58 protein-coding genes, 1 tRNA gene and 2 pseudogenes (2 of these 61 only partly in view) are annotated in these 54,215 nt (G+C 66.7%); 36 read left to right on the top strand and 25 right to left on the bottom strand.

Going from position 1 to position 54,215, the window contains the following annotated elements; translation table 11 throughout:
* Positions 1-923: the 3' portion of a DUF1254 domain-containing protein gene (locus ACU5E9_RS05075; RefSeq protein ID WP_456812531.1), read on the top strand. 652 nt of this gene lie to the left of the window's left edge; the window shows 923 of its 1,575 coding nt (coding positions 653-1,575); its start codon lies off the left edge, out of view; it ends in the stop codon at positions 921-923.
* A 12-nt stretch (positions 924-935) separates the two neighbouring features.
* Positions 936-1,601, top strand: coding sequence for a GAP family protein (locus ACU5E9_RS05070; protein WP_456812530.1), 666 nt, complete (start codon positions 936-938; stop codon positions 1,599-1,601).
* A 183-nt stretch (positions 1,602-1,784) separates the two neighbouring features.
* Here ACU5E9_RS05070 and ACU5E9_RS05065 read toward each other — a convergent pair whose 3' ends face one another.
* Positions 1,785-2,243: a DUF6325 family protein gene (locus tag ACU5E9_RS05065; protein ID WP_456812529.1), complete on the bottom strand. Its 459-nt coding sequence runs from the start codon at positions 2,241-2,243 to the stop codon at positions 1,785-1,787.
* A 200-nt stretch (positions 2,244-2,443) separates the two neighbouring features.
* Between ACU5E9_RS05065 and ACU5E9_RS05060 the strand changes: the two genes are divergently transcribed.
* The gene (locus ACU5E9_RS05060) at positions 2,444-2,827 is read left to right on the top strand and encodes a hypothetical protein (RefSeq protein WP_456812528.1); all 384 of its coding nucleotides are present in this window, start codon (positions 2,444-2,446) and stop codon (positions 2,825-2,827) included.
* 48 nt (positions 2,828-2,875) lie between these two features.
* Here the strand turns inward: ACU5E9_RS05060 and ACU5E9_RS05055 are convergent, their stop codons facing one another.
* Positions 2,876-5,119 (bottom strand): LuxR C-terminal-related transcriptional regulator, encoded by a 2,244-nt coding sequence (locus tag ACU5E9_RS05055; RefSeq protein ID WP_456812527.1) that lies wholly within the window; start codon positions 5,117-5,119, stop codon positions 2,876-2,878.
* A gap of 106 nt (positions 5,120-5,225) precedes the next feature.
* Positions 5,226-5,795: a DapH/DapD/GlmU-related protein gene (locus ACU5E9_RS05050; protein ID WP_456812526.1), complete on the bottom strand. Its 570-nt coding sequence runs from the start codon at positions 5,793-5,795 to the stop codon at positions 5,226-5,228.
* Positions 5,796-6,002: 207 nt separating this feature from the next.
* Between ACU5E9_RS05050 and ACU5E9_RS05045 the strand changes: the two genes are divergently transcribed.
* On the top strand, positions 6,003-6,311 hold the full coding sequence (locus ACU5E9_RS05045) for a DUF7882 family protein (RefSeq protein WP_456812525.1): 309 nt from the start codon (positions 6,003-6,005) through the stop codon (positions 6,309-6,311).
* A 49-nt stretch (positions 6,312-6,360) separates the two neighbouring features.
* Here the strand turns inward: ACU5E9_RS05045 and ACU5E9_RS05040 are convergent.
* A pseudogene (locus ACU5E9_RS05040) lies at positions 6,361-7,272 on the bottom strand (helix-turn-helix transcriptional regulator); the annotation flags it as partial.
* A 198-nt stretch (positions 7,273-7,470) separates the two neighbouring features.
* Here ACU5E9_RS05040 and ACU5E9_RS05035 point away from each other — a divergent pair.
* Positions 7,471-8,457: an aldo/keto reductase gene (locus ACU5E9_RS05035; protein WP_456812524.1), complete on the top strand. Its 987-nt coding sequence runs from the start codon at positions 7,471-7,473 to the stop codon at positions 8,455-8,457.
* A gap of 100 nt (positions 8,458-8,557) precedes the next feature.
* Here the strand turns inward: ACU5E9_RS05035 and ACU5E9_RS05030 are convergent, their stop codons facing one another.
* The 3 genes from ACU5E9_RS05030 to hxlB all read right to left on the bottom strand — a co-directional run bounded on the left by ACU5E9_RS05030 (position 8,558) and on the right by hxlB (position 10,729).
* Entirely contained in the window at positions 8,558-9,277 is a 720-nt protein-coding gene (locus ACU5E9_RS05030; RefSeq protein ID WP_456812523.1) for a DUF4386 domain-containing protein, read from the bottom strand.
* Between the two features lie 196 nt (positions 9,278-9,473).
* Positions 9,474-10,097, bottom strand: a complete 624-nt coding sequence (hxlA, locus tag ACU5E9_RS05025) for a 3-hexulose-6-phosphate synthase (RefSeq protein WP_456812522.1) — start codon at positions 10,095-10,097, stop codon at positions 9,474-9,476.
* Between the two features lie 62 nt (positions 10,098-10,159).
* Positions 10,160-10,729: a 6-phospho-3-hexuloisomerase gene (hxlB, locus tag ACU5E9_RS05020; RefSeq protein WP_456812521.1), complete on the bottom strand. Its 570-nt coding sequence runs from the start codon at positions 10,727-10,729 to the stop codon at positions 10,160-10,162.
* 99 nt (positions 10,730-10,828) lie between these two features.
* On the opposite strand from hxlB, the gene ACU5E9_RS05015 reads away from it, so the two are divergent.
* Positions 10,829-11,656, top strand: coding sequence for a helix-turn-helix transcriptional regulator (locus tag ACU5E9_RS05015; protein ID WP_456812520.1), 828 nt, complete (start codon positions 10,829-10,831; stop codon positions 11,654-11,656).
* A gap of 124 nt (positions 11,657-11,780) precedes the next feature.
* Here ACU5E9_RS05015 and ACU5E9_RS05010 read toward each other — a convergent pair whose 3' ends face one another.
* On the bottom strand, positions 11,781-12,380 hold the full coding sequence (locus ACU5E9_RS05010) for a cysteine hydrolase family protein (protein ID WP_456812519.1): 600 nt from the start codon (positions 12,378-12,380) through the stop codon (positions 11,781-11,783).
* Between the two features lie 174 nt (positions 12,381-12,554).
* Here ACU5E9_RS05010 and ACU5E9_RS05005 point away from each other — a divergent pair, with 174 nt between their 5' ends.
* On the top strand, positions 12,555-13,538 hold the full coding sequence (locus ACU5E9_RS05005; RefSeq protein WP_456812518.1) for a zinc-binding alcohol dehydrogenase family protein: 984 nt from the start codon (positions 12,555-12,557) through the stop codon (positions 13,536-13,538).
* Between the two features lie 58 nt (positions 13,539-13,596).
* A complete protein-coding gene (locus ACU5E9_RS05000; protein ID WP_456812517.1) occupies positions 13,597-14,034 on the top strand; it encodes a MarR family winged helix-turn-helix transcriptional regulator in 438 nt (145 codons plus the stop codon).
* A gap of 165 nt (positions 14,035-14,199) precedes the next feature.
* Here the strand turns inward: ACU5E9_RS05000 and ACU5E9_RS04995 are convergent, their stop codons facing one another.
* Positions 14,200-14,544: a hypothetical protein gene (locus tag ACU5E9_RS04995; protein WP_456812516.1), complete on the bottom strand. Its 345-nt coding sequence runs from the start codon at positions 14,542-14,544 to the stop codon at positions 14,200-14,202.
* A 227-nt stretch (positions 14,545-14,771) separates the two neighbouring features.
* Between ACU5E9_RS04995 and ACU5E9_RS04990 the strand changes: the two genes are divergently transcribed.
* Positions 14,772-15,008, top strand: a complete 237-nt coding sequence (locus ACU5E9_RS04990) for a hypothetical protein (protein ID WP_456812515.1) — start codon at positions 14,772-14,774, stop codon at positions 15,006-15,008.
* A 19-nt stretch (positions 15,009-15,027) separates the two neighbouring features.
* Here the strand turns inward: ACU5E9_RS04990 and ACU5E9_RS04985 are convergent, their stop codons facing one another.
* The 4 genes from ACU5E9_RS04985 to ACU5E9_RS04970 all read right to left on the bottom strand — a co-directional run bounded on the left by ACU5E9_RS04985 (position 15,028) and on the right by ACU5E9_RS04970 (position 18,596).
* Positions 15,028-15,762 carry an alpha/beta fold hydrolase gene (locus ACU5E9_RS04985; RefSeq protein ID WP_456812514.1) on the bottom strand — a complete coding sequence of 245 codons (735 nt, stop codon included), beginning with the start codon at positions 15,760-15,762 and terminating at the stop codon, positions 15,028-15,030.
* A gap of 130 nt (positions 15,763-15,892) precedes the next feature.
* Positions 15,893-17,089, bottom strand: a complete 1,197-nt coding sequence (locus ACU5E9_RS04980; protein ID WP_456812513.1) for a glycosyltransferase — start codon at positions 17,087-17,089, stop codon at positions 15,893-15,895.
* A 144-nt stretch (positions 17,090-17,233) separates the two neighbouring features.
* The gene (locus ACU5E9_RS04975) at positions 17,234-18,253 is read right to left on the bottom strand and encodes a glycoside hydrolase family 43 protein (protein ID WP_456812512.1); all 1,020 of its coding nucleotides are present in this window, start codon (positions 18,251-18,253) and stop codon (positions 17,234-17,236) included.
* A 148-nt stretch (positions 18,254-18,401) separates the two neighbouring features.
* Positions 18,402-18,596, bottom strand: coding sequence for a tautomerase family protein (locus ACU5E9_RS04970; RefSeq protein ID WP_456812511.1), 195 nt, complete (start codon positions 18,594-18,596; stop codon positions 18,402-18,404).
* 172 nt (positions 18,597-18,768) lie between these two features.
* On the opposite strand from ACU5E9_RS04970, the gene ACU5E9_RS04965 reads away from it, so the two are divergent.
* Both ACU5E9_RS04965 and ACU5E9_RS04960 read left to right on the top strand, forming a co-directional pair.
* The gene (locus tag ACU5E9_RS04965; RefSeq protein ID WP_456812510.1) at positions 18,769-19,107 is read left to right on the top strand and encodes a TolB family protein; all 339 of its coding nucleotides are present in this window, start codon (positions 18,769-18,771) and stop codon (positions 19,105-19,107) included.
* A 45-nt stretch (positions 19,108-19,152) separates the two neighbouring features.
* The gene (locus tag ACU5E9_RS04960; protein WP_456812509.1) at positions 19,153-19,371 is read left to right on the top strand and encodes a dodecin; all 219 of its coding nucleotides are present in this window, start codon (positions 19,153-19,155) and stop codon (positions 19,369-19,371) included.
* Between the two features lie 28 nt (positions 19,372-19,399).
* On the opposite strand, the gene ACU5E9_RS04955 is transcribed toward ACU5E9_RS04960, so the two are convergent.
* The 3 genes and pseudogenes from ACU5E9_RS04955 to ACU5E9_RS04945 all read right to left on the bottom strand — a co-directional run bounded on the left by ACU5E9_RS04955 (position 19,400) and on the right by ACU5E9_RS04945 (position 21,803).
* Positions 19,400-20,143: an MFS transporter gene (locus ACU5E9_RS04955; protein WP_456812508.1), complete on the bottom strand. Its 744-nt coding sequence runs from the start codon at positions 20,141-20,143 to the stop codon at positions 19,400-19,402.
* Between the two features lie 115 nt (positions 20,144-20,258).
* A pseudogene (locus ACU5E9_RS04950) lies at positions 20,259-20,660 on the bottom strand (MFS transporter); the annotation flags it as partial.
* Between the two features lie 168 nt (positions 20,661-20,828).
* Positions 20,829-21,803, bottom strand: a complete 975-nt coding sequence (locus ACU5E9_RS04945) for a LysR family transcriptional regulator (RefSeq protein ID WP_456812507.1) — start codon at positions 21,801-21,803, stop codon at positions 20,829-20,831.
* A gap of 156 nt (positions 21,804-21,959) precedes the next feature.
* On the opposite strand from ACU5E9_RS04945, the gene ACU5E9_RS04940 reads away from it, so the two are divergent.
* The 9 genes from ACU5E9_RS04940 (at position 21,960) to ACU5E9_RS04900 (ending at position 30,838) form a co-directional block, all read left to right on the top strand.
* Positions 21,960-22,976, top strand: a complete 1,017-nt coding sequence (locus ACU5E9_RS04940) for a VOC family protein (protein ID WP_456812506.1) — start codon at positions 21,960-21,962, stop codon at positions 22,974-22,976.
* 53 nt (positions 22,977-23,029) lie between these two features.
* Positions 23,030-23,995, top strand: a complete 966-nt coding sequence (locus ACU5E9_RS04935) for a fumarylacetoacetate hydrolase family protein (RefSeq protein WP_456812505.1) — start codon at positions 23,030-23,032, stop codon at positions 23,993-23,995.
* Positions 23,996-23,997: 2 nt separating this feature from the next.
* Complete coding sequence (locus tag ACU5E9_RS04930; RefSeq protein WP_456812504.1) at positions 23,998-24,990, top strand: cyclase family protein; 993 nt, start codon at positions 23,998-24,000, stop codon at positions 24,988-24,990.
* A 71-nt stretch (positions 24,991-25,061) separates the two neighbouring features.
* Positions 25,062-26,198 (top strand): FAD-dependent monooxygenase, encoded by a 1,137-nt coding sequence (locus ACU5E9_RS04925; protein ID WP_456812503.1) that lies wholly within the window; start codon positions 25,062-25,064, stop codon positions 26,196-26,198.
* Positions 26,195-27,199 (top strand): amidohydrolase family protein, encoded by a 1,005-nt coding sequence (locus ACU5E9_RS04920; RefSeq protein WP_456812502.1) that lies wholly within the window; start codon positions 26,195-26,197, stop codon positions 27,197-27,199. The genes ACU5E9_RS04925 and ACU5E9_RS04920 overlap by 4 nt, the downstream gene beginning before the upstream one ends.
* Complete coding sequence (locus ACU5E9_RS04915; RefSeq protein ID WP_456812501.1) at positions 27,196-28,164, top strand: fumarylacetoacetate hydrolase family protein; 969 nt, start codon at positions 27,196-27,198, stop codon at positions 28,162-28,164. The genes ACU5E9_RS04920 and ACU5E9_RS04915 overlap by 4 nt, the downstream gene beginning before the upstream one ends.
* A gap of 37 nt (positions 28,165-28,201) precedes the next feature.
* Positions 28,202-29,002 carry a CoA transferase subunit A gene (locus tag ACU5E9_RS04910; RefSeq protein ID WP_456812500.1) on the top strand — a complete coding sequence of 267 codons (801 nt, stop codon included), beginning with the start codon at positions 28,202-28,204 and terminating at the stop codon, positions 29,000-29,002.
* Positions 28,995-29,669, top strand: a complete 675-nt coding sequence (locus tag ACU5E9_RS04905) for a 3-oxoacid CoA-transferase subunit B (RefSeq protein WP_456812499.1) — start codon at positions 28,995-28,997, stop codon at positions 29,667-29,669. Before ACU5E9_RS04910 ends, ACU5E9_RS04905 begins: the two co-directional genes overlap by 8 nt.
* Complete coding sequence (locus ACU5E9_RS04900) at positions 29,666-30,838, top strand: acetyl-CoA C-acyltransferase (RefSeq protein WP_456812498.1); 1,173 nt, start codon at positions 29,666-29,668, stop codon at positions 30,836-30,838. The genes ACU5E9_RS04905 and ACU5E9_RS04900 overlap by 4 nt, the downstream gene beginning before the upstream one ends.
* 40 nt (positions 30,839-30,878) lie before the next feature.
* Here ACU5E9_RS04900 and ACU5E9_RS04895 read toward each other — a convergent pair whose 3' ends face one another.
* From ACU5E9_RS04895 to ACU5E9_RS04885, 3 genes are all read right to left on the bottom strand, one after another.
* Positions 30,879-31,568 (bottom strand): hypothetical protein, encoded by a 690-nt coding sequence (locus ACU5E9_RS04895; protein WP_456812497.1) that lies wholly within the window; start codon positions 31,566-31,568, stop codon positions 30,879-30,881.
* 80 nt (positions 31,569-31,648) lie between these two features.
* Positions 31,649-33,229, bottom strand: coding sequence for a glycoside hydrolase family 30 protein (locus ACU5E9_RS04890; protein WP_456812496.1), 1,581 nt, complete (start codon positions 33,227-33,229; stop codon positions 31,649-31,651).
* 103 nt (positions 33,230-33,332) lie between these two features.
* Positions 33,333-36,242, bottom strand: a complete 2,910-nt coding sequence (locus tag ACU5E9_RS04885) for a glycoside hydrolase family 3 C-terminal domain-containing protein (protein WP_456812495.1) — start codon at positions 36,240-36,242, stop codon at positions 33,333-33,335.
* A 510-nt stretch (positions 36,243-36,752) separates the two neighbouring features.
* Here ACU5E9_RS04885 and ACU5E9_RS04880 point away from each other — a divergent pair.
* From ACU5E9_RS04880 to ACU5E9_RS04855, 6 genes are all read left to right on the top strand, one after another.
* Positions 36,753-37,094 (top strand): biopolymer transporter Tol, encoded by a 342-nt coding sequence (locus ACU5E9_RS04880; protein WP_456812494.1) that lies wholly within the window; start codon positions 36,753-36,755, stop codon positions 37,092-37,094.
* Positions 37,095-37,161: 67 nt separating this feature from the next.
* Entirely contained in the window at positions 37,162-38,049 is an 888-nt protein-coding gene (locus ACU5E9_RS04875; protein WP_456812493.1) for a patatin-like phospholipase family protein, read from the top strand.
* A 46-nt stretch (positions 38,050-38,095) separates the two neighbouring features.
* Positions 38,096-39,535 (top strand): FAD-dependent monooxygenase, encoded by a 1,440-nt coding sequence (locus ACU5E9_RS04870; RefSeq protein ID WP_456812492.1) that lies wholly within the window; start codon positions 38,096-38,098, stop codon positions 39,533-39,535.
* A 30-nt stretch (positions 39,536-39,565) separates the two neighbouring features.
* The gene (locus ACU5E9_RS04865) at positions 39,566-39,724 is read left to right on the top strand and encodes a hypothetical protein (RefSeq protein WP_456812491.1); all 159 of its coding nucleotides are present in this window, start codon (positions 39,566-39,568) and stop codon (positions 39,722-39,724) included.
* A 294-nt stretch (positions 39,725-40,018) separates the two neighbouring features.
* Entirely contained in the window at positions 40,019-40,453 is a 435-nt protein-coding gene (locus ACU5E9_RS04860) for a VOC family protein (protein ID WP_456812490.1), read from the top strand.
* A gap of 5 nt (positions 40,454-40,458) precedes the next feature.
* Positions 40,459-41,100, top strand: coding sequence for a winged helix-turn-helix transcriptional regulator (locus ACU5E9_RS04855; protein ID WP_456812489.1), 642 nt, complete (start codon positions 40,459-40,461; stop codon positions 41,098-41,100).
* Between the two features lie 16 nt (positions 41,101-41,116).
* On the opposite strand, the gene ACU5E9_RS04850 is transcribed toward ACU5E9_RS04855, so the two are convergent.
* Positions 41,117-41,755 carry a hypothetical protein gene (locus tag ACU5E9_RS04850; protein WP_456812488.1) on the bottom strand — a complete coding sequence of 213 codons (639 nt, stop codon included), beginning with the start codon at positions 41,753-41,755 and terminating at the stop codon, positions 41,117-41,119.
* Positions 41,756-41,840: 85 nt separating this feature from the next.
* On the opposite strand from ACU5E9_RS04850, the gene ACU5E9_RS04845 reads away from it, so the two are divergent.
* On the top strand, positions 41,841-43,265 hold the full coding sequence (locus ACU5E9_RS04845; RefSeq protein WP_456812487.1) for a glutamate decarboxylase: 1,425 nt from the start codon (positions 41,841-41,843) through the stop codon (positions 43,263-43,265).
* Positions 43,266-43,313: 48 nt separating this feature from the next.
* Here ACU5E9_RS04845 and ACU5E9_RS04840 read toward each other — a convergent pair whose 3' ends face one another.
* The gene (locus tag ACU5E9_RS04840; RefSeq protein ID WP_456812486.1) at positions 43,314-44,207 is read right to left on the bottom strand and encodes an aminoglycoside phosphotransferase family protein; all 894 of its coding nucleotides are present in this window, start codon (positions 44,205-44,207) and stop codon (positions 43,314-43,316) included.
* An 83-nt stretch (positions 44,208-44,290) separates the two neighbouring features.
* On the opposite strand from ACU5E9_RS04840, the gene ACU5E9_RS04835 reads away from it, so the two are divergent.
* On the top strand, positions 44,291-45,607 hold the full coding sequence (locus ACU5E9_RS04835; RefSeq protein WP_456812485.1) for a phosphoribosyltransferase family protein: 1,317 nt from the start codon (positions 44,291-44,293) through the stop codon (positions 45,605-45,607).
* A 31-nt stretch (positions 45,608-45,638) separates the two neighbouring features.
* Here the strand turns inward: ACU5E9_RS04835 and ACU5E9_RS04830 are convergent, their stop codons facing one another.
* Positions 45,639-46,016, bottom strand: a complete 378-nt coding sequence (locus tag ACU5E9_RS04830) for a YciI family protein (protein WP_456812484.1) — start codon at positions 46,014-46,016, stop codon at positions 45,639-45,641.
* Positions 46,017-46,059: 43 nt separating this feature from the next.
* Positions 46,060-46,698 carry an MBL fold metallo-hydrolase gene (locus ACU5E9_RS04825; RefSeq protein WP_456812483.1) on the bottom strand — a complete coding sequence of 213 codons (639 nt, stop codon included), beginning with the start codon at positions 46,696-46,698 and terminating at the stop codon, positions 46,060-46,062.
* Between the two features lie 179 nt (positions 46,699-46,877).
* On the opposite strand from ACU5E9_RS04825, the gene ACU5E9_RS04820 reads away from it, so the two are divergent.
* A tRNA-Glu gene (locus tag ACU5E9_RS04820) sits at positions 46,878-46,953 on the top strand.
* A gap of 54 nt (positions 46,954-47,007) precedes the next feature.
* Here ACU5E9_RS04820 and ACU5E9_RS04815 read toward each other — a convergent pair.
* Positions 47,008-47,427, bottom strand: coding sequence for a MarR family winged helix-turn-helix transcriptional regulator (locus ACU5E9_RS04815; RefSeq protein ID WP_456812482.1), 420 nt, complete (start codon positions 47,425-47,427; stop codon positions 47,008-47,010).
* Between the two features lie 56 nt (positions 47,428-47,483).
* Here ACU5E9_RS04815 and ACU5E9_RS04810 point away from each other — a divergent pair, with 56 nt between their 5' ends.
* The gene (locus ACU5E9_RS04810) at positions 47,484-47,855 is read left to right on the top strand and encodes a VOC family protein (RefSeq protein WP_456812481.1); all 372 of its coding nucleotides are present in this window, start codon (positions 47,484-47,486) and stop codon (positions 47,853-47,855) included.
* 158 nt (positions 47,856-48,013) lie between these two features.
* Positions 48,014-48,574 (top strand): DoxX family protein, encoded by a 561-nt coding sequence (locus ACU5E9_RS04805; protein ID WP_456812480.1) that lies wholly within the window; start codon positions 48,014-48,016, stop codon positions 48,572-48,574.
* Positions 48,575-48,675: 101 nt separating this feature from the next.
* Here the strand turns inward: ACU5E9_RS04805 and ACU5E9_RS04800 are convergent, their stop codons facing one another.
* Positions 48,676-48,972 (bottom strand): 2TM domain-containing protein, encoded by a 297-nt coding sequence (locus tag ACU5E9_RS04800; RefSeq protein ID WP_456812479.1) that lies wholly within the window; start codon positions 48,970-48,972, stop codon positions 48,676-48,678.
* 282 nt (positions 48,973-49,254) lie between these two features.
* Here ACU5E9_RS04800 and ACU5E9_RS04795 point away from each other — a divergent pair, with 282 nt between their 5' ends.
* From ACU5E9_RS04795 to murA, 5 genes are all read left to right on the top strand, one after another.
* On the top strand, positions 49,255-50,280 hold the full coding sequence (locus ACU5E9_RS04795; RefSeq protein WP_456812478.1) for a TerC family protein: 1,026 nt from the start codon (positions 49,255-49,257) through the stop codon (positions 50,278-50,280).
* A 93-nt stretch (positions 50,281-50,373) separates the two neighbouring features.
* Positions 50,374-51,186 carry a PP2C family protein-serine/threonine phosphatase gene (locus ACU5E9_RS04790; protein ID WP_456812477.1) on the top strand — a complete coding sequence of 271 codons (813 nt, stop codon included), beginning with the start codon at positions 50,374-50,376 and terminating at the stop codon, positions 51,184-51,186.
* A 223-nt stretch (positions 51,187-51,409) separates the two neighbouring features.
* Positions 51,410-52,897 (top strand): 3-isopropylmalate dehydratase large subunit, encoded by a 1,488-nt coding sequence (gene leuC, locus ACU5E9_RS04785; RefSeq protein WP_456812476.1) that lies wholly within the window; start codon positions 51,410-51,412, stop codon positions 52,895-52,897.
* A gap of 11 nt (positions 52,898-52,908) precedes the next feature.
* The gene (gene leuD, locus ACU5E9_RS04780) at positions 52,909-53,517 is read left to right on the top strand and encodes a 3-isopropylmalate dehydratase small subunit (protein WP_456812475.1); all 609 of its coding nucleotides are present in this window, start codon (positions 52,909-52,911) and stop codon (positions 53,515-53,517) included.
* A gap of 113 nt (positions 53,518-53,630) precedes the next feature.
* Positions 53,631-54,215, top strand: partial view of a UDP-N-acetylglucosamine 1-carboxyvinyltransferase gene (murA, locus tag ACU5E9_RS04775; protein WP_456812474.1) — the 5' portion only. It continues 735 nt past the right edge of the window; the window shows 585 of its 1,320 coding nt (coding positions 1-585); the start codon lies at positions 53,631-53,633; the stop codon falls past the right edge of the window.

The raw sequence follows: 54,215 nt of genomic DNA, 5'->3' as shown, positions 1-54,215 counted from the left end.
GTGTTGGGTCGTACCTCATCGGAAAGGGGCCGCTCGGGCAGGTGGCTGATCCGCGGAGTCCGCGTTTCGTTGAGGGCACCGGCCTGGCCATGAACACTCTCCCTCCCGTCGACTTCGGCCACTACGCGCTTGTCGATCAGCTCGTGCAACGTGAACCGGCGGCGGCCCTCGACGCCGAACTCGCCGGATCTTTGGCCGCGATCGGGATCATCAAGGGCGAAACGTTCGCCCCGGATTCACGGCGGCGCGCCATCCTCGACGAGGCGGCCGCCTTTGCCAACGCCGCGTCCCGCACGGTCGGCATGGGGGCGCACCCGACGGACGACTTCAGGTACTACGACGACGCCACGTCGGCCTGGTGGAACATGCTTTTCGACGGGGGATACGAATTCCTCAACCCGCCACCACTGGTCACCAGCGAGGGGATCAAGCCATTCCCGGACAAGGGGGCACGAAGGCTGCACGCGCGGACGTCCTTCTTCTACACAGCGACTTGCGTGACCCCGGCCATGTGCATGCGCCTCACCAATGTGGGCTCGCAGTATCTCGTGGCGAACGTCGACCAGGATGGCGTGGCCTTCGACGGCTCGAAAACCTATCGGGTGTCCCTGCCCAATGACATCCCCGCCGCCCGGTTCTGGTCTTTGAACGCGTATGACAACCAGACTCGTTCGCTGCTGCAAACCGATCAAATCTATCCGCGAGCCGGCAGTCAGGCGTTCCCGTCCCCGGCTGCGGAGGCGGAGCCGGACGGAGCGACCGTGGTCTACTTCTCACCGACGCAACCTGACGGCGTGTCACGTTCGAACTGGATCCAGACCGACCCGGAGAGGGGCTGGTTCGTGCTGCTGCGCCTGTACAGCCCGCTGCAACCGTTCTTCGACAAGACCTGGCGGCCCGGCGAATTCGAGCCGGTGCCCTAGCCCTCGCGAACCATGTGGGCCGCGTGGGGCCATGTCCTCCCGATCGCCGTGGCAACCGCCTTCAGTTCAGTGCCCATCATGGCGACCATCCTGATCCTGCTTTCGCCGAACCGGCGCCGTTCATCGGTGACCTTCCTCCTTGGTTTCCTCCTCGGACTGATCGTGGTGGTCGTCGTGTTCACGGTCTTGGCCTACGCACTTCCCTCGGCGCCGCCGCGTCGATCACAGGTCGCCATCGGCACGCTGCTGGTCGTCATCGGGGCAGCGCTTGTCGTGATCGCGGTCGTCTCCTGGCGACAGGGAAACACGAAGCCGTCGAGCGACACACCGAGGTGGCTCGCAGCTGCGGGGACGATGGGGCCCTGGCCTGCGTTTGCCCTGGGTTTCCTACTCAACCTGCGACCCAAGGCGCTGATGCTCAGCGCGGCTGCCGGGCTGTCGATATGGGGCGATGACCTCACAGCGGGGGAGGCGGCCATCACCGTCGGGTTCTACACAATCGTCTCGATTTCGTCGATCGCCTATCCGATTCTTGCGAGCTGGCTGAGACCCGAAGAGACTAAACGGTGGCTCGAGCCGACACGCGCCTGGATAACTGCGAACATCACGATCGTCAGCAACCTGATTCTGGTCATGGTTGGCGTGGTGATCATAGGCAACGGGATGGGGCGATTGTGACAGTTCGGTGCCCTGACACCCGGCGGCTAGAAGCGCCGCCGGCGAGGCGTCACGGCGGCGCCAACGACGGCGGCCTTTGCCACAGGTGCCGGCCCTGGTTGCACGGCCTTCGTGACGACAGCCGCTTTTGCGACGGGCCGCCGAACAACTCCGACTCTCCCTGCACGTCCTGCTCGCAACATCTCAGGCTCCTTGTCCTTCAAGCGCGGCTTCCGCCTCGAGCGCGTCGGCGATGTCCTGGCTGTGAATGCGGCCATCGGCGATGAGCCGACCGCCGGCGCGCCTGGCCGCGGCGCTGAAAGGACCGGCCCAGAGATTTTCATAAACGATCACGCCAGCTACGCTTCCCGGATCCATGGCTGCCGCGAGGTGCGCCACGTCCTCCTCGGCGAGGAACTCCGCCAGCTCTGCAGCGAGGGTCTCCAACGGTCCAAGGCCTTCGAGGTCCGATAGCTCGGTCGCCTCGACGTCACCGTTGTCGTCCTTGACCAACACCATGCCGTCGACGAGCCGGATGATGCCCGAGTTGACGAGCGTGACGAGCTCCTCGATGACTTCGCCCGAGAAGTTTTGTTCGCCCGCGGGAAATTCGATGATCACAAAGTCGACCGGGGCTGCGTACTCCGAAACGTTGTCGGTCATGGGTTGCTCCTTCGGTCGATGTGCTGCCTGTGCGTCCGAAGGTAGACCCGACGTGCTGCGGTCGGCATCACGCGGTCGGGGTGAAGTGCAGACGCACGGCTCGGGAATCATGCAGTTCGCGTGATGTATCAGGGCCGGTGCCCTCGTATCGTCTGAGCACTCGAGCGTGATCGGCACGCTCGCAAGGGAACGGAACAGTCATGAGCGTCTGGGATTTCTTCGTCTGGTTCTTCTGGTTCTACATCGCGATCTCGTGCCTGTGGATCTTCATCACGGTCATCATCGACGTCTTTCGGGACCCGTCGCTGAACGGATGGGCCAAGGCGCTGTGGACCCTCTTCCTCGTCTTCCTCCCGTTTCTCGCTGTCTTCATCTACCTGATCGCACGCGGGCGCAGCATGGCTGAGCGAAACGCTGCCGCCTCGCGCGCCGCGACGGCCCAAACCGACGACTACATTCGCTCGGTCGCGGCTACCGACTCTCCTGCGGCTCAGATCGAATCCGCCAAGCGGCTGCTCGACTCCGGCGCTGTCACCCCAACTGAATACGACGCGCTCAAAGCGAAGGCGTTAGCCGCCGCATAGGCCCGGTCCAGCACCGTCACTTCGGCGGTTTCGGCTGCAGTTCCGGTTTCATGCGCCGAGAAGGCCGATAGCGAGCGCGCGGTCTACCGCACCGGTTCTGGTGGACACACCGAGTTTGCGGTAGATAGACCCCACCTCCGTGCTCACTGTGTTGCGGGAGACGTAGAGACGCGCCCCGATCTCGGGAACGGAGAGGTGCGTTTGAAGATAGGGCAACAGTCGAAGTTCTGCAGGAGTCAGGGGCGCGGCTCCCGTGCCCAGTGTCCCGCCGGAGTCGATGATGGCCCGAAACTCGCTGACGTCATCGACGAGACGGCCAAGGGCCGGCCGGAGCATCAAGATATCGCCGATCTCGCGAAGCAGATGACGGGCCGTAGCATGGTCGCTCATCGCGAAATGTGTCCTGGCGAGACTCAAGCGCGCGCGTACGGCCAATGCCGGAGTGGCGTAGCCGCAGAATTGGCGAGACCGCATGGCCTTTGTGAGTTCGCTTGTTGCCCCTGTCAGATCGCCGCGTTGTAGTGCCAGTCTGGCCGCGCCGGCGAACGCGATCACCGAGATGGCGTAATCCATCAGGCGATGCTCCTGGATCACCGCAAGCGCTTCGTTCGAAAGTCGCGCGGCCTCGACCCAGCGTCCCTTGTCCATAGCGATCACCGCGCGTTCCGCATCAGAGAGCACGTGCACATCGTGATTGCCCGTCGTTGTCGACAGCTCGGATGCCTCGCTGAACAGGGCGCCTGCGCGCTCCACATCACCGGTCAAGAGGTGCGCCTGTCCGGTCAGGCACACTGCCTGGTCGCGCCAGACACTCCACGGTGGTTCCTGCGCCAAGCTCAATGCGGCGTCGGCCATAGCCTGCTCCGGTCCGCCTGCGCACATGATTGATCGCAGCATCGCCCGAGCCGAATCGAATGACGCTGTCCCATCGGCCGGTGGCAGGTCGAAGACCGCCTGCTCGATCCGATGCATCCACTGCTCGGCTGCCGCGGACCGTCCGGACATGACGGCCAACCAGCCGGCCAGCACGGCCAGCGGCGGGTAGTCGCAAACGGTGTCGCTTCCGAGCGTGGTGATCCAGCGCTGAACTGTTTCCAGCTGGCCGGCCTGGTAGGCCGGGAGCGCATTCTCGGTGACCAGGCGAACGCAGCGGTCGCGTTCCCGGATATCGAGCAGATGCTCAATCGCCATGCCCGGCGAGGCGTTCGCTTCATACCAGTCCGCCGCACGCAGGTGCAGCTGCGCGATAAGCTCCGGTTCGTTCTGGCGCAATTCAGACTGGAGGAACTCACCGAACAACGAGTGATATCGGTACCAGCCACGGTGACGATCGAGGGGTATCAGGAACACGTTTGAGGCCTCGAGGTGGCGCAGAATGGCCTGTGACCCGGTGGCGTCGAGTACTGCATCGCATAAGTCCGCGCAGAACTGCTCGAGCACTGCGGTGCGGCGGAGGAAGCTCTGCGTGTCTGCCGACAAGGCCGCCAAGGACTCCCGGTAGAGGTAGTCGGCCACGTACCGGTCGTTGCCGGCCACGGTGACTGTGCGCTCGGTGCTTTCGCGGGCGATGACCGCCGCGAGCGACATGCCGACTGGCCACCCTTCGGTGCTAAGTGCGAGAGTCTCCGCATCGTCGCTGGCAAGGTCGAGGTCGGCTTCGGCGAAGATACGCCGCGCGCCGTCGGCATCCAAGGCAAGATCGTTGACGCCGAACTCGATCGTCTCGCCCGCAGCACGCAGTCTCGGGATGTGCGGCTGCGCTATCCGGCTCGCCGCCACAAACTGTGACCCGCTTGGAATCCCGGTGATGACGACCTCCAACACGTCGTGGCACCCCGGTGAGCCGAGCTCCTGGAGGTCGTCGAGCATGAGCACGAACGGCTGGGGGCTGGCATGCAGAGCTGTGGCGAGGCGCGGCGCCGCTCGGCCCAGCGCCGAGATGCCGTGCCCGCCCATATCGTCGATCAGCGAGCTGTCCGCCCCGGTTGCCCGCACAAACGCTGACGACAGGAGAAACAGTAACGCTGCAGGGTCGTCGTCGAAGCGATCCAGGGAAACCCAGGCGACGGGTCTGTCTTCGGCCGCCGCCCACTGGGACAGCAGGATGGACTTGCCGTAGCCGGACGGCGCGCTGACGGAAACGATACGGCGCCCGCTTCGGCGCCCCTTGGCAATGAGCGCGCCGCGACTGACGAAGCCGCCCCGAGGTAGCGGACTCGCCAATTTCGTTTCCAGCAGCAGCTGATCGAGGTTCACCTGATTGAGGGCTGCGACACGAGTTGTCTCGGGCACGGTCGCAGCATAGAACTGGACAGTGGGGGACCGCTACGGTCGCTCCAGTAGGGCAACAACCTGTCCGCCTCGCGAGTGGTCCCACGAATTGCCGCCACCACTGGGATCAGTCAGGGACCGTGCGTACCACTCGTGCCGGCGATCCCACAACGACGGCGTTGGCCGGTATGTCCTTGGTGACGACCGAGGCGGCGGCGACGACGGCGTTGTCGCCAATCGTCACTCCGGGGAGGATGGTTGCATTAGTTCCGATCCACACGTTGCGACCAATGGTTATCGGAGCAGGGTGCATGTCGGCTCTGCGGGTCGGACTCAGGTCGTGGTTGAGCGTCGCCATGACCACGTTGTGCCCGATCAGGCTGTCGTCGCCGATGACTACGCCGCCCTGGTCCTGGAACTTGCATCCGGAGTTGATGAAGATCCGCTTCCCGAGGGCGATGTTCTTCCCGAAGTCTGAGTAGAACGGCGGAAAGAGAGTTACCGATTCGTCGATCGCGCGTCCGGTCAATTGCGCAAGAAGCTGCCGTACTCGCTCCGGTTCGTGGTAACCGCTGTTCATCTCGGCGGTGATCTTCAGCGCACCCTGGCTCACTTCCAGCATCGCGCTGTGTAGCGGAGACCCTCCTTCAATGGTTCGGGCCGCGTTCAGGGCCGTGAGTAGATCGTTCAGTTCCATGAGTCAGTCGCTCCTTCCTACCGGGCGGACAAGAGGACCTGCAGATCGGTGCAGGCGTCGCTCAACTGTGGATCCGCTCCCGAATCAGCGCGCTCGTTACGTCTTCGTCAAGCATGAGAGTCACGATAGCCCCGATGCGCTAGCCCCTCCCGACGGCACGGCGACCGGGGATATCTTCGCGGTAAGCAGTTCGGGAGAGGAGGCCTCATGGGACATCTCACCTATAGTTCGAGCCTTCGAATCTACCTCGACGACCGGACGCTCGCTCACCTACAAGCCGCCATCGGCGTCAAGCTCCACATCAAAGAGAGTTTTTATCTCTCCTGGAAGAACGACAAGGACGGCGATGGAAGCCGGGGCACGGTCTGGATATACCCCGGAATACCACTCTTCTACACCTTCACCGAAAGCCGATGGCCGGCACTCAACCCAAAGTGGGTCGATGCCTTGGTCCGCTCGGCGAGCACCCTTGACGGCATGACCGTGGTGGCGGAACCGACTGAACCCCACGACTGAGGTACGGACCGGCCTGGGGCGCGTCTGCCGCCACAGGACGGAGCGGTTGTTAATGGCGCCCGGACTCCTTGATCTCCGCATCCCCTGGACTGCGGTCCGGGCTGTGGGTGTCAGCCCAGCTGGCCAACAATTGCAGGCCGTCATGCGAGGGCGACCCCGGCGCGGCCGAGAACACCAGCATCTGCAGGCCGTGATCGTTCGACAGTTCCAGGCCCTGGAAGGTGAGGTCCAGGTCGCCGACGACGGGGTGGTGCACACTCTTGACACCGGTGCGGTGCTCGCGCACGTCATGCGATCCCCACAGCTTGCGAAAGAGATCGCTGCGAGTGGATAGTTCGCCGACGAGGTCGCTCAATTCGCGGTCGTAGGGGGAGCGCCCGGCCTCGGCGCGCAGGATAGCGACGATCTGACGCGCGTTGGCTTCCCAGTCCCGGTAGAACGTTTGCGCCTGGGCATCCAGGAAGACGAAGCGTGCGGCGTTCACCGGCGGGCGGGCGTCGTCGAACATGACCGAGAACAACGCGCGGCCGAGCCGGTTCGTCGCGACAGCGTCGAGACGGCCGTTTTGCACGAACACTGGAACCGTCGACATTGCATCGATGGTCTGGCGCATGCTGGCACTCAGCTGCGTCCTGCGGGTCGGTCGTCTCCGTTGCGGATGTGCGCCCGCGTTCGCAGCGTGCACCAGGTCATAGAGGTGACGGTGCTCGGCTTCGTCCAACTTGAGTGCGCGGCTGATGCCGTCGATGACGGCTTCAGAGACACCCGCGGCATTTCCGCGTTCGAAGCGCTTGTAATACTCCGCGCTCATCCCTGCAATCAAGGCGACCTCTTCGCGGCGCAAGCCGGGTACGCGCCGCCGGCCGCCGAAGTCGGGCAGGCCGGCCTGTTGTGGGGTCAGCTTCGCCCGGCGCGACACCAGAAACTCCCTGAGGTCGCCGTGAATGTCCATGAGATAGAACCTACGCTGCCGCGCCTGCGCTAGAGGGTCCCTCCCAGAGCACCTGAAGGTAGGGCCACGCTAACTCAGCGCAACCCGGGTTGACTCTCATCAGCGCCGACCGAGCAGGCCGGCCTCACAATCTGGGAAGGCATCAGCATGCGCTCCAATGTCCTGTCGGCATCCCTCAACTACGAGGACTAGAGAAAGAAGCACACAATGAAGAACGCACATCTCGGCAGCCTCGATGTCGGCCGCATCGGCCTTGGCGCCATGACCATGGCTGGCACATACACCGCCGAAGGCGCGACGGATGACGCCGAGTCGATCCTCACCATCCACCGCGCTCTCGAGCTCGGCGTCACCCACATCGACACCGCGGAAGGATATGGCCCGTTCCACAGCGAGGAAATCGTCGGAGCGGCCGTGAAGGGACGCCGCGACCAAGTGCAGATCGCCACCAAGTTCGGAATCCTCAAACACGAGCCGGACGGCACGTGGGGCATGGGCCCCGACGGCAGCCCGGCCAACGTCCGCCGTGCGGTCGAGGGCTCGCTGACGCGTCTCGGCACCGACTACATCGACCTCTTCTACCAGCACCGAATGGACCCGAACACGCCCATCGAGGACACCGTTGGCGCAATCGCCGAGCTCATCACCGAGGGCAAGATCCGCCACTACGGCCTTTCCGAGGCAGGCGTGGCGAACATCCGCCGCGCCCACGCTGTCCACCCGATGGCCGCACTCCAGACCGAGTACTCCCTCTGGACCCGTGACGTCGAAGCAGACATCCTCCCGCTGCTGCGAAAACTCGGCATCGGCTTCGTGCCGTACTCGCCGCTCGGCCATGGCCTGCTCACCGGCCAGATCCGCACTGTGGACGATTTCCCCGACACCGACTGGCGCAAGACCAACCCGCGGTTCACCGGCGAGAACTTCACCCGCAACCTCGCGATCGTCGACGAAGTGAAGTCGATCGGCGCCGAAATCGGGGCATCCCCAGCCCAGACTGCGCTGGCCTGGATCCTCACCAAGGGCGACGACATCGCCCCGATCCCCGGCACCCGCCGAATCGCCCGCGCCGTAGAGAACATCGATGCCGACTCCATCAAGCTCACCGCAACCCAGATAGAGCGCCTCGACAACCTCACGCCCGCCGCAGGCGCCCGCCACGACGAAGCCAACATGGCCTCCGTCGACAACTAGCTGGACCACCAGGTCGGACCCACGAAGGAGCCGACCGGCGACAGCACCAAGCGATCGGTGAGCTCTACTGATCTCCGCCCCTCTGAAATGGTTCCTCGGGCTAGTCGGAGTCGTTTCGACTGGCTGACGTGGTGCCGGTCGGGAGCATCGCGTCGATGATCGGTGACGGTTTGAAGCCCTTGAAGACGAGCCAAAGGCCGAGGGAGAACTCCCACACTGCCACCGGGAGTGCGGCGAGCAGCGTGACCGTGGAGATTCGGTCGATGATGCCAAACATCGTGAGAATGACGGCCGCGAACTGTAGTGGAGCCCCGATGAGTCCAATCACAGGGAGGACCCGTGGCACGAGGCGCGAACGGTACATGAGCGTCCCCAGCAGGACGGCGTTCACGGCTGGCATCAGGCTCTGTCCGAGCAGGAACGCCGCGTTGTAGAAGGCGACGAGTCCTCTACCCGCGGTGGTCAACGTCGTCGCGTCCGCCCCTGAGGCGCCGGGTTGATGCAAGGCGATGAGAGTGAGGAGGCTCGCGACGCCGACGAAGATCATCGCCGCTTCAATCGTGCGACTGGCGACCAAACCCAGGGCCATGGCCTCGTTTTGGCGCCTGACTACCGGGAACAGCGTGACCGCTGTGCCGACTCCGGCAAGGGCGACGATCACTTCGAGCAAGCCGCCCCAGTACGCGCCGGTGTCTGCACCGGCGCTGATGATGAAGTTCTGGCCCTTCACCGGGCCGTAAAGGGTAAGGGTGGGGATCGAGACGAAGGTAATCAGGTAGAAAATACCTGCCACGAGCGCGGTTTTCCTGGTTGAACTCATCGGAATGCCTCCAGTTACGGCGCGCTGGCAGACGATCGACTGCCCGCCGAATTCTCGGCGGCACTGATCCTGATGCTCCCACTACCAACTGGTGCCCAGTGTTGTGCTCGTCTACCCGCCCGTCAAGGGCAGCCGGCGGGCGCGGGGTATTCCCGCGCCCGCCGGGTCAGCGGCGCTGCTGTCGCAGCGGTGCTCGTTACTTGATTGCGGCTCGCAGAGCGGCGGCTGCTGCGCCAACGTCGCGGGCGCCGTAGATGGCACCACCGGCGACGGCAACCTCAGCGCCCGACTCCTGGACCGACTCGATGGTGGCTGTGCTCACGCCACCGGCGACGGAGAATGCGACGCCAGAGTTCTTGCCGTCGGTGAGGAGGGTCTCGAAGGTGAAACCGTCTTCGGCCTGCTCGTCGAGACCTGCATGCATCTCGACGAACTGGGCGCCGAGTGCGACGACCTCCTTCGCGCGGGCGGCCTTGTCGGCGACGCCGATGAGGTCGACGACGATTCCCTTCCCGTGCTTGGTGGCGGCAGTGACCGCACCGATGATGGTGCTGTCGCCGGCGACGCCGAGAACGGTGACGAGATCGGCGCCGGCGGTGAAGGCGATGTCGGCCTCCAGTTCTCCGGCATCCATCGTCTTGAGGTCGGCGAAGACGATCTTGTCAGGGTGCGCTGCCTTGATGGCAGTGATGGCCGAGAGACCAGCGGCCTTGATGAGCGGGGTACCGAGTTCGAGGATGTCGACGTGGGGCGCTGCGGCGGCGGCGAGCTCCAGGGCTGCCTCGGTGGTGAGAGTATCCATGGCGAACTGCAGTTTCATTGTGTTCCTTCTATCGGGGTTCTTGAGGGGGTGAAAATGTGGGCGTGTGGGGGTGGCAACGTCTATTCGATGTTGGCGTGACGTGGCCAGAGGTCATCGGCCGACTGCCCGGATCTCTGCCAGAGCGTGTGGAATACGGCGTCGCCGATCAGCCCGACGGCCTGCTCGAAGAGGCTGCCGGCGTACTGCGCTGACGCGGTGCCGGAGCGGTCGAGCTTCGCCGCTGCCGGCACGACGACAACCGCGTCCGCCAGGGTCGCCAGGGGAGACTCCCGAGCGGTCGTGAGAACCGCAATGCGTGCACCGACCGAGGCAGCCGTCTGCGCTGCCGTGACGATCCCGCTGGTCGTTCCGGAACCGCTGGCAACCAAGAGGACGTCGCCCGCTCCGATCGCCGGCGTCGTGACTTCACCGACGACGTGCGCCGTCAGACCGAGGTGCATGAGGCGCATGGCCGTCATGCGCAAGGCCAGACCCGACCGGCCCGCGCCGTGCACGAAGACGCGGTCCCCGCCGGCCACGAGGTTTGTGATGCTGTCCATTTCGGCCGCGTCGATCGTGGCCAAGAGAGCCTTGAGTTCCCCAACGATGAGGTCCAGAGGCTGGCGGGGGAGATCGGTGCGCTCGGTCATGGGTCAAGTCTGGGCGGCCCGCATCCGGGTCAGAGCCACCGGGTAGGACGGCCTCGCCTACCCATTCGGGTAGGTCTACTCGGCGGGTAGGGTGGGCGGATGACCACATCGATCAACACGGAGGCCCTCGGCACTCGTGAACTTCTACTCGAGCACGCCCGGACGGTGGCCGAGCAGGCGGATCGGCACGCCGTGACGCTCGAATCGCTGCTGGCCGTTCTTCGTTCGGAGCGGCTGGACGATCGGGCCGCCCGCACAGTGGCGATCGATGTGGCGGCGGCCTCGCTTGTCGACATCCGGATGGCGACGGATGAGCAGCGCGATGCGATGCTGGAACCCGTTGCCGGGGCGTTCGGGCGGCTCAGAAACGACCTCCGACCCCTGGTGCGCTTCGGGGACCTCGACGTGCAATTCATCGAGCCGCCCGCCACAGGCCGGGCTCTTCCCGGCGACGTCGCACACGCCGCACGGGCCATTGTTCGCAGCGCAGTCCTCGCGTTCGTTGACACCGGTGTGAGCCGGAGAGTGCGAATCCAATGGGACTGCGACGGGTTGAACCTGCTCATCGGCATCAGGGACGACGGCAACGGCGAGTTGACCGCGCACGATGACTCCCTTCGGCCGATCGCCGAGCGCGTTTCGGCGCTCGACGGGGAGCTTCGCGTGGCTTCCACGCCCGGGTGGGGTTCCGAACTGTCGGTCAGCCTCCCCTTGGATCCGCCTGCCGAGCCTGACCAGCTCATCGACACCGTTCCGCTGAGCCCGCGGGAACGGGAGGTCCTGCGCCTGGTCGCATCCGGTGCGCGAAACCGCGACGTCGCCAGGAAGCTCGGCATCAGCGAGAACACGGTCAAGTTCCACGTGTCCAACCTCCTGCGCAAAGCGGGAGCACGCTCGCGTGCCGAACTGGCGGCGCTGGCCCGATAGTGCCGCCAGCCCCGCCGTGATCAGCGATCGCGGCACTGACGCGACGGCCGGATTGCGGTGATGCTGGGAATCGGTTTCATCGGCGGCAAGCGGCCAGCCCCCGTGCTCCATCAAACCGGCTCAGTCAGGACTGCAGCAAGGCGGTCGCGGATGCGGTGTCGGTTGCCGTGGCGATGTTCGTCAGGGCGAAGCTGAGCGCGGCGTGCTGCCACTCCGGGCTGAGGCTCGACGTCGCATCCGTGACGATCGTGACCTCGTAGCCGTGATCCGCGGCATCCCGGATAGTGTGCTCCACAGCCATGTTCGTCCAGGCGCCGACCACGACAAGCGTGCGGATGCCGAGGTTGCGGAGCATGTTGTCGAGGCCGGTGCCGTTGAACACGCTCATGCGGGTTCGGTCCAGCACCATCTCGTCGCCCTCGGGGGTGAGCTCGTCGACGATCTGTGCACCCCAGCTGTTGAGCTTGAAGGTGTCAGGAGCGAGCATGCTGAAGATGGGGGCGTTGTTGCCGCCGAGTCCCGGCCGGGGGTACACCACGATCCTGCTGAAGAAGACCGGCGTCTCAGAGCTTCGAGCTGCATCCAGGATCGAGCGCACGTTCGGTACGACATTCTGGCTCGCAGCGTGCTCGGCGGCACCGGTTCCCGCGTACGCACCGTCGGGGTGCACCGTGTCGTTCTGCATGTCGATTACGAGGACAGCAGTGGTCTGAGGGGAGGTCATGGTGGTGCCTTTCTTCGGCTGATGGGGAGTCCGACGGACTGGATCAGGGGATCGATTCTACAGAAGAAGATTCCATGGCAGTATATTCTTGGGAATGTATAGTGCGGCAGTCGATGAGAGTTTGGGGAACCTGATGGTTCGGTACAGCGATAGTTTCAGGGGGGCGGCGCGAGCATGACGGGCACCATGCGCGCCGTCGTCATCGACCAGCCGGGTGGGCCGGAGGCGCTGCAGATCCGGGACGTTCCCATCCCTACGCCCCGCACTGGATGGGTCCTGATCCGGGTCGAGGCTTTCGGGCTCAACCGCTCCGAACTGCATTTCCGATCTGGTGTTGCCTCGACCGGTTCGTTCCCGCGGATTCCCGGCATCGAAGCCGTGGGGGTCGTGGCGGATGCGCCGGGTGACGAATTCCCGATCGGCACGAGAGTGGCGGCAATGATGGGCGGCATGGGACGGGCCTTCGACGGTGGCTATGCGGAATACGTGTCCGTGCCGGCGACCAGCGTCGTTCCCTTCACGAGCTCACTCGGCTGGGACGTCCTCGGCGCCGTGCCGGAGATGCTGCAGACCGCGGCCGGGTCGCTCCGGGTCGGCCTGGAAGCCGTTGACGGGCAGAGCCTGCTTATCCGTGGCGGCACGTCGTCGGTGGGGCTGGCCCTGGCGACCCTCGGTTCCCTTCGCGGGATGACCGTTGTGGCCACCACCCGCAATCCGGCGAGTCGGGGCCTCCTCGAGGCCGCGGGTGCGGACCACGTGATCATCGACGATGGTTCGGTGGCCGCGCGGGTGCGGGAAATCGTGCCGGGCGGCGTCGATGGCGCCGTCGAACTGGTCGGCGTCAACGTCATGCGCGACACCCTGCGTGCCGTGCGCACTGGGGGGACGGTCTGCTTCACCGGGATGCTGAGCGACCAGTGGACGATCAGCGAGTTCTATCCGATGGACTGGCTGCCCAATGGCGTGCGGCTCACCGCCTACTCCGGGGAGGCCGCCGACCTGTCAGCCGCGGAGCTGCAGGGTTTCCTCGACGCCGTCGCCGCCCGACGGGCACGGGTGCCGGTCGGCCGTGTCTACCGGCTGGATGAGATCCAGCAGGCGCACCGCGACATGGAGAGCGGCGTCGCGGGCGGCAAGCTGGTCGTGTTGACGCGGTGATCGAGTTCGGGCAGGTCTCACGGGATACTTGGGACGACAAAGGGAAAGCTGAAAATCAATGAGTCGCTATCTGGACGTGTTCACCGAATTGGTCAGGGCAGAGATCAAGCTCTGGAACGGACTTGATTCCCACTTGGAGTCGACTATCGGGTTGTCCCTGGCCACGTTCCAAGCTCTTGACGCGGTCCGCTCGACGGAGGGACCGGCGCGGGTGCAGGACATCTCCTCGACGATGTTGATCACCGTCGGAGCAACCAGCAAGCTTGTCGACCGACTCGAACGAGACGGCCTTGCCGTGCGCTCGGCGAACCCCGCCGACCGTCGCTCCTCCATCGTTGCCCTGACCGATGCCGGATCGACGGCCGTGGAGGCGGCCGAAACCGCCGCGGAAGCCCACCTGTCCGGGGTGTTGGGGGAGGCGCTTTCGGTCAGTGAAGCGGAACGGCTTCTGGTCCAACTCACCGCCCTCCAGAGTCGCCGCGTCACCACTCCGTGACTCCGCGCCGCTGTCCCGGGCGTCCTGAGCGCGGCAAGGCCGTCAGTCCTCCGCGCGTTCGTCGAGGGTGCGCAGCCACTGCCGCGACTTGCCATGTCGCATCTCGCCGTCGACCGAGCGGCGTGCTGGTCGAGCGTCCACCAGAACGCCCACCCGTGCAGAGAACTAGAGCGCGTACCGCAGGTCCCACCCGTACTCCGCGTAGGACGACGCTTCCGAGTAGGTCAGCTCACGGGGGACCAGTAGCGTGCGCAGACGGTCGATCAAGTAGGCAACTGTTGCGTGGGTGTCCGGTTCCCCGGCCGTAGACGCTTCCGGCACGCTGACGAGCTCGCTGCCTGGGCCGACGAGTAACTGCACGACCATCTCATCGCCGTCGCTGTTGAGCGCGGGTAGCTCGAGCAACTCGGAGCTGTGGCCGCCCGGAAATGCGACGACCAACGCCAGGAGCGCATCCGCTGCGCCGTCAGTGGTGAGGAATGATTCTCCGCAATACGAGACTCTTTTCATGCGCTCACTGCTTCCCTGCCTTGTCGACGCGAACCCGTCGAGAGCCTCTCGGGAACCGACTGTCGATACGTCAAGCTATCAGCGACAGGGCGCTCAGCGCTGTCGGCGTAAATGGGGACCGCCCACTCCAGCGCGCGCCGGTGCAATCATCATGAAGCGGAAGACGTCCTGTCGATTCGTCAATAAGGTGAGACGTGCCGTTCGGGCACCCTCCTGAGGAGATAACGATGAAAACCATGACCTGCCGGCAGCTGGGCGGACCCTGCGATGAGACATACGTCAAGGCCACCGCGGACGAGGTGATCCAGGCCCAGGACCGCCACCTCAAGGAGGCGGTGAAAGCCGGCGATCACACCCACGGAGAGGCACGGGATGCGATGAAGGGCCGGTGGCGCCACCCGAAAAAGGCGATGGATTGGTACACCGGAATCAAGAAAACCTTCGCCGAGCTTCCTGAAGGGTAAGGCCGGCCGCCTTCGGCGATCAGCTGACCGCCGCGACCGCTTCGTGGATGGCGGCGAGGGTGGCCTCCGGACGCGACACCATCGAGACGTGGGATGCGTTGACCTCGGTGATCGTCGCGTTCGCGCGCTCCGCCATCCGGCGTTGCGTCGCGATCGGGATCACCCGGTCTTCGGTGCCCAGCACCGCCCAACTCGGGATCGTCTTCCAGGCCGGCGGCCCTGACGGGGTGACGTTGGCGACGAAGGAAGCCGGTCGCTGCGTGGCGACTATCGTCCACCGATCTGCCTCCGGCCGGTCCTGGGCAAAGGCGGTGTGTACCGTCTCCGGCTTGAGGAAGGCCTCGGCGGCACCTTCCGGCGCCCCCGGATAGCCCGCGACATCGAGCACCGTGGTCGGGTCGTCGACCGCGAGGGCGGAACCCGATCCTTCCAGGATTCCGACGACGGTTTCACCCTCGTCCGGAATGAAGGCGTCGACATAGACGAGCGCCTTCACCTTGCCACTCTGCGTGGCGGCGTTGGTGATGACCGCGCCGCCGTACGAGTGCCCGACAAGCACCACGGGGTCGCTGGTGCGCTGCTCGAGAACGGATGCGACGTGGGCCGCGTCCGAGGTCAGTCCACGCAATTCGTTCGGTGGAGCCAGGACCGTGTAGCCCTCCGCTTGGAGAGGCGCGATCACGGCGTTCCAGCTGGACGCGTCGGCCCAGGCACCGTGAACAAGGACAATGGTGGGTGTGCTGTTCTCTGGCATTTGACTTCCATTCAGTAGTGTCGCGATGGCGACGTCTTGTGTTTGGGGTCACGTCCTGTGCTGCGCCAGACGCTGGTGGCCACGATAGCCGGAAGGCGTGCCACCGGCAGCCCTCGGCGTGGAAAGCGGGTCAGGCGGCAGCGCGATTGCTCCCGAGGAGTCGGCTGACAACGGCCGCGTAATCGTCCAGCATCCGTTGGCGCCCGAAGCGGGCGCGTGCAGAGAGGCTGAGGTTGCGAAGCTCGGGTCGGCGGTGGAGGACGCCATCCCAGGTGGCGGCGATGGTGGCCGGGTCGTGGGCGGTGACGAAGCCGATGCCCCGCACCGTGATCGCGGAGTCGCCGACATCGGTGGTGACCGGCGTTGCTCCCGACGCCGCGCCTTCGAGGAGGCAGAGGGGTGACGCTTCGCCGAAGGCGCTCGTGAGCGCGACGATGTCGGCGATCTGGTAAATGGCCGGCATGTCATCGCGGAGGCCGAGGGCATGCAGATTTGTCGTACCGCTGACTCCCGACTCGTCAAGCAGGGCCCGAAACGCGTTGTTCTCCACGGTCATTCCAGCACCGCACACGAGGTAGTGCGTCTCGGGGCGCTGCTTGGAGAGCAGAACGGCGGACCGGAGAAACAGCCCGGGGTTCTTCATCGCGTCGAACCTGGCGGCGAGGACCACGACGGGCGCTGCAGCCGGTATGCCGAACCGAAGCCGCGTCGCCGCCTGCTCCTCCGCGGTTCCGGGCCGGAAGCGGTCCGTGTCGATCCCGTTACCAATGACGAACCGTGCGGTGGTGGGTGCAAGGAATGGCGTGTAGGCGTCACTGGTCGATTCGGCGCACGAGATCTCCGCCGTCAATAGGCCGGTTGAGGCAGCTTCGCTGAGCCAGGACAGGGCCGGCCCCGAGTGCCGGGGGTCGGACCGATGCAGGCACGCGGCGACCGGGATGTCCGGCATGAGCCCGCGCTCGCGCAACGCAAGCAGGAGCCCCATCGGCTGCTCTTTCAGCGACAGGATCACGTCCGCCTGCCGCACCGCGTCCGAGGCGATCCGCAGCTGGCGTTCGGTGAAAGTGGCCGGGGCCGGCGCATCCGCCCCGCCGAGCCTCCCCAGCGTCGTGACCTCGACGCCTGATTGGGTGAGGCGGACGTAGCGCGGATCCTTGTGCAGGAGCTGAATGGACGACTCGCGGCGCGCTGCCGACGCGATGGACAGCACACTGTGCCGTTGGTTGGCACCGCTGTGCAGTCCGGCGATGACATCGGTATGCAGGATGCGGGCTCCGCCGGCAAAGAAGCCCTCATACAGCGACAACACTCGAGTGGGACGGTTCATCGCGACGCCTTTCAGGAAACAAGCAGATGGTGCGGGTGCGGCGAACACTCGAACGCATCAGCCCGCGTCCGCCGAACAGCGAGAATGCCGTTCGGACAATGCTGAAAGGTGCGGGGCCGGATGTCGATTAACCGACGGTGTGCATCAGGTGAACGGCTGTGAGCGGCTTCTACCCAGCCGGATGCTGTCGGTCGTGATCTCGACGTCGATGAGGGTGACCCGCTCATCAGGGGTGTTGTTGGGAGCATGGAAGACCAGGCAGGTTCGCCCGGTCGACGTGTGCAGAATCATCCCGTGTCCGCCGTTCCCGGACCACAGCGGCTCAGCCTGCTGAGTCCAGGGGCCGGTGATACTGCCGCTCTGGGACCTGGCGATGCCGAGGGTGTAGCCGGTCTTTCCGTGGCTGGACCACAGCATCAGGAGGGAACCGTCAAGTGACCGGATCAGGAAGGGCCCGTCGGTGAACCGCGGGTCCGTGGCCAGGTTCAGTTCCTTCGGGGGTTCGACGCCGTCCGGAAACCGTAATGGCACACTCCAGCTCGCCGTCGATGCGGTGAAGAGAATGCTGGAGCGGCCGATCGGCTTCTTCAGGTCGGGGGAGAGCCGGAGGGCGTACATCTCGCCGTCCGAGATTCCGGCTTCGCCGCCGAAGATCCCTTCGGCGCCTCGACTGTAGACGATCCAGGGATCGCCGTCAGGTTCGATGAACAGGGTTCCGTCGACGCAGGGCTGCTCACTCGGGGTGACGGGGCCGGCGCTCCACGGTTCGAATGGACCGGTTGCGGATTCCGAGACCAGCACCGCAACCCCTCGGGGTCGAGTATGCGCTGAGCTCGCGAAGGTCGCGAGCATGAAGAACCGGCCCTGGTGGGCATGCACTTCGGGCGCCCAGAACTGGGTGTCCGACCAGAATCCGACGGGCGGCCGGAAGGCGACCTTCGGACCAATCCAGGTTTCGAGATCTTCGCTGGTATAGCAGTCGAAGCCGGTGGCAGGCCCACCCCACGGGTCCTCGTCTGTGGTTCCGAACAGCACGAATGCTCCGGGGGTTGATTCGAGGATGAAGGGGTCGCGCATCCGGATCTCGGAGAGTGGCTTGCCCGCCGGGCTCGGGCTCGCGGCCGAACTCGACAGGTGGATGATGGGGTCTTTCGACGTTTTCACTGGCGGCCTTCTGTCGTTTCAGGGAAGACGGCGGCGCTGCACTCGGCGACGTCGCCGGGAGCTCACGCCCCCGTCGAACTCTGCGGCAGGGCCGGGTACGCACCAACAGGTATCTCATTGAATGGCAGGCCGCCCCGGCTGCGGTGCCTCAGCTCACCGGCCTCGACTCGGCGAGGGTGGCGCCACCTGACAGCCAGAGTGTCGGCGGGACTTCCCGCACCAGGACGCGGATGCTGGGTGCCGGCGCGCCCCACTCTTCGACGGCGTCGTGGACCCGTCGCATCAGGTCGCGCAGCTGTTCCTCTGTGCGGCCTTCGGCCAGCGTGATGTCGATGATGGGCATGGTGCCTCCTAACGTGGGCGGTCAGGTTAATCTTGCAGTGCGAGCGGCGCACTGCACGACTCACTCCTGATCGAACACATAGAAGTCGAAACGTACAGAGTCGTCGACCTGTTTTCCGGACAGGCTCTGACAGAGCCTGTCTCCGAGAGCGCAACTCCGGTTGACTCAAGGTGTGCCCCGCGCTGTGCCGGGCGCGCAACTCGCGCGTGTGCGCGCGGACGGCTCTGAACTCGAGCAACTCACCTTCGATGAACGGGTCAATTGGTTTCCCCACGTCGCACCGGCCGGAGACGTGGCTGTCTACCTCAGCTTCCCACCGGGCACGACGGGTCACCCCGCGGACCGACCGGTTGAACTCCGCCTCGTGTCGGTGAACGCGTGGCAGGCGCCCACCACGTTGGCCGGCTTCAACGGCGGCCAGGGCACAATCAACGTCCCGAGCTGGGCTCCCGACGGTTCGGCATTCGCCTTCGTCGACTACCCACTGGCTCCTCAGACGCCCGCCCCGTAATGTCAGTGACTACACCGTTGGGTGAATCGAGAAGGAGCAACTGTCATGGCAAACCACACCTACAGAGTGATCGAAATCGTCGGCACCTCACCGGACGGCACTGATGAGGCAATTCGCAACGGAATCGAACGGGCATCGGAGACGATCCGGAGAATTGACTGGTTCGAAGTCCTGGGAACTCGCGGTGACATCGAAGACGGAAAGGTGGCGCATTTCCAGGTCACCCTGAAGGTTGGATTCCGGCTCGAGGACCCCAGCGACTGATCACCCCCCCCCAGCGACGAGAGACGGGTCAGGCGGTGGCCACCACCAGGTCGGGCTGCGGGTTCCGCACCAGCACTACGCGCATGAGCACCGCGGCCAGGAGACTGAGCGCGCCGATCACGGCGAGCGCGAAACCCAGCCCGCCGAGCGCCGCGGTGAAGGCCAGCACGGCCAGCGGTGTGACGAACTGGCCGAAGAACAACGCTGAGGTCCAAAGTCCGGTGCCCCGTCCGCGCTGCTCGTAGCTCAGCCGGGTGATCGCCCAGGTGAGGAGCGTGGGCAGCAGGATGCCCGTGCCGAAGCCGCTGATGACGGCGCCCACGATGGCAATGGGCACGGTGGGGGCGAATCCGACGGTGAGGATGCCGACACCGGCCAGGATGAACGCCAGGGGCAGGAGCACCCGCACGCCCCGCTTCGCGATCCAGCGGAACAGGAACGCGCCGATCGCCGTGGCCAGCGAAGCGAGCGCGGTGGCGATGCCGATGACGGCGGTTTCCGTGGTGCCGAGTTCATCGAGCACGTACGGCAGCTCGACGATCAGCGTGTAGAACACGACGCCGCCGAAGAGCGTGACACCGCAGGGGAGGAAGAGGGTGCGCCAGGCGATCGGCTCGAGCTTGGCCGCCGTCTTCTCCGCGCCATCGTTCTCCTGGCGAACGGGCCAGATCGCGAAGAGCATCAGCACCGCCACGACGATGCTGACCGAGTAGAGCCAGAACGGCGTGCGCCATCCTGCCGCGCCGAGCGCACCGCCGACGGCGAAGAACACCGTGGCCGCCAGGGCCGTGACCAGCGCCTGCAGACCCAGGTAGCGGTTGCGTTTTGTTGCCGCTGAAGTAGTCCGCGATCAGGGTAGTGCAGCAGGTCATGATGAACGCCTCGGTGATGCCCACGCCCACCCGACTGAGCACGATGGTCGGCAGCGTGTCCAGCCAGAGAGGCATGGTTCCCAGGATCGCGTACGCGACCAGCGCCCAGATCAGCACTCGTTTGCGGCCGACCTTGTCGACGATGGCGCCGGCGAAGGGGGCGAGGATCGCGATCATCAGGGCCGGGATGGTGAGGATGAGCGGTACCAGCGCGGCGGCGCCGGGGGAGTCGGCGAACTCCTCACTGAGGATCGGAAGGATCGGTGCGAGCAACACGGCGCCGAGCACCGGGAGGCAGCTTCCGATCAGGAGGAGGGTGCCCTGGAGTTTTCCGGCCGGGCGACCGGTCTTGGGGTTGATGGCCGATTCATGTGCCGCGGAAGCACGGGGACGCTGGTCCAGCTTGTCGTTCGTCATTGAACACCTTCCAGGAAATTCTGCCTGCCGGCACGGGCCGCAGGTGGGCAGAGGCGGCTGCATTGCCGCGCTGGAAGTCACTCTGGCGATCGTCGGGGTAATGCGGAAGGTGCATGTGCTTATGCTGCGTATCCGGCAGGCAAATAGCCGTGACGCGTTGGCCTGAATCTAGGTAGTGAGCGTCTCCGCCGTGAGCCGTCTCCCGGCCTCCGCGAAGAGGTCGCGCATCCACATGTGTTCCGGATCGCGTTGATGCACCGGATGCCACCACAGTGCGTTGGTCAATGGCGTCGCCTCGAACGGGCAGTCCAGGACGCGTATCCGAGGATCTCGCAGCGCAAACGGGGCCAGGTGCGCTTGCAGCAGCCCGAGCCTCTTGGTGCCGGCGATGAACTCGGGCAGCGCCAGGAACCCTTCGACCACGCAGGCGATCTTCGGTTCCATTCCCAACTGCTGCATCTGGCGACCCGCCGACGTGAACGCCGACCGGGATTGGTAGGTGAACACCCACGGGAACTTCTCCACGTCGGCCTGACTGAGGCTCTCACCGATCTCGTCATTGTCCGCGGACGCGATGACGACCCAGCCGTCGGTGGCAACGTCCACGAAGGGCAGATCGGTCAGGAAGCCGTGCGGCAGGAGGATGGCATCCGTTGACCGCAGATAGCTGGCGGCGTCCTCGACGATCAGGGGGGTGTGGTGCATGAAGCGGAACCGGACGTTCGGTGCTCGTTCCGCCGCCAGATCCGCGACGAGGTGCCCGATGGTGGCGAAGCCGTAGTCCGAACCATAGATGGTGAACTCCCTCGTCGAGTCGACCGGATCCCAGGCCGCCTCGCTCGCGAACACGCGCCGAGCCGCATCCAACGCTATGCCGGTGTGCTCGGCCAACCGGATCGCCAGCGGCGTGAGGTCATAGGTGTTGCCGTGCCTGCTGAGGATCTGGTCGCCGAAGTGGACGCGCAGTCGAGCGAGTGAGGCGCTCAGGGCGGGTTGGCTGAGCCGCAGGCTCTCGGCCGCGCGGGTGACGCTGCGTTCCGTCAGCAGTGCGTCCAGCGAGACCAGGAGGTTCAGGTCCAGGCGCGAGAGCTGGTTTCGGCCGGATGGTTCGGGCGCCGAGGGTATAGATGTCGTCGATGACATGAGCAGACCTTATAACCAATACCGACGGCTTGGCTAGCCCACCGGGGTATCACTCAACCTGATGGGCCGGATAGCCAAGTCGCCGTTCCCTGATGCCCGAGAGTCACCGAGAGTGGTCACGGGTCGCCTGACCCGCTCGCTTTGAAAGGGTCAATGATGATCAAGTTGCTTTCCCATCTGTCGTTCGTAGCGGTGACAACCCCCGACGTCGAGGCGTCGGTGGAGTTCTACAAGAACAATGTCGGCCTCACCGAGGTCGGCCGCTCAGACGGCCGGGTCTACCTCCGTTGCTGGGGCGATTACTACAGCTACAGCGTCGTGATCGTTCCGGGTGACGAGCCGTCGCTTGAGACGATGGCCTGGCGCACGTCGAGCGCCGAGGCCCTCGAGGAAGCGGCCACACGCCTCGAGGCGGCCGGCGTCGACGTCGAGTGGTTCGACGGGCACAAGATCGGGCGCGCGCTGCGCTTTGTCGGGCCGTGGGGACACAGCATGACCCTGCACTGGGACGTCGTGCGGCACCGTGCCGAGCCGGGCGACGCGTCGATCTACCCGGACCGCCCGGAGAAACGCAGCCTGGTGGCCGGCGCCCCCCGTCAGCTCGACCACGTGACCGTGGCCACCAGCGACGTCGACGCCTTCGCGGCCTGGTACAACGAGGTTCTCGGCTTCCGCGTCATGGCGAAGACCGTCCTCGACGAGGCGCCGATCTCGGTCTTCTCCGTACTCACCACCAACGAGAAGTCGCACGACCTCGGCGTGGTCCTCGACGGCTCGACCCGCGCCGGGCGCATCAACCACTACGCCTTCTGGGTCGACACCCGGGAGGAACTGCTCATCGCGGCGGACGTGCTCCTCGAGCGGGGTATCCCGATCGAATACGGCCCCTCGATCCACGGCATCGGGGAGCAGAACTTCCTCTACTACCGCGAGCCGTCGAGCCTGCGCATCGAGCTGAACACCGGCGGCTACCGCAACTACGTGCCCGACTGGGAGCCCAACACCTGGAAGCCCTCACTGGGCTCGAACAACATGTACCGCAACGGCGCCATGCCGATGTCGATGACCGAGTCCTTCCCGGCCGCCGACGGACCCTCCGCGACCGAGGAAGGCGTGCCGGACGAGATCAAGGATGCCCTCCTGAACCCCTACAAGAAGCAGGGCCAGGGCTAGAGCCTGGCCTCGTTCGTTCGTCCCACCCTTTTGCGCACTCACTGGAGAACCCCATGACACCGACGTCAACCGGGCTGACCGCCCCCTACGCTCTCGCCCGATTCCGCAACGGCGGTGACATCCAGCTCGGCCTCGTCACGACCGATCGCATCCGTGCGATCGGCCGTGACGAGCTCGGAGCCGCCGACCTCAACGCGTTCCTCGCGAACCCCGACTGGGACAGGCTGGCGTCGCTGGCCACGGCAGATGGACCGTGGCGTCCGCTGTCGGAAGTGACCCTCACCGCGCCGGTCGAACCACGCCAGGTGCTGCAGGCCGGTGCGAATTACCGCCAGCACGTCATCGAGCTGGTGGCCGCCGGCCTCACCCAGAACACCGACCGCACCCCGGACGAAGCCCGGGAGTTCGCGGCGAAGATGATGGACAAACGCGCCGCGACCGGTGAGCCGTACTTCTTCATCGGGATGCCGGCGTGCGTCGTCGGTGATGACGTGGCTCTCGACCTGCCCGCCTACAGCGAGGTGCATGACTGGGAACTCGAACTGGCGGTCGTCATCGGCCGGGAAGCCTTCCGGGTCGGCCGCGAGGATGCTCTCGACCACGTTGCCGGTTACACGATCGTCAACGACATCACCACCAGGGACCTCGTCTTCCGCAAGGACATGAAAGAGATCGGCACCGACTGGTACCGGGCCAAGAACGCTCCCGGCTTCCTCCCCGCCGGACCGTTCCTCGTGCCCGCTCCGTTCGTCGACCCCACCGGTCTGACCGTTCGGCTCGAGCTCAATGGGCAGGTGATGCAGGACGGCTCAACATCCGACCTGCTCTTCGACGTCGCTGCCCTCATTTCGGCCGCCTCGCAGACCATGCCGCTGCTCCCCGGCGACATCCTGCTGACCGGGAGCCCCGCCGGCAACGGGCAGCACTGGAAGAGATTCCTGCGGGACGGCGACGTGATGACGGGATCGATCACCGGGCTCGGCGCGCAGGTCGTGCGCTGCGTGGGCGCGGGGGAGTAGCCGTGCCCGCTGAGGACCCGCGCGACCTGGACCGGACCGACCCCGAGGGGGAGATCTCCGCGCGCAGCCAGGCCCATCGGAACTGGGGACGCTGGGGGGACGCGGATGTGCTGGGCACCCTCAACTTCATCGACCCCGCCAAGCGGGTGGAGGCTGCCCGGCTCGTGCGGGACGGCCGCGTCATCTCGCTGGCGCAGGCCTTCGACACGAACGGACCGCAGAAGGGGTGGCGCCGACGCACGAATCCGGTGCACACCATGACCGACACGGGCACGGATGCCGAACGCGGCAACCAGGGATTCCCGCACGGCATCGGCGGCGCCGATGACGTCATCGCCATGCCCCTGCAGTGTTCGACCCAGTGGGACGGCCTCGGGCACATCTTCGACCACGGGTTGGCCTGGAACGGCCGTCGCGCCGGCGATGTCGTGACCAGCGAGGGTGACCTCGTCACCGGCATCGAACACACCAGGGCCGTCATCGTCTCGCGCGGCGTCCTGCTGGACGTCGGGCGACACCTCGCGCCGGAGACGGGCGAACTCGACGACGGCTACGCGATCACGACGGCCGACCTTGAACAGTGCATCGCCGCGCAGGGCGACACCGCACGGGTCGGGCGCGGCGACATCGTGCTCGTACGCACCGGCCACTACGCGCGCACCCGCCGGGAAGGCTGGGGGGACTACGCCGGCGGTGCCGCGCCCGGCCTCTCGCTGACGACTGCCGGCTGGCTGCACCGCACCGAGATCGCCGCCATCGCCACCGACACCTGGGGCTTCGAGGTGCGGCCCAACGAATTCGACGTTCCGGCGTTCCAGCCGCTGCACCAGGTCGTCATCCCCAACATGGGGCTCACCATCGGCGAGATGTGGAATCTCGACGAACTCGCCGACGCCTGCGCTGACTCCGCGCGATGGGATTTCCTGCTCTCCGCCCCGCCGCTTCCCATCACCGGGGCGGTCGGATCCCCGATCAACCCCGTCGCCATCCTCTAGGCCCCGCTTCACAGACCCGATGTCCGCTTCACAGACCCGCTTTCCGCTTCACAGAACAGAGAGGTTCTGCCATGACAGCAGTCACCAGAGTCGCCATCGCCGGCGCAGGCGTCGTCGGACTCGCCACCGCCATCCAACTCGCCAAAGCCGGCGTCGCCGTCGACGTCTTCGAGTCCAAGCCGGAGCTCAGCACCGTCGGCTCAGGCATCTCCCTGCAGGGGAACGCCCTGCGGGTGATCGATGCCCTCGGAGCGTGGGAGGACATCCGGGCCGCCGGATATCCCTTCGAAGGGTTGAACCTCCGCGCGCCCGGTCCTGGGGCGCCCGTGGTCGCGCAACTGCCGGACGTCAAGACCGGGGGACCGGACTACCCGGCCGCCATGGGGATGCCCCGCCCCGATCTCACCCGCATCCTGCTGGAACACGCCCTACGCGCCGGCGCCGCCGTGCACTTCGGGACGAAGGTGACAGCGCTCGAGACGAGCGCCGGCGACAGCGTCGACGTCTACGTCGACGGCGAGTCCGCCGGAACCTATGACCTCGTCGTCGGAGCCGACGGCGTCCACTCCGCGGTGCGAGCGCTCGTGGGCATCGAGGCGAGACCCGAACCGACCGGCATGGGCATCTGGCGCTCTTTCGTCTCCCGCCCCGCGGAGGTACAGCGCAGCGAGCTGTACTACGGCGGTCCGGTCTACATCGCCGGCTACACACCGACGGGCGAGAACACCATGTATGCCTTCCTCGTTGAAGCCGCCCAGGACCGCGCCGGGGTCTCCGATGAGGAGGCGACCCGGATCATGCTGGAGGAATCCCGCGCCTACGAAGGCCCGTGGAACGACATCCGCGCCGATCTGGCCGGCGGCGCGCACGCCAACTACACCTGGTTCACCCGGCACCTCGTCGAGGGCCCCTGGAACCGGGGGCGCGTGGTCATCATCGGCGACGCCGCGCACAGTTGCCCGCCGACGATCGCGCAGGGGGCGGCGCAGGGACTCGAGGACGCGTACGTGCTCACCGGGTTGCTCCTCGCCGCGGGGAGCGTGGACGACGCGCTGTGGCAGGAATTCCATGCCCGGCGCCTGCCCCGGGTGCGGGCCGTCGTGGAAGCCTCCGTGCAGCTGGGCCAGTGGCAGCTCGACGGCGACCGTGATGCCGACGCCGGCGGCCTGATCTTCGGCATCGCGCAGAAGATGGCGGTGCCCGCATGAGCACCGACGTGCACGCCCACCTCCTGCTGCCCGCCCTGCACGCCGAGGTCGAGCGGCGGGCACCCGAACTCGTGGCGGAGGCGGCCGCGCTCGAACTCCGCCGCAACGGGCGGGCGAGCCTGGCCGCATCCGGCGCGATGATCGGCGCCCGCATCCCCAGGCTCACCGAGGTGAACGCGAGACTCGCCGCCATGGACGAGCAGGGCATCGACCGCCAGTGGGTGAGCGTGTCGCCCAACCACTTCTACCCGTGGGCGCCGGAGGGCCTGGCGGTCTGGGTCGCGATGGAGACCAACCGCCTGGTCGCGGAGCACGTAGCCCAGGCTCCCGACCGCCTGGTCGGACTCGGAGTCGTGCCGCTTCAGCATCCGAGCCGGATCGTCGAGTACCTCGACGACGCCGTTCTCGGGCGCGGGCTCGCCGGGGTCGAGATCTCGTCCTTCGCCGGTGACGTGGAACTCTCGGATGCGCGCCTCGAGCCGTTCTGGACCCGTGCGGAGGAGCTCGGCTGCATCGTCTTCCTGCACCCCTTCGGCTGCTCCCTCGACGAGCGGCTCGACCGGTTCTACCTCTCGAACACGGTCGGTCAGCCCACCGAGAACGCCGTGGCCGTGTCCCACCTCATCTTTGCCGGGGTGCTCGACCGGCACCCGGCGCTGAAGATCGTCGTCGCCCACGGCGGCGGGTACCTTCCCTTTGCCATCGGGCGTTCGGATCGCGCCTGGCGGGTGCGACCGGAGGCACACGGATGCGAGCACGCCCCGTCGACGTATCTGCGCAGACTCTGGTTCGACACCGTTGTGCACGACCCCGCCATGGTGCGCAGCCTCGTTGAGAGCGCTGGCGCGGACAGGGTGTTGTTGGGCAGTGACTTCCCGTTCGATATGGGCAGCGACGACCCGGTCGCGCTGGTGCGTGAGGCGGGCCTGCCCGCGGATGTCGAGCGCCGTGTTCTCGGAGACAGCGCGGATGCCCTCGTCGGCAGCCGGGTGCACGCATGAGGATCGCACGCTGGCTACACGGCGCCGAGTCCATCGAGGGGTTCGTCGTGGAGGGCCGCGTGGTGCCGTTTCCCGACGGTGTGCGGGTCGCCGACGTGCTCGCGGGCGGCCTGGCCGCGGCTCACGAGCTCTTCTCCCGGCGAGACGACACCGCGGGGGTGGCGTTGGCTGATGTGACCCTGCTGGCGCCGCTTCTTCCCGCCGCCATTCGCGACTTCGTGGCCTTCGAGGAGCATGTCGAGGGCATCAGCGCGTCCGTCGACGGAGCGAGCCAGGTGGTGCCGGAGTGGTACGACGCGCCCACGTTCTACTTCACGAATCCGCACACCGTCATCGCGACGGGTGACGTGCTGCTGCCGCCGGAGACGGAGAGGCTCGACTTCGAGCTGGAGGTCGCGGCCGTCATCGGTGGCGTGGCCGGATCCGACGGCGCCAACCTGTCTGCTGAGGCCGCGGCACCGCACATCTTCGGCTACACGATCATGAACGACTGGTCCGCACGCGACATCCAGTCACGGGAGATGAAGGTGCGCCTCGGCCCGGCCAAGGGCAAGGACTTCGGCCTGACCCTGGGCCCGTGGATTGTGACCAGCGACGAGCTGGACGAGTTCGTGCAGGACGGCTTCCTCGCGGTGCGCGCCGAGGTCTTCGTGAACGGGGTCCTGCTCGGTGCCGACCTGGTCTCCAACATGGGGTGGCCGTTCGCCGAGCTCGTCGCCTATGCCTCGCGCAACTCCCGGGTCGTGCCCGGCGATGTGCTGGGATCGGGCACCGTCGGCAACGGGGGATGCCTCGGTGAGCTGTGGGGCCGCAACGGGGAGCTCACGCCCGCCCCGCTGCAGGCCGGCGATGAGGTGCGCATGGTCGTCGAGGGCCTCGGGGAGATCGTCAATGTCGTGGGTGACGCGGTGCCCGCCCCGCCGATCGCGCCGGCCCGCGAGCGATCCCGCGCGCGACGGCGCTGAAGGACTCTGATGGGCCCGATCGAAACGGAGGATGCAGATGGATAAAACGATGTCAGACGCCACGCAGGCCGTCTCCGACATCCCCGGTGGGGCGTTGATCGCCGTCGGCGGCTTCGGTCTCTCCGGGGTGCCGGTCACCCTGATCCGTGCGCTGCTGGCGCAGGGAACGAGCGACCTCGAGGTCGTCTCCAACAACTGCGGCGTGGACGGCTGGGGTCTCGGTGAACTCCTGGCAGCGGGGCGCATCCGCCGCGTGATTGCCAGCTACATCGGGGAGAACAAGGAGTTCGCCCGCCAGTACCTGGCGGGTGAACTCGAACTGGAACTCACCCCGCAGGGAACCCTGGCCGAGCGGTTGCGCGCCGGGGGCGTCGGCATCCCGGCCTTCTACACCGCCACCGGTGCCGGAACCGCGGTGTCCGAGGGCGGCATGCCGCTCCGCTACGACGATTCCGGCGGCGTCCTCGTCTCCAGCGAGCCGAAGGAACTGCGGCCGTTCAGCGACTCCGGCGGACCCAGGGAGTATGTTCTGGAGCACGCCATCCGTGCCGATTTCGCGCTGGTGCGAGCCGCTGTCGGCGACCGCCACGGCAACCTGCGCTTCGAGAAATCCGCCCGCAACTTCAACCCGCTGGCCGCGATGTCGGCCCGCGTCACGATCGCGGAGGTGGACCGGCTGGTCGAGCCCGGTGAACTCGATCCCGACGACGTGCACCTGCCGGGAATCTACGTGGACCGGGTCGTCGTACTCTCCCCGGCAGAGTCCCACGAGCTGCCCATCGAGAAAACCACCGTGCGCCAACGGTCGACGCCGAACGAGGAGCCGGAGCATGGGTAGAACCCGCGAGGAAATGGCCGCCAGGGCGGCAGCCGAACTGGTCGACGGGTCCTACGTCAACCTCGGTATCGGCCTGCCGACCCTCATCCCCAATCACCTGCCCGACGGCATCGAGGTCGTGCTGCACTCCGAGAACGGCATCCTCGGTGTGGGCCCGTACCCCTGGGCCGGCGAGGAGGACCCGAAGCTCATCAACGCGGGCAAGGAAACGGTCACCGTCCTGCCCGGTGCAGCGTACTTCGACTCCGCCGTGAGCTTCGGCATGATCCGTGGCGGACGGGTGACGCACGCCATCCTCGGCGCCATGCAGGTATCTGCCGGCGGGGACATCGCCAACTGGGCGGTCCCCGGAAAGATGGTCAAGGGGATGGGCGGGGCGATGGACCTGGTCAACGGCGCCGAGCACGTCCTGGTCGTCATGGAGCACGTCGCCAAGGACGGTTCCCCCAAGATCGTCCAGCAGTGCACGCTCCCGCTGACCGGGCGCGGCTGCGTCAACCGGATCATCACCGACCTCGCCGTCATCGACGTCACCCCTGCGGGCCTGGTGCTTCGCGAGGTGGCACCGGGAGTCACCGTCGGCGACGTCGTCACCGCGACCGGGGCAGCGCTCGCCATCGACCCCGCCCTGGCGAGCACTGCCCCAACCCAAGGAGCATCCGCATGAGCGTTGTCATCGTGGGCTACGCCCGTACCCCGTTCGTGAAGTTCAACGGGCAGTTCGCCACCGTCCCGGCCACAACGCTCGGTGCCGCCGCCATCCGCGCGGCCCTCAGCCGCGCCGGGATCTCCCCGGCCGACGTCGACCAGGTCTGTGCGGGACAGGTGCTGCAGGGCGGTGCCGGCCAGAACCCCGCACGGCAATCGGCCGTGGGCGCCGGTATCCCGCTCGGAGTGCCGGCGATCACGCTCAACGCGGTGTGCCTGTCGGGAACCGAAGCCGTCGTCTCCGCCGTGCGGCTGATCAACGCGGGTGAGGCGGAGATCGTCGTGGCCGTCGGGCAGGAATCCATGACCCTCGCACCGCACGCGTGGACGGGCTCGCGAGCCGGGATGCGTTACGGCGCCATCGAACTCATCGACACGTTGGACCACGATGGGCTCACCGACGCGTTCGAGAACCGCTCGATGGGGGCCTCGACCGAAGAACGCAACAACGCACTCGGCCTGACCCGGGAGGACCAGGACGCCTGGGCCGCGGGGTCCCACCAGCGCCTCGCCGCGTCGCTGACCTACCTCGCCGGGGAAGTCGTGCCCGTCAATGTGCCCGGACGGCGCGGACCGATCGTGGTGTCCGAAGACGACGGCCTGCGCGACGACACCACCACCGAAACCCTCGGCGGCCTGCGTGCGGCCTTCGGCCCCTCCGGATCGATCACGGCCGGCAACTCCTCGCAGATCACCGACGGGGCCGCCGCCGTGGTGCTCATGAGCGAAGCCGCCGCGGTGGCCAGAGGCCTCCCAGCGATCGCCCGGGTGCTCGCGCACGCCTTCGTTGCGGGCCCGGACGTGTCCTTGCACGCCCAGCCCGCGAATGCGATCAGGGCGGCGTTGGCCACAGCCTCGCGGGAGGTGTCCGAGCTCGCGGCCGTGGAAATCAATGAGGCCTTCGCCGCCGTGTCGGTGCACTCCACCCGTGAGTTGGGGATTGACCCCGGGATCGTCAATGCGCACGGCGGCGCCATCGCACTCGGGCACCCCATCGGCGCGTCCGGAACTCGCATCGTCGGGCACCTCGCGCGCCGCCTCGCCGACTCCGGTCCGGGATCGCTCGGTGCTGCGGGCATCTGCGGCGGCGGCGGGCAGGGTTCAGCCGTGATCCTGGAAGCACTCTGATGGCCGCGGTTCGGGCGAAATTCGACGTCGAGGATGGCAGCTAGAGCTGATCGGTCATCACGCCCCGGACGAGAGTGTCCATGGCCGTCCCATCGTGCTCCGACCACGCCGCGAGAGTGGCGGCCACGGCGAACAGGGCGGCGAGCAGCAGCGTGGGACTGCCGTGGCTCTGGAGCAGGGTCTCGAGGGAGCTGAATGCGCGGCCGCCCCCCGACGCGCGCGCGAGGATGTCCCTGGTCGCATTGGAGAGCCCCGCAATGGCACTCGACGTGCGAGTTCCCGCGACCTCCGCCCGCAGTCGGGGGTCCGCGTACCAGGTGTCAAGGCGACCAAGACACACGCCGATGACATGGGGCACCGAGGCGCGCGCCGTGTCAGCAGGTTCTGCTTCCACGCTCATGACCAGATCGTTGAGGGCATCCGCGTCACCGACGCACATCGCGAGGACAGCGACGCCGATGAGGCTGAGCGCGTGGGACCGGGTGACCCCTATCGGGGTGAACCGTTCGAGGTTGATGCGCTCGACAGCGTCGACGATGGCAGCCCGGAACGCGTCGACGTCCACTGGTTCCGGCCCGCGCAGGTCGAAACCCCCGCGCACGTCGAAACCCTCAGCCGCCAGAAGCGGTGAGGCCTCGTCCAAGATCCTGCTGGCCTGACCCGCGCGGAACACCACGCCGGCGCTGAGCAACAACTTGCGAGCGTCAGAATCCTCCAACGGGTCGCTCATGTCGTGAGCGTAGCGCTGGTCAGCGCTGACGGACACGGGTCGGCCGGAAGACGAGTTCTCCCCGCCGCGACGGGTGATCGTCATCCCCCAAGCTCGAGGGTGCTCAGCGACCGCGCCGGAAGTTCCGTCGTCACCGCGTGGGTGCCGTCGCCGACACTGACCGACTGGGTCTGCTCGGAGGCGTTCCACACCACGAGCACCGTTGAACCATCCGCGGTCACGAACGCCACGTTGTGCAGCTCCGACGTGTCAGACGTCGACGCGACGCGCACCGACCCCGGCGGGACATAGCGCGCAGCCTGAGCGAGCACGAAGTATTCGGCGTTCCGGGTGACCGTGCCGCCGGAGGCGATCGTCACCACGCCGGAGCAGGACTCGCAGCCACCGCGGTGCGGCCCGCCGGTCTCGTCCAGGGCGAGATTCCAGGTCAATACGCCCGTGGCCCGATTGCGGAGCGAGTTGATGAGCAGGTTGGTCGACTGCCAGGAGAAGGTATCGGCAAACACCTTCTCCGGGGCTTCGTCCGGGCTACTCGAACCGGAGCACTCCGTCACCCAGATCTCGATGTCCGGGAATTGCTCCCACAGCCGGGTCTGCGCTGAGGCGTCGCCGTAGTAGCAATGAAACGCAATCCCCTCGATCCAGGCAGCGGCCGGGGTGCGCAAGAGATCCGCCGGGTACTGATAGGCGGGGTCTTCGCCCTGCGGGGCGGATGCGGCATCTCCCGGGTTCAGTTCCCAGTTGTGATCGAACCCGAGGATCCCGGTGGCAAGCCCGGCGGTTTCGAGGTCGGGGCCCAGCCTCTCGATGAGCTTCGCCTGCTGCCAGACAGGCATGTCGGTGCCGGGATACCCGTCCGGGTAGCGTAACTGCGGTTCGTTCTGCACGGTCAGCAGGTCGATGTCGATGCCCGCCTCGCTGTAGCCCTCGATGAACCGAATCAGGTAGGCGGAGTAGGTCTCGTACGCCCGGTCCTCATCCAGCAGTCGTCCTCCCTCCAGACTCACGCTGGTCTTCAGCCACGCCGGCGGGCTCCACGGCGAGGCGATCAGGTGCACCTGGGGGTTGACCGCCAGAACCTCCTGGAGCATGGGGATCATCGCGTTTCGGTCCGGATCGAGGCTGAACCGGTCGAGTGCCCAGTCCGTCGCGCCCGCCTCGACGTCGTCGAAGGTGAAGGCATCCGTTGAGACGAAGTCGGAGGCGCCGATCGGGACTCTCAGGGTAGACAAACGCACCGGCCCGTCGGGGGAGAAGAGCTCGTGCAGCAGAGCGGCCCGGTCGTCGTCCGGCAGGTCTGACAGCAGCTCGGCGGAGGCGTGGGTCATGGCCGCACCGAACCCCTCCACGGGTTGTGACTGTGCATTCGTGTCGATAAAGATGTCGAGGTCTTCGTTATCCGCCGGTGGTCGCGGTTCGACCGGGAGCGCCTGCATCAGCGTGCCGCCATCCGCGCTCGTGGTCGACCCCGTCGCACTCTCCGCCGCGGACTCGCTCGCTGCAGACTCGCTCGGTGCGGGCGACGATGACGCTCGGGGAGCCTCCCCGGGCCTCGCGAGCACGACCGCCACGATCACGATCGCGACGACGACGAGCACCGCCACTCCCACACCGACCCACCGGCGCCCTGCGCCAGAGAGATTCCACTGCGGGCCGCTCATCGTGCCTCCGTCCTATCGGTTGTCAATTCTGGCTGGGTACCCGGGCGAACGTCGGTGTCCGGTAGGTCTCTACCGGAAACCGACATTCACCGCGTCGGCCGACTCAGCCGGCCTGCACCTTCAGCGCGAACGCCTGGGCGGCACTGTCGGCGTCACAGGCCTGCTGGACAATCGCAGCCCCGTTCTCCTTCGAGCCGCCGTCGACGGCGACGCAGAGCCCGCTGTGCCTGGCGACGAGCTGGTAGTTGCCATCGCCGACCCGCACGAGCTCGAACTGCTGGTTCCTCGCCCGCCGGGAGGACTCCCAGAGTTGGAGGGCTGCGCCCTCCTCCTCGGAGGAATCGGCCACCTGGAGCGCCAGTCCGGCGTTGACGTTGGTGATCCGGTAGCGGTCACCACCCTCCCGGGAGAGCGTCCACTGAGCGTTCGACTGCGGTGCCGGGCAGGTCCACTGCTGGACCGCGGTGCCGTTCGTCGTGCCATGGTCGACCGCGTCGAGGCAGGCGCCGGAGTTCTCGTTGACGATGGTGTAGACCGCCCGCTTCGAGATCCCGGACGCGTTCTCCTTGTCCGACGACTTGACACGCACGGTCTCATCCAGGCGGATGTCCTGCGACGAGGCACCGAGGAGCACGTCGAGGTCGCCCTTGGGCGTGACCCAGCGGTCGGTGTAGGAATCCCAGTACGAATAGGAGTCGCGGTCCAGTTCGATGGTCACCTTTTGCGACGCACCGGGCTCGAGGGACACCTTCGTGAAGCCGGCCAATTGCTTGGGCGCGGTCTCGACCACATCGGTGGGCAGTTCGCCCACGTATACCTGTGGCGTGTCCGAGCCGGCGCGGTCACCCGTGTTGGTGACCGAGAACGTGGCCGTCAGGCGCGCTTTCCCTGTCGACCTGACTTTCAGGTTCGAATACTCGAAGGAGGTGTACGACAGCCCGTGACCGAACTCGTACTTCGGTGTGAGGCCGAATTCCTCGAAACCTCTGTACCCGACGAAGACGCCCTCGGTGTAGAACGAGTCCAGGCCGATGCCGGGGTACTGTTCCGGAGTTGACACCGGTGTCTCGCTCATCGAGACCGGGAAGGTCACCGGCAGCCTGCCCGACGGGGAGACCGCACCGAACAGGATGTTCGCGAGAGCCGCACCCTGATTCTGGCCTCCGTACCAGGCCTCGAGAACGGCCGGAACGCCGTCTTCCCACGCCTGGGTCGTGATCGGTCCGCCGGTCATCAGCACGACAACGGTGTTCGGGTTAGCGGACTTGACCGCATTGATCAGGGCCTCCTGTCCGGTCGGCACGCGGAGGTCGGCCTTGTCGCCGCCTTCAGAGCCGTAGTCACGAACGACGACCACGGCCACATCCGACTCTGCGGCCAGTTCGGCAGCTTCCTGCGCCTTCGGGTCGACGACACCGGAGGGCTTGGTCCAGCCGAGCTTCAGCTGCGGCCCGAGTTCGGAGCGCGCCTTCTCGTTGGCCGTGTACTCGACCTCGATCTCATAGGACTGTCCGCCGGTCAGGGGAATCGAGACGGTCTGGTTCGCCAGTTCGGGCGAGTCGACCTGGAGTGACGCCTGGCCATCGATGGACACGGTGGCTGCGCCGAGGGCGGTCAGTTCGAGGTCGTACGTGCCGGAGACCGGCGGCGTCAACGTCGTCGAGTAGTTCGCGCTGGCGACACCCTGGCCAGGGAGCTTCGGGAGCAGCGGTGACTGGGAGTTGAATCCTTCGTAGTAGAAGAATCCACCGTTCACCGTGACATCCTGAAGGGTTTCCTCGGCGAGCACCGCTCCGGCGGCGTCGAAGAACTGGGCGTCGGCGCCGGCATCACCGCTGGCTGCGGTGAGGTAGTCGGACGGGATCGCCTCGAGGCCGGGGAGCTGGGACGACGAGGTCACGAAGTCAGTTCCGCGGGCATGCTCCACCGTGGCCTCCGGGAGCAGCTGTTGGATGCCCTGCAGGGGACTGATCGTCGACGTGGGAAGCACCAGCGAGCTGCCGCCTCCGGCTGTGACCTGGTCGGCGTCCGCACCGATCACCGCGACGGAGTCGGTGGTGGTGGGATCCAGCGGCAGAATGCCGTCGTTCTTCAGCAGCACCATGGCCTCTTCCGCGATCTTCTGCGACGCGAGGGCGTGGCTGGCCTCGTCGAATGCCTGGGCGACCGCCGGGTTGTCGAACAGTCCGAGTCGGTACATCGGGGTCAGGATGCGCAGCACCCGTACGTCGATCTCCGATTCCGCAACCTGCCCGCTGTTGACCGCTCCCACCAGCTGGTCGAAGAAGCCGAAGCTGGGCTGCTCCTGGTCCAGGCCCGCGCGCATCGCCTCGACGGTGCTGTGCGTTGCTCCGTAATCGCTCATGACCCACCCGGCGAAGTCAAGCTGTTCCCGGAGGATCCCGGTCAGCAGCTCCGAATTCTCGCAGGCGTAGACGTAGTTGACCTTATTGAAGGCGCACATCGCCGAGCCCGGCTTGCCCTCCTCGATTCCGAGGGCGAACGGTCGGGTGTAGATCTCCTGCAGGGCCCGCTCTCCGATGACGGAGTTGCCCCCGATCAGCCGGTCTTCCTCCTGGTTGTACGTGTTGTAATGCTTGATGTCTGCGACCACCGGATGCTGCTGGATGCCGTTGATCTGCGCACCGGCCACCTTCCCCGACAGCAGCGGATCTTCCCCGTAGCCTTCGAATGTGCGGCCCGCTTGGCCCAGACGGGCGATGTCGACCGCGGTGCCCAGGGAGACGTTGTGGGTGGTCTTGAACGCCTCGTCGCCGATCACGTCACCGAATCGCGCCGCCGCGTCGGTACTGAATGTCGCGGCCAGGGCGATTGGTGCGGGGAGTGAGGTCGCTTTCTTGTCGTTGATCTCTGGGTTGGCGATTCGAACGCCGGCGGGACCATCCGCCATGGTCAGGGCGGGGATCCCCAGGCGTTCGATGGGGGCGTTGTAGAACCCGTAGAAGTTGTTGAGGTCGCCCTCGAGCATGTCGACCTTCTCCTCCAAGGTCATTTGGCTCAGGAGTGCGTGTGCGCGCTCCTCGGGGGAGCCTTCCGTGGCCGCCGAGGCGGGGGACGCAGCGAGGGTGAGGCACGTAGTGACCATCACTCCGGCGGCGAGTGTCGCGATGATACTTTTCGATCGCCGTTGATCGATATGGTTCCGCATTGAATTTCCCAACTTCCTGAAGTTGTGTGCGTCTCGGGGTGGACGGAGTCCCCGGTGTGCACGCTCAATCGCGGCTTGGGCGTCGTGACCGAATCGCTGAATCAGGGCAGCGTCGATCTCATCCGCATCAAGGAGTGCGGTACGGATTTTGGGCTTCCATCTCGGTGTGATGGGGGCGTCTTGCGCTTAAGCCGCGAACTGGCTTTGACCCTAGTTGGCCCCCCATTCGGGTGTCAAGGAATATCGCTCGTGGTACCGCGGCGGCGACCCTCGTTCGGCGGCCGACATCTCGGTGACCATCGGGTCGCCGGACGATCGCCGCTAACTTGGCAGAAGGCACAAGAGGGGAGAGCGGTGAACGATTCGGCTGACGATGACTCCGATCGAGAGTCAGGAGACGAGCGCTGGTTGATTGTCAATGGGCGAAGGTGGCGCCGAACCGATCCGTGCCTGCCGGGTGACCTGGTGGAAGCGCTCACGTCACACCTCGGCCGGGGGCGCTCGTCTGTGCGGATCGCCAAGAAGAGCGGTGACGACGCCCTCGTCGCCGACGCGCGCCGGCGGGTCGGGCTCGCGAAGCACGGCCTCGGCGAACGCGGCCCGTACTGGTGGGAGGAGCCGGAGGCGGACCGGATCGCCCGGGCTCGCACCGCTCTGGTCGAACTGGACGGCCTCGATGCGGATGCTCGGACGTGATCGTCGATCGGTCGGACAGCCGCCCGAGGGCGCTGATTCCCGGCGGGTGTGGGTCTAGTCTCAAGTCATGAACGTGGTTGCTACCCGAGCGTTGGTCCTGGGTGGTGGCGGGTCTACCGGCAATGCCTGGCTGATCGGCATCGTCGCCGGCCTGCACGAGGCCGGGGTTGATCTGACCGCGGCCGACGTCATCGTCGGGACGTCGGCCGGGGCGACCGCCGCGGCCCAGATCACCAGCGCGGGCCCGGCCCGACTGTTGGCCGACATCCTCGCCGCGGCGCCCCCGGCACGCACCGGTCCGGCCGGTTCCAGCGGTGGGCGGATGCGTGGGCCGGTGGTCGATCACCTGGAGCGAACGGGCCGAATCATCGCCGCGGCCGAGGACGCCGCCGATATGCGCCGCAGGATGGGTGCGGCTGCGCTTGCCCTGGACGTGGCGGGGGACGGCTCAGGGCCGGCGCGGTGGCGCGTGACGGTCGCCGCACGCCTGCCCACCCAGCGCTGGCCGGACCAGACCGTGCTCATCCCGGCCGTCCAGGCCGATACCGGCGACCCGGTGGTGTTCGACCGCCACAGCGGTGTCGACCTGGCGGACGCCGTCGCCGCCAGCACGTCCAGTGCCGCTCCGTATCCGATCGGAACCGGGCGGTACATCGACGGTGGCTACCGGCGCAATGAGAATGCCGATCTGGCGGCCGGATGCGACCGGGTGCTGGTGCTGTCGCCGTTCGGCGGCAGGTCACGGTATCCGCCGGAGTGGGGCATGCAGCTTCAGGCGCAGGTGGACGAACTTCGGGCGGGAGGCAGCAGGGTGGAGACGGTCTTCCCCGACACTGAATCCGAGCACATGTTCGGCGCCAACGCGATGGATCCGGCGCTGCGTTCACCCGCCGCACGAGCCGGATACGACCAGGGCAGAGCCCTCGCCGGGCGGCTCGCCGACTTCTGGCACTGACATCGACGGTGCCGCTTGACGGGCGGCCGGGGGGAATGAGGAGCAGATGTACGACGTGATCATCAGTGGTGGCGGGCCAACGGGGATGATGCTGGCCAGTGAGCTGCGGCTGCACGACGTGAACGTCCTGGTACTCGAGCGGGATGCCGAACCGAACCCTGCAGTGCGCTCGCTCGGTCTGCATCCGCGCAGCATCGAGATCCTGGACCAACGGGGGCTCCTGGACCGGTTCCTCGCCCAGGGGACGCGTTACCCGGGGGCGGCCGGCCGGTTTGCCGGCATTGTTCCTCCGCGGCCGGTGAACCTGGACACCGAACACGACTACATCCTCGGCATCCCGCAGCCCGTCACCGACCGGTTGCTGGCCGAGCGGGCCGGGGAGTTGGGCGCTGAGATCCGTCGCGGCTCCGACGTGACGGAGATCGGGCAGGATGACGACGGGGTGCGCGTGCGGCTGGCGGACAGTGCACTCCTGCAGGCGCGCTGGCTGGTCGGCTGCGACGGTGGCCGGAGTCTGGTGCGGACGCAGCTCGGCGTCGACTTCCCCGGCGACGCCGCCTCGACGGAGTGGATCCTCGGTGAGGTTCAGGCGACCATGCCAGCGGATGAGATGGCCGCGATCTCGGCCGAGGTACGCAAGACCCAGCGGGGTTTCGGGATCGGCCCGGCCGGTGACGGGCTCTACCGCGGTGTCGTCCCGGCCGCGACAGTTTCGGAGGATCGCACCGTTCCGCCGACGTTGGAGGAGTTCCGCACGCAACTGCTTGCGTACGCCGGAACCGATTTCGGCGTGCGCTCGCCGCGTTCGCTGACCCGGTTCACCGACGCGACCCGTCTCGCTGAGCGGTATCGGGTGGGCCGGATCCTGCTCGCGGGCGATGCGGCCCACGTGCACCCACCGCTGGGCGGGCAGGGACTCAACCTGGGAATTCAGGACGCCGTCAACCTCGGCTGGAAACTCGCCGCAGTGATCGACGGCTGGGCGCCGCCCGGGCTGCTGGACACCTACTTCGCGGAGCGGCATCCGGTGGCCGAAGACGTCCTGAGCCTGACCCGCGCGCAGAGCGAGCTGCTCTCGATCGAGCCAGGTCCCCAGGCCGTGCGCCGGCTTCTCACGGAGCTGGTCGCATTCGAGGACGTCGCCGGGTTCCTCGCCGAGAAGGTCACGTCCATCGGCATCCGCTATGACCTCGGCGAGGGACACCCGTTGCTCGGGCGCCGGATGCGAGACCTCCCGGTGGGAACCGGACGGCTGTACGACCACCTGCACGACGGGCGCGGGCTCCTGCTGGACACGACCGGAACGCTCTCCGTCGCGGGCCGGAATGACCGGATCACGCACCTGATCGACCGCGACGCGGAGTTGGCTGCTCCCGCGATCCTCGTCCGGCCCGACGGGTACATCGCTTGGCTGGGCGCCGCCCAGGGCGACCTCGATCGTCAGCTTGATGCGTGGTTCGGAGACGTACCCCACTCAGGGGAATAGAGTTGCAGCTTCAATTCAAAGGAGAATTCCATGACGACCCATCCTGACCGTGACGGCGAGTACACCGACTCCGAAACCCCCGACGGTTCGGCGGCGCAACACTCTGACGAGGCGCAGGCAGAGGGGGAGTACACCGACAGCGATACCCCCGAAGAGAAGACGGCGGCCACCGAGCCGGCCGCGGATTGAGTCACCGAGGGGCGGGACGCCGCCCAGCCCCTTCTCACCCAGATTCCCTACCAGCACCGCGAACCGGAGAAGGTGACCATCCCGGAGCGTCCGGCGGCGTCCGGCTATGACCGGCCACCTCGCGAGCGCACCACGTACGTCGTGGATCATGCCAAGTCGCTGAAGAAGAACGGGTAGAACCACGGGGCATGACCGCGTCACCACCCCTTGACGAATCACTTGTTTTTTGCAAGTGTGGTGCGCAAGCAAGACCACATTCATAACTGCTACCGAGCCCACGAGAGGACTACCACCATGACTTCAATGTTCGTCAATCTGCCGGTGACCGATCTGGATCGCGCTAAGGCGTTCTATACGGCGATCGGATTCACCATCAACCCGCTGTTCACCGACCACAACGCCGCTTGCGTCGTCGTCGAGGAGGATCACAGCGCGTTCATGCTCCTGGTGCGGGACTATTTCCAGACCTTCACCGAGCTTCCTATCGGTGACCCGAAGGCGAACCCCTCGGTGACGACCGCGATCTTCCTGGACAGCAGGGAGGCGGTGGACGCCAGCGTCGCCGGGGGACTCGCAGCGGGAGGGTCGGAGGCGCAGGAGCCGTCCGACTACGGCTTCATGTACCAGCGTCAGCTCACAGACCCCGACGGCAACATTGTCGAGTTCGGCTACATGGACCCCCTCGCCGCCGCGCAGGGACCCGACGCGTTCATGAACCAGCAGGCCTAGGGTCGATGGCCGCACGCGACTATGGGCAGTACTCCGGTGTCACCCGAGCCATGGAGCTCGTCGGTGAGCGCTGGGCACTGCTCATTGTTCGCGACCTCCTCGTCGGGCCGCGGCGGTACGGGGAACTCGCCGCGGGTCTTCCCCGCATCCCGAGCAACATCCTGGCGGCGCGCCTCAAGGAGTTGCAGGCGGCCGGTGTCATCCGCCGGGCGCCGCGCTCGCGCGTCGTCGTCTACGAGCTGACGCCCTACGGCCGCGAACTCGAGCCTGTCGTACTCGCGCTCGGAGCCTGGGGTTTCAAGGCCATGGGCGAACCGAGGCTGGAGCAGGTCATCACCCCCGACTCGATGACCATAGACCTCCGAACGGCGTTCCGTCCGTCGGTGGCGGCGACGCTCCCGTCGACGGCGTACTCGGCGAATTTCGGTGTCGCTGAGCTGCTCATCCGGGTAGACGGCTCCAGCCTGGAGGTGACCCGCGGCGACGGACCGGTGGACCTCGCCTTTGCCGCCGGTCCGGACATCCGCCTACTCATTTCCGGTGAGCTCGCCCCGGCCCACGCGATCACGACCGGCGTGGTCACGGTGCTCCGCGGCCGCGGCGACCTGCTCGACCGCTTCGCGAGCACATTCCATCTGGTGGCCTGAACTCCTGGATGCCGTGTCAACTCAGCACGCGGTGCACGGCGACCGGCCGGCTGAGCAGGGCGGCGGCGAGGAAGCAGGCCGCTCCGAGCAGGGTGCCGAGGTTGGCCCAGAACATACTGACGAGGTCGCCCGTTGCCGGGAGGGTGTACGCCCCGACGGCGGAAAGGGCGAACAGGATTGACCCGAGCATGTTGAGCCACGTGCAGCGCCAGATGCGGGCATTCGGATCCCACAGGCGGTCGCGCATGGTCGTCGCCACGATGCCGAGGGCGCTCGCGGCGAGGAAGCAGACCGAGCCGAAGGCATCCGGTCGCCAGCCGGTCCGCACATGGGAGCTTGCGTTCATCGCGTTGAGGAGCGCCTCTATTGTGCTGAGGTTGAAGAACAGGGTGCCGGCGAATTGCACCGCCGCCGCCCACCAATCGACCGCATCGGGTGTGGTCGTGCCGCCGGCGTGGCGCGGGCGCCCGCTCAGCGCCAGCTGGATGTAGGCGGCTGCGGTAAAAAACAGCGCGCCGACGACGAAGGTGAGATTTGTGAGCACGAGGCCGACAGCCTGGGCGTAGAACGGAACTGCACCGACGAGGAAGAAGAGGGACCCGATAGCGAATCCCCAGGACTCCCGCCGGAGGCGGATGGCACGAGCGGCCGGCATAGGCCGAGAGTAGTTCGGTCACCGCGGCCGGACCTCATCCGTTGTGGATGACGCCGGTCGCCACGGCTGTTCCTACTATCGCTGCATGACGAGCCTCACATCTTCCAGGACAGCGACCGAAACGTCCCACGCATTCACCGGCAGCGGATCTCAGAATCAGCTCAATCCCCTGTTCGCACGGGCCGGCGAAGCAACCGACTTCCCCCTGAACGTTCTGCCGGACGGAGAGTCCCTGCCGGAGACGGCCTATCAGGTGGTGCACGACGAGGCGATGCTCGACGGGAACTCCCGCCTGAACCTCGCCACCTTCGTCGGCACCTGGATGGACGGTTTCGCCACCAAGCTCTACGCCGAGACGGCGGACAAGAACATGGTGGACAAGGACGAATACCCCCAGACCGCCGCCATCGAAACCCGCTGCTGGAAGATGCTGGCAGCGCTCTGGAACGCTCCTGACCCGGACGGGTCGATCGGGACATCCACTATCGGGTCGTCAGAGGCCTGCATGCTCGGCGGGCTGGCCCTGAAGCGTCGCTGGCAGCAGGCACGCCGTGCCGCGGGCAAGCCGACCGACAAGCCGAATCTCATCCTCTCCAGCGCCGTCCAGGTGTGCTGGGAGAAGTTCTGCAACTACTGGGAGGTCGAGCCCCGCTACGTGCCGATCTCCCTCGAACACAAGGTGCTCGACGGTCACGACCTCGACGCCTATGTGGACGAGAACACCATCGGGGTCGTCGCCATCATGGGCGTGACCTACACGGGCATGTACGAGCCGGTCGCCGAGATAGCCGCCGCCCTCGACCGCATCCAGGCAAGCACCGGCCTCGATATCCCGATCCATGTGGACGGCGCGTCCGGAGGCATGATCGCCCCCTTCCTCCAGCCCGACCTGGTCTGGGATTTCCGGCTCGAACGGGTGGCCTCGATCAGCACCTCCGCCCACAAGTACGGGCTGGTCTACCCGGGGCTCGGCTGGGTGATCTGGCGAACGGTCGACGCCCTGCCCTCCGACCTGGTCTTCGACGTCACCTACCTCGGCGGTCACATGCCGAGCTTCGCGCTCAACTTTTCCCGGCCGGGCGCCCAGGTTCTCCTGCAGTACTACCTCTTCCTGCGCCTCGGCTTCGACGGCTACTACAAGGTGCAGAAGGCCTCCCAGGACGTGGCCGTGTACCTCGCCGCCGAGATCGGGGCGATGCCGGCGTTCACCCTCTGGAATGACGGCACCGACATTCCGGTGTTCGCCTGGCAGCTGACGGCGGGACACACCGACAAGTGGAACCTGTACCACCTCTCCGAGCGGCTACGCCTGAAGGGCTGGCTGATCCCGGCGTATCCGATGCCCGACGACCTCACCGACACGGTGGTCCAGCGCATCGTGGTGCGCAACGGCTTGAGCCGTAACCTCGCCGAGAGCCTCATGGCGGACATCCGCGAGGCCGTCGCCTACCTTGATGCGCTCTCCGCACCGATGCCGACCGAGGGCATGGTCACGGCCTTCACGCATTGAGGACGATCAAGACCGGTCTCGACCTCCGGTCGGTCCGGCCCCGGGTCGCTAGGTCCGCTCCATCAGGCGCGCCAGCGTGCTCTGACCGAGGCGGCTCGCTCCTGGATTCGAATGCCGGTAGTACCAGGCCAGGCCCATCGCCTGCGCGAATGCCCAGCCCCGGCCGCGCTGCCACTCGATATCGTCGCTGCCCAGCGCCTCACGCAGGATATTGCGTCGGTCGGCGTCGAGGAGGTGCCAGGCGGCAACAAGGTCGAGTGCCGGATCGGCGGGGCCGAATCCGCCTCCATCCAGGATGCCCACGAGTCGCCCGTCTTCCACCAGGACGTTCGGCGGGATGAGATCGCGATGGGACATCACATCCGGTCCCCTGGAAGGAGCGGCCCGCAGCTCGGCCCAGAGCAGGCGCAGGCCGGCCACATCGAGCAGGTCGCCGCTAGCCCGGAAACAGGCCTCCATCCACTCGTCCTGGCCCTGCAGGGGGCCGCCTCGACCTTCGCCGGCGAATCGTCGACCCACGGTGTCGGCGCGCCGCAGCCCGCCGATGAAACCGGCCAGGTCGCGCGCGAATGCGGGGGAGGCCGCGGCGGAATCCGGGGTGGCCACCTGCCCGGGAACCCAGGTCTGCACGGACCAGTGCAGGGGGTAGCCGTGGCCGGGAACCCCGATGGCGACCGGCGTCGGCACGGGCGCAGTGCTATGGGCCGCCAGCTCCCTGGTGGCCGCTGCTTCGGCCTCCAGCGCCGAACGGGCAGCACCCGGGTCATCCGCTCGAAGCGGAAAACGGGCGGAGAGCGCCGACCCGATGCGGAAGATGGAGTTCACCGTCGCGTCGGTGGCCAACGTGCTGACCGGCTCGGTCTGCCACTGCGGGAACTGCGCCGCGATGAGACGGCGCACCGTGGCGGCGTTCACCTGCACCTGGTCTTCGTGCATCTTCATCTGCCCATCCTGGCCGAGCACCCCGCACGGTGCACAGCGCCGCACAGCTAGCGCGCCCGGACCGCCGGGTCGATGATGGCCCCGTGGTGCTCTTCACTGATCGTGTCGACGCCGGGCGTCGCCTGGCGGCGCAGGTGCTTGACCTGCGCGGCCAGGACGTCGTTGTGCTGGGTATCCCGCGTGGGGGAGTGCCCGTCGCATTCGAGGTGGCCGACGTCCTCAACGCCCCGCTGGACGTCATCGTTGTGCGGAAGCTCGGCGTTCCGTTCCAGCCCGAATTCGCGATGGGCGCGATCGGGGAGGGCGGCGAGGAACTCGTCGACGAATCCATCGTTGCCCTGACCGGGGTCACGGACGACGAGGTGAATGCCGTCGAAGCCCGGGAGCGCGTCGAGTTGGACGCGCGGGTGGCGCGGCTGCGTCCGGGCAGGGAACGGATGTCGCTGCGGGGCAAGGTCGCGGTGATCGTGGACGACGGCGTGGCCACCGGAGCCACGGCCCAGGTGGCCTGCGACGTGGCCAGGCGCCTCGGCGCTGAACGGGTGGTCCTTGCCGTGCCCGTGATCGCCGCCAGCACCCTGCCGAACCTGGCCGGCGCCGACGACATCGTCTACGTCGACGCTCCGGAGACGTTCTGGGCCGTCGGGCAGTTCTACACCGACTTCTCGGCCACGACGGATGAGGAGGTCGTACGGCTCCTCGACGAGGCCGGCCGGCGGCTGCACGGCGACTCCACCGGAGAGAATCCCGGGACCGGACCGGACGCCGACATCGAGGTCGACATCCCGCTGGCCGACGTGACGGTGCGCGGGCACCTGCACCTGCCGCCGTCTCCGACGGCCGTGGTGGTCTTCGCCCACGGCAGCGGCAGCACCCGACACAGCCCGCGCAACCAATACGTCGCCGATGTCTTATTCCAGGCCGGGCTGGGCACGCTCCTGTTCGACCTGCTCACGCCGGAGGAAGAACAGGACCGCGAGAACGTCTTCAACATCGAACTGCTCGCCAGGCGGCTGGCGACAGCGACCCAGTGGCTCGCGGGCCGAGCCGACACCCACGGCTGTCGGATCGGCTATTTCGGCGCCAGCACCGGGGCGGCGGCCGCGCTGTGGGCGGCGGGCGAACCGGATGCCCCGATCGGCGCCGTCGTCTGCCGCGGTGGTCGCCCTGACCTGGCCGCCGCCCGCTTGCCGAAGGTGAGCGCGCCCACCCTGCTGATCGTCGGCGGGTCGGACACCACCGTGCTGGAACTCAACCGCCAGGCCCAGACGCTCCTCAAGCCCGAGACCCGGCTGGCCGTCGTGCCCGGTGCCACCCACCTGTTCGAGGAACCGGGCACACTGGGCGCGGCCGCCGACCTGGCCGCAGACTGGTTCGCCGCCCACCTGCTGACCCGGTGAGTGAGCGAGTCATGACCGCGTAACGCTTGGCTCAGGACTCGCCGCGCCACCGGCCCTCGTGGAAGGCTGACGCGGACGGCCGGACCTCCACAACCCCGTAGAGCGCGGCCGGGCACTTTTCCGCCCAATCCAGCGCTGCCGCCCGGTTGGGCACGTCGATCACGAAACAGCCGGACAGCGTTTCGACGGCGTCGATGAACGGGCCGTCCCGCACCTCCCGGCTGCCGCCGCGGAGCGTCACGGTGGTGGACTCCGCGGCGGGACGGAAGATGTCCGCCGCCACGAGGGCACCCGCCTCCTGCAGCGAGGCCGCATACGCGTCGAACAACTCCCGGAACGGTGGCAGCTCTTCCTCGGAGATGTCGCCCTCCCGGGTCTCGGCCTTGATGATCAGCAACGAGAAGCGCATGAGATCTCCTTTGATTCAGGCGGGTGTGGTGCGGGTTGTGCGCTTACAGGTCAAGCGACTCATGCGGTTCGAGCGGGAAGAAGGTGCCACCGTTCTGCTCGGTAGCGCCTTTGATGCGGGAATTCGCCAGGTCCTTGCCGCTTCGCGACAGGCCCATCTCGTGGGTGGGGAAGCTGCGCACCGGCTTGACCGCGAGCACGTAGTCGATGACCTCGCCGATCTTCAGCCACGGGGCGCCGGCGGGCACGGCCAAGGTCTTCACCGTAATGCCGTCGGGGATGGTGAACGCGTCACCCGGGTAGAACAGCTCGTCGTTGACGAGCACTCCCACGTTGTCGATCACCGGGATCGAGGAGTGGATCACGGCATGCTTCTCGCCGAAGAACCGCAGGGTGAACGGCCCGGCCGTGACGGTGTCGCCCTCGGCGACCACATGCACGGCGATGTCACCGGCCGCGGCGGCCACGCCGGCGGGTCCGTAGATCGGCACACCCGGGTTCATGGCGATCACGCGGCCCAACTGCTCCGGTGTCCAGTGGTCGGGGTGCTCGTGGGTGATCACGATCGCGGCGGTATTGGCGGTTTCGGTCAGGGCCGTCGTGAACGACCCGGGGTCGATGTACAGTTTCTGCCCGGAGGCTTCAAGGACGAGTGCGGCGTGCTCCAGTTTGGTCAACTTCATGCCTTGAGCTAATACCCAAACCCCACCCCGGGCAACGCACGACACGCGCATCCTGCACGCACGTGCGCGCCCGGTGACACACCGACGGATGCGCGCGCGCAAGCCGGCGACGCGCGGGGATTGGCACTCGATTTGAACTGTGTATCGAGGCTGTGGCATACTCGTGAAGTTGCAAAAACGGCCCCATCGTTTAGCGGCCTAGGACACCGCCCTCTCACGGCGGTAACACCGGTTCGAATCCGGTTGGGGTCACCACTACCCGGCTCTCCTTCATCGAAGGGGAGCCGGGTTTTTTTATTGCCCGGCGCCTCAGTCTTCGAGCGAGTCGACGCAGGCGGCAAGCCCCCGAGCCAGCGCGGCGCTCTCGGTCGCCGACAGGCCCGCGAGCATCCGTCGTTCCACGCCGTCGACGAGTTTCTGCGCCGCGTCAAGGGTGCCGGCGCCCGCCGCGGTCAGGAGCGTGGGGAGTGCGCGCCCGCTTTCGGGGCGGGATGGTCGTGTCACCAGGTCACGATCGATCAGCTGCTGCAACATCACGTTCATCGATTGGCGCGTGACGAACGTGCCGCGGGCGAGCGCCGCGGCAGAAATCCCAGGCTCACGGCGCAGGTGATGCAGACAGGAATACTGCGACACGGTGAGGTGGAGCGGCCTCAGTGCCTCCTCCATCCGGAGGTGGAGAAGTGACTGCGCCTGTTTCAGCGCGTACCCGACCTGCGTATTGACCATGTCAACATCCTGACATACGATTGCATGTAAGGAAACTGACATAGAGGAGAACCATTATGGCCGTCACCGGTCCAGACTTCATCGCCCTCCAGGTGCGCGACCTCGAGAAGGCGGCAACCTTCTACGAAGAGGTCGTCGGGCTCACTCGCGCTCCGTTCTCACCGCCGCACGCGGTCGTCTTCGACACCCAACCGACCTTCGCCGTGCGTGATCCAGGGCCGGGCGTCGACCTCGACTCCGGGCAGGCGGGTCTCGGCGTGGCCCTCTGGCTGCACGACCCCGAAACCGTGGCCCTGCACGCGTCTGTCGCCGCCGCCGGCGCGGTCGTGGTCCAGGAGCCCTTCGATGGCCCGTTCGGCACGACGTTCGTCTTCCAGGACCTCGACGGCTACCTGGTCACCGTGCACGACCGGACCACCCGCGGCTAAGACAACCCGGCCCTTCCGTTTCTGACGGGGGCCGGGTTCTCTTCGTGCCCGCGGGACGTTCGACCCTGCCGTTGCTGAACAGAGGCTGGGAGTCTTGGATTCACAGTTCAGCGTCACTCGACGCGAACATCCGAATTCAACTCTGAGGAAACCATCCCATGGCCAGCACCACCTTCCGCGGGGCAGCGGTCGCCGCCCCCGCCGCGACGACCGGCACCACCCTGCTCCAGCGTCGTACCCTCGCGGTGCTGCGTCTGGCCACCGGATTCATCTTCCTCTGGGCGTTCCTGGACAAGACCTTCGGCCTGGGCTTCTCCACCCCGACCGAGCGTGCCTGGCTGAACGGCGGCACGCCCGCCCAAGGCTTCCTGAACAGCCCCGGCGTCACCGGGCCGCTGCAGCCGTTCTTCGTCGGTATCGCCAGCCCGCTGGTGGACGTCCTGTTCATGCTCGGCATGATCGCCGTGGGACTGGCCGTGATGCTGGGCGTGGGCCTGCGCATCAGCGCTGTCGCCGGCAGCCTGATCATGGTCTTCATGTACCTCGCGGAATGGCCCTTCACGGCCGGGGCGGCGTCGACCAACCCGCTCGTCGATTACCACATCATCTACGCGCTGGCCCTGATCGTCGTGGCCGTCTTCGCGGCCGGGGACACCTGGGGCTTCGGCAAGACCTGGAAGGCACTGCCGATCGTTCAGAAGTACACCTGGCTCGTCTGAGTTCCAACGCATCGGGTCACAGCACGCAGCAGGGCCCGGTGCACACCAGGTTTCGACCGGCCGCCTCTCGGGGCGGCCGGTTCTGTCGTTCCGGGCGGCGGTTAGAAACCGGAGCCGCTGCGCGGGTTCGCGCGGGTGATCTTGGCGACTTCGTCGTCGATGGCTTCTTCGGTGATGATCCCGCGGTTGGGGCCGAAGGCGTCCAGGCCGATGAAGAAGGCGGCGATGCCCATGCCGCCGATCGGCCAGATCGGCCAGAAGTATCCGCCCGGGTCGGTCAACAGCCACACAGCGGTGACGATGATCGTCACCCCGAGCCAGACGCCGCAGTAGTTCCAGAAGTCCCGGCGTGCCTTGAGTCTTTTCCTGGCGAGCGTGCGCAGTTCTTCGTTGTTCATACGGCGAGAGTATCGCCGGATACGGGCTCCAACCATCCCCTGACCGGTGGAGGGATTGCGCCCCAAGCAGGGGTCCCGGACCGGGTGGTGCACGGTAAGATCGGAGGTCGAAGGGGAGTATCCCTCTGGGCTCCTCTGGGCAGCCCTATGTCGTGGTCGTCAACACGGACCGCTGAAGCGGTCCCGGGCGCGATGGTGTCGGCTGAACATTTCCGATGCGGGAGAGACTTTCGGGTTTTTTGCTGACTCCAGCACCCGCCGCACTCTGAAAGGCCCTTTCCCGTGAATCTTGAGCTGCCCATCGTCTTCGAGGTGGCCTCGCTGGTCATCCTGACGCTGATCCTCGTCGCCGACCTGCTGATCGTCTACAAACGCCCGCACGTGCCCTCCATCCGCGAGGCCACCCTGTGGGTCGTCTTCTACGTGGGCCTGGCGCTGGTCTTCGCCCTGCTGATGCTGATCTTCGGCGGCGGTGAACACGCCGGGCAGTTCCTGGCCGGCTGGCTCACCGAGTACAGCCTGTCGATCGACAACCTCTTCGTCTTCGTGATCATCATGGCGAGGTTCTCGGTGCCCCGGAAGTACCAGCAGGAAGTGCTGATGGTGGGCATCATCATCGCCCTCGTACTGCGCGGCATCTTCATCCTGCTCGGCGCCCAGCTGATCGAGAACTTCAGCTGGATCTTCTACATCTTCGGCGCGTTCCTGCTGTACACGGCCATCCACCAGGCCTTCGCCAAGGAAGGCGGCGAAGACGACGCCGAGAACGGCCTGGTGCGGTACCTGCGCCGCCACATCCGCATCTCTCCCGACTTCGACGGGTCGAAGATCCGCACCACGATCGACGGCCGCAAGCTCTTCACCCCGATGCTGATCGTGCTCATCGCCATCGGCACCACCGACCTGATCTTCGCGCTCGACTCGATCCCGGCCATCTTCGGCATCACCCAGAGCCCGTTCATCGTGTTCACCGCCAATGTGTTCGCCCTGATGGGACTGCGCCAGCTGTACTTCCTGCTCGGCGGGCTGCTCGAACGCCTCGAGTACCTCAAGTACGGCATCGCGTTCATCCTCTTCTTCATCGGCGTCAAGCTGGTCTTCCACGCCCTGCACACCAACGAGGTGCCGTTCCTCAATGGCGGCGAGGGCTTCGAATGGGCGCCCGAGATCAACACCTGGACATCGCTGGCCGTGATCATCGTCTCCATGGCCGTCGCCACCATCGCCAGCCTGATCAAGACCAAGCGGGACACCCGCAGGGAGAACGCCGCGAAGTCCGGCGAACTCGCCGGTCCCACCGGGGAATAACCCCGTCGGCGCTGCCGCCGAACCGGGCCGGGGATTGGTACGGTGGAACCTCCACTTCCCCCGGTCCGGGCCGGAAGCGCTCCGGATGCGAGCATGGACGTGACTCCTGGAGTGCAGATGGCGCTGAACGGCGAGAATACGATCGCCCTCGGGTCGCTCGCGTTGCAGGTGCGCTACGGCGCGAGCAGCGACGTCGGCCGGGTACGCAAGATCAACGAGGACAGCTTCCTGGCGCAGGCGCCGGCGTTCTTCGTGGCGGACGGAATGGGCGGCCATGCCCACGGGGACGCGGCCAGCCAGACCGTCATCCGGGTCTTCACCGACCACATCGAGGAGAACCTGCCCTCGACCCCCGAGCGGATCCTCGACGCGATCCACTCGTCCAACGACGCCGTGCGCGAACTCAGCTCCGACGACGATTTCGGCACCGCGATCTCCGGCACGACGCTCGCCGGCGTGGCGGTCGTCGATGCCGGCGACGGCATCGGCTTCCACTGGATGGCCTTCAACGTGGGCGACTCCCGCATCTACACCTGGGACGGTCATTCCCTCCAGCAGCTGAGCGTGGATCATTCCGCCGTGCAGGAGATGGTGGAGGCGGGCCTGATCAAGGCCGCGGACGCCGAGAAGCACCCGGGCCGCAACGTCATCACCCGCGCCATCGGCGCCGACGAGTTCGTCGACGCCGACGTCTGGCTGCAACCGGCGACGGGCAGGCACACCTTCCTGCTCTGCTCCGACGGCCTGACCAAGGAACTCTCCGTCCGGGAGATGACCGCCCTGGTTGCCGGAGGTGCCGGGCGGAACGACCTCGGGGCCCTAGCCGACGAGCTGGTCGCGGCCGCGCTGGCCAAGGGCGGCCGCGACAACGTCACCGTCGTCGTCGTCGAATCCACCCTCGACTAGCCATCCCCAGGCAACGCCCCGCGCGGCGACCCGGACGGGGAGGTTCTGCCGGATCGTCGCGACCCGCGGGTTGCCTGACGGAATGCGCCCGCAGTGTTAGCCTGAGGTGTGCTGTTTAGTCGACTTCTTCTTCTGTGCCGCGACGAGTCCCGTATCTGAAGGCCTCACTCGTCGCGGAGTTCGTCGTTGGCTCACCACCATTTCCCGAGGAAGATCCACGAACATGACTGATGCAGTAAGCACCGTTCCCGCGAGTGCGGACATTCGTCCACGTACCCTGGCCGAGAAGGTCTGGGACAAACACCTGGTCGCGAAGGGTGAGGACGGCACCCCCGACCTCATCTACATCGACCTGCACCTCGTGCACGAGGTCACCAGCCCGCAGGCCTTCGACGGCCTGCGTCTGGCCGGACGCCCGGTGCGCCGGCCCGACCTGACGATCGCGACCGAGGACCACAACACGCCGACCCTGGCGATCGACCGGCCCATCGCCGATCTCACCAGCCGCACCCAGATCGAGACGCTGCGCAAGAACTGCGCCGAGTTCGGCATCCGCCTGCACTCGCTGGGCGACATCGAGCAGGGCATCGTGCATGTGGTCGGCCCGCAGCTGGGCTTGACCCAGCCGGGCATCACCGTCGTCTGCGGCGACTCACACACCTCCACCCACGGAGCCTTCGGCGCCATGGCGCTGGGCATCGGCACCAGCGAGGTCGAGCACGTCATGGCCACCCAGACGCTGCCGCTGAAGCCGTTCAAGACCATGGCGATCACCGTCGACGGCACGCTGCGCCCCGGCGTCACCGCCAAGGACATCATCCTGGCCGTGATCGCCAAGATCGGCACCGGCGGCGGTCAGGGCTACGTGCTCGAGTACCGTGGCAGCGCCATCCGCGCCCTCTCCATGGAGGGCCGCATGACCATCTGCAACATGTCGATCGAGGCCGGCGCCCGCGCCGGCATGGTCGCCCCGGATGCCACCACCTACGCGTACCTCAAGGGCCGCGCCCACGCGCCGGCCGGGGCCGACTGGGATGCCGCGGTCGAGTACTGGGACACCCTCGCCACCGATGAGGGCGCCACCTTCGACGCCGAGGTGATCCTCGACGCCGACACGCTCGAACCGTTCGTGACCTGGGGAACCAACCCCGGCCAGGGCGTGTCGCTCAGCGACTCCGTGCCCAACCCGGCCCTGATCGGCGACGCCAACGAGCGCAGCGCCGCCGAACGCGCCCTTGAGTACATGGATCTGGCCGCCGGCACCGCCATGAAGGACATCCACGTCGACACCGTGTTCCTCGGCTCCTGCACCAACAGCCGGGTCGAAGACCTGCGCGCCGCCGCCGAGATAATCAAGGGCAAGTCCATCGCCGACGGCGTGCGGATGCTCGTGGTGCCCGGGTCAGCCCGGGTGCGGATCGAGGCCGAGGCCGAGGGCCTCGACAAGATCTTCACCGACTTCGGCGCCGAGTGGCGCTTCGCCGGCTGCTCGATGTGCCTGGGCATGAACCCCGACCAGCTCGCGCCGGGGGAGCGCTGCGCCTCCACCAGCAACCGCAACTTCGAGGGCCGGCAGGGCAAGGGCGGACGCACCCACCTGGTTTCCCCGCTGGTGGCCGCGGCCACCGCCATCCGCGGCACCCTGTCGAGCCCGTGGGACCTCGTGCAAGACGGCACCGTGCCCGCCGACCTCGTCCCCGTGAAGCTGTAGGAGCGTCAGAGATGCAGAAATTCACCACCGTCACCGGCGTCGCCGTGCCGATGCGGCGTTCCAATGTGGACACCGACCAGATCATCCCCGCCGTGTTCCTCAAGCGGGTCACCAAGACCGGATTCGAAGACGCCCTCTTCTACGGCTGGCGGCAGGATCCTGAGTTCATTCTCAACCAGCCCGCCTACCAGAGCCCCAAGGTGCTCGTGGTGGGGGCCGACTTCGGCACCGGTTCCTCCCGGGAACACGCCGTCTGGGCGTTGCGCGACTTCGGCTTCGACGTGGTGCTGAGCCCGCGGTTCGGCGACATTTTCCGGGGCAACTCCGGCAAGCAGGGACTGCTCGCCGGCCAGATCAGCGAGGATGACGCGGAGACCCTCTGGGGAATCCTCGAGGCCCAACCCGGAATAGAACTGACCGTGGATCTGGTTGCCTGTACTGCCGGTGTCGGCGACCTCACAGTCTCATTCGAGGTCGACGAATACACTAGATGGCGACTGCTGGAAGGCCTTGACGACATCGGCCTCACGCTGCGCGACGAAGCGCGGATCGCAGAATTCGAATCCCACAGGGAGCCCTGGCGCCCCCGCACTCTCCCCGCAAGGCAGGTAAATTTGTGATCATCGTCGGCGAAAATGAGCAGGTCCGCGAAGAAGACCGTGCGTCTGAAACAGCACTACGTGACAACGCGAAGCGCGGCAACGCGCAGAGCCACGGAGCGAACGTGGGCCTGATGGGTGACAAGATCACCATCCGCGGCGGACGCCCGCTGATCGGCCGCATCGAGGTCAAGGGCGCGAAGAACCTGGTCACCAAGGCCATGGTCGCGGCGCTGCTCGGCGAGACCCCGAGCATCCTGCGCGACGTCCCGAACATCAGCGACGTGCGCATCGTGCGCGGCCTGCTCGAAGCACACGGCGTGAAGGTCACCGAGGGCGACGAGCCCGGCAGCCTGATGCTCGACCCGGTGGACGTGGAAAGCGCGCACTACGCCGACATCGACGCCCACGCCGGATCCTCCCGCATCCCGATCCTGTTCTGCGGCCCGCTGCTGCACCGCCTCGGCGAAGCGTTCATCCCCGACCTCGGCGGCTGCCGCATCGGCGACCGCCCGATCGACTACCACCTCGAAGTGCTGCGCAAGTTCGGCGCCGTCGTCGAGAAGCAGCCCAACGGCATCCGCATGTCCGCACCGAACGGCCTCAAGGGCACCAAGGTCGAGCTTCCCTACCCCAGCGTCGGCGCCACCGAGCAGGTCCTGCTCACCGCCGTACGTGCCGAGGGCATCACCGAGCTGAAGAACGCCGCGATCGAGCCC

This window comes from Cryobacterium sp. AP23 (assembly GCF_054075385.1).
The sequence above is the reverse complement of the archived record's forward strand: the minus strand, read 5'-3'. Positions and strand labels throughout refer to the sequence as shown.

Bases quoted from the DNA above. Each gene is read 5' to 3' on its own strand.
- ACU5E9_RS05070 (WP_456812530.1), top strand. From the start codon at position 936: ATGTGGGCCGCGTGGGGCCATGTCCTCCCGATCGCCGTGGCAACCGCC.
- ACU5E9_RS05065 (WP_456812529.1), bottom strand. From the start codon at position 2,243: ATGACCGACAACGTTTCGGAGTACGCAGCCCCGGTCGACTTTGTGATC.
- ACU5E9_RS05060 (WP_456812528.1), top strand. From the start codon at position 2,444: ATGAGCGTCTGGGATTTCTTCGTCTGGTTCTTCTGGTTCTACATCGCG.
- ACU5E9_RS05050 (WP_456812526.1), bottom strand. From the start codon at position 5,795: ATGGAACTGAACGATCTACTCACGGCCCTGAACGCGGCCCGAACCATT.
- ACU5E9_RS05045 (WP_456812525.1), top strand. From the start codon at position 6,003: ATGGGACATCTCACCTATAGTTCGAGCCTTCGAATCTACCTCGACGAC.
- ACU5E9_RS05035 (WP_456812524.1), top strand. From the start codon at position 7,471: ATGAAGAACGCACATCTCGGCAGCCTCGATGTCGGCCGCATCGGCCTT.
- ACU5E9_RS05030 (WP_456812523.1), bottom strand. From the start codon at position 9,277: ATGAGTTCAACCAGGAAAACCGCGCTCGTGGCAGGTATTTTCTACCTG.
- hxlA (WP_456812522.1), bottom strand. From the start codon at position 10,097: ATGAAACTGCAGTTCGCCATGGATACTCTCACCACCGAGGCAGCCCTG.
- hxlB (WP_456812521.1), bottom strand. From the start codon at position 10,729: ATGACCGAGCGCACCGATCTCCCCCGCCAGCCTCTGGACCTCATCGTT.
- ACU5E9_RS05015 (WP_456812520.1), top strand. From the start codon at position 10,829: ATGACCACATCGATCAACACGGAGGCCCTCGGCACTCGTGAACTTCTA.
- ACU5E9_RS05010 (WP_456812519.1), bottom strand. From the start codon at position 12,380: ATGACCTCCCCTCAGACCACTGCTGTCCTCGTAATCGACATGCAGAAC.
- ACU5E9_RS05005 (WP_456812518.1), top strand. From the start codon at position 12,555: ATGACGGGCACCATGCGCGCCGTCGTCATCGACCAGCCGGGTGGGCCG.
- ACU5E9_RS05000 (WP_456812517.1), top strand. From the start codon at position 13,597: ATGAGTCGCTATCTGGACGTGTTCACCGAATTGGTCAGGGCAGAGATC.
- ACU5E9_RS04995 (WP_456812516.1), bottom strand. From the start codon at position 14,544: ATGAAAAGAGTCTCGTATTGCGGAGAATCATTCCTCACCACTGACGGC.
- ACU5E9_RS04990 (WP_456812515.1), top strand. From the start codon at position 14,772: ATGAAAACCATGACCTGCCGGCAGCTGGGCGGACCCTGCGATGAGACA.
- ACU5E9_RS04985 (WP_456812514.1), bottom strand. From the start codon at position 15,762: ATGCCAGAGAACAGCACACCCACCATTGTCCTTGTTCACGGTGCCTGG.
- ACU5E9_RS04980 (WP_456812513.1), bottom strand. From the start codon at position 17,089: ATGAACCGTCCCACTCGAGTGTTGTCGCTGTATGAGGGCTTCTTTGCC.
- ACU5E9_RS04970 (WP_456812511.1), bottom strand. From the start codon at position 18,596: ATGCCCATCATCGACATCACGCTGGCCGAAGGCCGCACAGAGGAACAG.
- ACU5E9_RS04960 (WP_456812509.1), top strand. From the start codon at position 19,153: ATGGCAAACCACACCTACAGAGTGATCGAAATCGTCGGCACCTCACCG.
- ACU5E9_RS04945 (WP_456812507.1), bottom strand. From the start codon at position 21,803: ATGTCATCGACGACATCTATACCCTCGGCGCCCGAACCATCCGGCCGA.
- ACU5E9_RS04940 (WP_456812506.1), top strand. From the start codon at position 21,960: ATGATCAAGTTGCTTTCCCATCTGTCGTTCGTAGCGGTGACAACCCCC.
- ACU5E9_RS04935 (WP_456812505.1), top strand. From the start codon at position 23,030: ATGACACCGACGTCAACCGGGCTGACCGCCCCCTACGCTCTCGCCCGA.
- ACU5E9_RS04925 (WP_456812503.1), top strand. From the start codon at position 25,062: ATGACAGCAGTCACCAGAGTCGCCATCGCCGGCGCAGGCGTCGTCGGA.
- ACU5E9_RS04920 (WP_456812502.1), top strand. From the start codon at position 26,195: ATGAGCACCGACGTGCACGCCCACCTCCTGCTGCCCGCCCTGCACGCC.
- ACU5E9_RS04915 (WP_456812501.1), top strand. From the start codon at position 27,196: ATGAGGATCGCACGCTGGCTACACGGCGCCGAGTCCATCGAGGGGTTC.
- ACU5E9_RS04910 (WP_456812500.1), top strand. From the start codon at position 28,202: ATGGATAAAACGATGTCAGACGCCACGCAGGCCGTCTCCGACATCCCC.
- ACU5E9_RS04905 (WP_456812499.1), top strand. From the start codon at position 28,995: ATGGGTAGAACCCGCGAGGAAATGGCCGCCAGGGCGGCAGCCGAACTG.
- ACU5E9_RS04900 (WP_456812498.1), top strand. From the start codon at position 29,666: ATGAGCGTTGTCATCGTGGGCTACGCCCGTACCCCGTTCGTGAAGTTC.
- ACU5E9_RS04895 (WP_456812497.1), bottom strand. From the start codon at position 31,568: ATGAGCGACCCGTTGGAGGATTCTGACGCTCGCAAGTTGTTGCTCAGC.
- ACU5E9_RS04890 (WP_456812496.1), bottom strand. From the start codon at position 33,229: ATGAGCGGCCCGCAGTGGAATCTCTCTGGCGCAGGGCGCCGGTGGGTC.
- ACU5E9_RS04885 (WP_456812495.1), bottom strand. From the start codon at position 36,242: ATGACCTTGGAGGAGAAGGTCGACATGCTCGAGGGCGACCTCAACAAC.
- ACU5E9_RS04875 (WP_456812493.1), top strand. From the start codon at position 37,162: ATGAACGTGGTTGCTACCCGAGCGTTGGTCCTGGGTGGTGGCGGGTCT.
- ACU5E9_RS04870 (WP_456812492.1), top strand. From the start codon at position 38,096: ATGTACGACGTGATCATCAGTGGTGGCGGGCCAACGGGGATGATGCTG.
- ACU5E9_RS04865 (WP_456812491.1), top strand. From the start codon at position 39,566: ATGACGACCCATCCTGACCGTGACGGCGAGTACACCGACTCCGAAACC.
- ACU5E9_RS04860 (WP_456812490.1), top strand. From the start codon at position 40,019: ATGACTTCAATGTTCGTCAATCTGCCGGTGACCGATCTGGATCGCGCT.
- ACU5E9_RS04855 (WP_456812489.1), top strand. From the start codon at position 40,459: ATGGCCGCACGCGACTATGGGCAGTACTCCGGTGTCACCCGAGCCATG.
- ACU5E9_RS04850 (WP_456812488.1), bottom strand. From the start codon at position 41,755: ATGCCGGCCGCTCGTGCCATCCGCCTCCGGCGGGAGTCCTGGGGATTC.
- ACU5E9_RS04845 (WP_456812487.1), top strand. From the start codon at position 41,841: ATGACGAGCCTCACATCTTCCAGGACAGCGACCGAAACGTCCCACGCA.
- ACU5E9_RS04840 (WP_456812486.1), bottom strand. From the start codon at position 44,207: ATGAAGATGCACGAAGACCAGGTGCAGGTGAACGCCGCCACGGTGCGC.
- ACU5E9_RS04830 (WP_456812484.1), bottom strand. From the start codon at position 46,016: ATGCGCTTCTCGTTGCTGATCATCAAGGCCGAGACCCGGGAGGGCGAC.
- ACU5E9_RS04825 (WP_456812483.1), bottom strand. From the start codon at position 46,698: ATGAAGTTGACCAAACTGGAGCACGCCGCACTCGTCCTTGAAGCCTCC.
- ACU5E9_RS04815 (WP_456812482.1), bottom strand. From the start codon at position 47,427: ATGGTCAATACGCAGGTCGGGTACGCGCTGAAACAGGCGCAGTCACTT.
- ACU5E9_RS04810 (WP_456812481.1), top strand. From the start codon at position 47,484: ATGGCCGTCACCGGTCCAGACTTCATCGCCCTCCAGGTGCGCGACCTC.
- ACU5E9_RS04805 (WP_456812480.1), top strand. From the start codon at position 48,014: ATGGCCAGCACCACCTTCCGCGGGGCAGCGGTCGCCGCCCCCGCCGCG.
- ACU5E9_RS04800 (WP_456812479.1), bottom strand. From the start codon at position 48,972: ATGAACAACGAAGAACTGCGCACGCTCGCCAGGAAAAGACTCAAGGCA.
- ACU5E9_RS04790 (WP_456812477.1), top strand. From the start codon at position 50,374: ATGGACGTGACTCCTGGAGTGCAGATGGCGCTGAACGGCGAGAATACG.
- leuC (WP_456812476.1), top strand. From the start codon at position 51,410: ATGACTGATGCAGTAAGCACCGTTCCCGCGAGTGCGGACATTCGTCCA.
- leuD (WP_456812475.1), top strand. From the start codon at position 52,909: ATGCAGAAATTCACCACCGTCACCGGCGTCGCCGTGCCGATGCGGCGT.